The sequence below is a fragment of the Salinimonas profundi genome (assembly GCF_014750655.1).
Lineage (GTDB): Bacteria > Pseudomonadota > Gammaproteobacteria > Enterobacterales > Alteromonadaceae > Alteromonas > Alteromonas profundi_A.
In genome coordinates, this window is sequence record NZ_JABBXD010000009.1 from 115,343 (window position 1) to 162,822 (window position 47,480).

The following is a 47,480-nucleotide window of genomic DNA, read 5'->3' on the forward strand; positions in this document are numbered from 1 at the left end:
CGGTGAACGACTGGAAACCCAGTGCCATCAAACCCGCGATCATAAATACAGAACCCAAGCCGCGCACACCATCAGGCATGTCAGCGTATTTAAGCTTCTCACGAACCGCCGCCAACAATACGATAGCAAGTGCCCAGCCTATTCCGGAGCCAACGCCATATACAATACTTTCACCGAAGTTGTATTCACGCTGAACGGCAAATGCAACACCACCGAAGATTGCACAGTTAACTGTTATCAGCGGCAGAAAGATACCAAGCGCGTTATACAGCGCAGGGAAAAACTTATCCAGACTCATTTCCAGAATCTGTACCAGCGCGGCGATAACACCGATAAATGTCAGGAAGTTAAGGAAGCTCAAATCAGCATCCGGAAAACCTGCCCATGCCAACGCGCCAGGCGCAAGTACATTAACGTAAATGACCTGGTTAACAGGTACAGATATACCTAACACTACGATAACCGCTGCACCCAGGCCCATCGCCGTTTTAATTTTTTTAGAAACAGCCAGGAAGGTACACATCCCCAGAAACAGGGAAAGCGCCATGTTTTCAATAAAAATTGAGCGAACAAATAGAGAAATATAATGTTCCACGTCTTACTCCTTAGGCTCTACTTGCTCTGGACGGATAGTACGAATTAACCACACCATACCGCCAATCAGGAAGAATGAACTAAACGGCAGAATCAACAGACCGTTACCCTGATACCAGCCACCGTTTTGTACGACTGGCAGAATTTCAAAACCTAAAATCGTACCAAAACCAAACAGTTCTTTGATTACACCGATACAGATCAGGATGAAGGAGTAGCCAAGACCATTACCAATACCGTCAAGGAAGCTCAATAAAGGCGGGCTCTTCATCGCATAGGCTTCTGCACGTCCCATCACGATACAGTTCGTGATAATCAGTCCTACGAAGACCGATAGCTGCTTCGAAACCTCATAGGTATACGCACGCAGAATCTGGTCAACAACGATAACCAGCGATGCAATAATCGTCATCTGGATAATGATTCGAACACTTGATGGAATCTGGTTACGAATCATCGAAATAAACAAGTTAGAGAAAGCCACAACGCTGGTAAGCGCCAGTGACATAACCAAAGCTGTTTCCAGCTTGGTCGTTATAGCCAGTGCTGAACAAATCCCCAATACCTGTAAGGCAATCGGGTTGTTGTCCAGAATCGGTCCAAAGAGGACCTTTTTCATTTCTTTTGCGTCTGCCACGATAATACCCCTTATGACCGCCAGGCTTGGTTTTTCAGAAACTCACCAAAGCCCTGCTTACCAGCCCAATAACGAATTGTATTTTCAACACCGTTACTGGTCAGAGTCGCACCAGATAACGCGTCAATTTCGTATGGGTCGCTTGGGTTAGCACCTTTAGTAACATCAATGGCTACGTCGCCATCTTTATACAGTTTTTTACCGTCCCACTTTTCCTGCCAGTTCGGGTTTTGCACTTCGCCACCCAGTCCTGGTGTTTCAGCTTGCTGGTAATAAATCAGTTCTCTGATTGTTTCGCCATCTGCATCAACCGCTAAAAAGCCATACATCAGGTCCCACAGTCCACTGCCATGAACAGGCATAATGATGCGGGTAACGGTATCGCTTTCGTCTTTAACCAGCCAAACGCTGGCGACGTTTGCACGGCGCTGAAAGCCAACATTGCTGTTTTCGACTTTCTTGCTCATTTCAGTTTGTTTGGCCGCTTTGTACATATCGTACTCTGCACCATCACCGCCTGGCTTATTGGTGAACTCGCCTGAATCCAAATCAACATAACGGCGCTCTACCTTTTCTTCATAGGTTGAACGTATAACATCGCTGCTCATGCCTGCTTCATACAGACCTGCCGCAGTAAGAATGTTGGTTTGCTTATCCAGTTCTTTATTTGCTTGCTGAATCTGACGCAGGCCTACTGCCGCGCCGGATACAACAACTGAACATACCAGACAGACGGCGACAACAACGCCAACCGTCTTTCCAAAAGAGTCTTTCTTAGCTGACACGAGCAACCCTCCGCTTGATATTGCTTTGTGCGACAAAGTAGTCGAACAGTGGCGCCCACAGGTTAGCAAACAGAATTGCCAACATTACACCTTCCGGGAAGGCTGGGTTCAGCACACGAATCAAAACTGTCATAAATCCAATGAAGATACCGAACGCCCACTTACCGGTATTAGTAAATGCGGCAGAAACAGGGTCGGTAGCCATGAAGAACATCGCAAACGCAAGTCCGCCGATAACAAAGTGATAATGCGCAGGCATTGCGAACATTGCGTTAGTGTCACTGCCGATCATGTTAAGTAACGTTGCAAAGAAGGCAACACCAATCGCCACACCTGAGACAATTCTCCAGCTAGCAATTCGCATGTACAGAATGAACAGACCACCAATCAGAATAGCCAGTGTCGACACCTCACCCGCTGATCCAGGAATCGCGCCGAAGAATGAATCCCACCATAGCTCCATGTTGGTGTAATCCATCTCACCAGATGCTGCTTTACTTAACCAGGTCGCGCCAGAATAACCATCAGCTGCAACCCAAACCTGATCACCCGAAATCTGTGCAGGATAGGCAAAGTACAAGAACGCGCGGCCTGACAGCGCCGGGTTCAGGAAGTTACGTCCGGTTCCGCCAAAGACTTCTTTAGCGATAACCACACCAAAGGTAATGCCTAATGCAACCTGCCAAAGCGGGATGGTTGCAGGCAGCGTCAGTGCGAAAAGTACAGACGTTACGAAGAAGCCTTCGTTTACTTCGTGCTTACGCACGGAGGCAAACAAGACTTCCCAGAAACCACCGACGATAAACGTCGTGGCATAAATAGGTAGCCAGAAGCAGGCACCGTAGAACATCATTGTGCCCCACCCTGCGTCTGCGCCGAACTCACCACCTAACGCAGTGAACAGAGCAGCCTGCCAGGAATCTGGCAGTGTACCGGCACCAGCAGCAATGGCTTCAGAAGCCTGAAAACCGATGTTGTACATGCCGTAAAACATGGCCGGGAATGTCGCCATCCACACCATAATCATAATACGCTTCAGGTCGATACTGTCGCGAACATGGGTGCTGGCTTTATTTACTTTACCTGGCGTATAAAAAATGGTCGCTGCAGCTTCATAAAGCGCATACCATTTTTCATGTTTTCCACCCGGCTCAAAGTTCGGTTCGATTTTTTCTAAATACGCTTTCAAACCCATGACTTAACCCTCTTTCTCAATAGTGGTCAATACATTGCGCAGAATCGGACCGTAATTGTATTTGCCGGGGCATACGTACGTACACAGCGCCAAATCTTCTTCATCCAACTCAAGGCAACCTAACGTCTGAGCACTGTCTGTATCACCTGAAATCAGGTCCCTTAGCAATAGCGTAGGAATGATATCCAGAGGCATAACGCGTTCATAGTTACCAATTGGAACCATAGACCGCTCGGAACCATTGGTTGTTGTTGTCATATCAAATTTTTTGCTACCGCTGAGGTGGCCAAGATAAGCCCGGGTAACGGAGTGCTTGTCTGAGCCTGGCGTAATCCAGCCAAACAGCTTTTTCTCACGCCCTTCTTTAAGCGCGCACACTTGTGTGTGGAAGCGGCCAAGAAACGCATGAACGCCCTGAGCAGTAGTACCATTAAGCACTGAGCCGGAAATAACACGAACCTCGCCGCCGTCAATTTCATTAGCGGTTAGCTCATCAATGTCAGCACCAATTAACGTGCGAACAAGACGTGGCTGTTTTGCTGCTGGTCCACCCAATGCGATTACACGGCGGTTATCCAGCTCACCGGTCGTTAGTAATGCACCAATGGCCATGACGTCCTGGTAATTGATGTGCCATACCGTTTTAGCATTACCCACAGCATCTAAATGATGGATATGGGTACCAGCAAGACCCGCCGGATGCGGTCCGCCAAACTCTTCAACGTCTACTTTGGCATTGCCAGTGGCAACACTTGCGCCAGGCGCTTTACACACAAACACTTTACCACCCGACAGGGCTGTCAGTGCGTTAAGACCATTGATGAAATCCTCTTCACGCTCTTTGATAATTACTGCAGGGTCAGCAGCCAATGGACTGGTATCCATCGCAGTAACAAAGATTGAATGAGGCGTTGAATCTAAGGCAGGCGCCTTACTGAACGGACGGGTTCTGAACGCTGTCCACATCCCTGAATCTACCAGCACCTGCTGCAGATCTTCACGTGATGTATCGGCCAGTTTGTCAGCTGCAATTTTGGTAAAAGTAACGGCTTCGTTACCCTCAACCTTGATCACAACAGACTGAAGAACACGTTTGGCACCGCGGTTTACTTCCACCACTTCACCGGCAGCAGGTGCAGTGAATTTCACGCCAGTATTCTTTTTGTCTTCAAAAAGAAGCTGACCTTTCTTCACTTTATCACCCACCTGGATGTGCATGGTAGGACGCATGCCTACATATTCTTCGCCCAGAATGGCAACGCGCGTCGCAGAATTTCCATCGGAAATTTTCTGCTCAGGCGCCCCCTTTATCGGGAGGTCGAGACCTTTCTTGATTTTTATCATATGTAATCGCACTACTCTAATAGAAGAACTCTTTTGCATGACCGCACAATGCTGCGCCTGTCAGCATGCAAAAAAACTCTGTACTTACCGTTAATTGAACGCGCTCACGTTCAGCTTGCACTTTAGCAAGCTATCTCAGCACTGTTAGCAATGCTGATAACCGTCTATTTAAAAGATATTTTTATTGTAGAGCCGGCGTCAGACAGCGGGTTTAGCGAAATCCGCACCACATTCCCACACTCTGGCCGTGAAGTAAGGGTAGAATAACCCCCACCTAATTTCGGGATTTTAACATTATCCACCCGTGTTTCGCTATGCAAATAATGGATAAACCACAAATTTTGTTCAAATTCGCTGTAAACCTTATGCTGAACGATTATACAACAATTGCTTAGCATCAAAAAAGCCGACAAACATGTCGGCTTTTTAATGATTACCAGCTTAGCTGAGGATCAACATCCTGCTCATAATCAACCTGTTTCATATCAAACCCGAACAGACGCAAGAACTCGTGATGATAGCCCTCGTAATCACTGATATCGTGAAAGTTTTCCTGCGTAACATCGTCCCACAGCGCTTTAATCTTCGCCTGGGTTTGCTCGTTCGTTTCCTTGGTGTCCATGCGGTATCGGTTTGCTTCATCCAGAGTCGGCTGATTGCCGTACAGACACTGCGTGAACAACCCGTTTATCTGTTCAATACAACCTTCATGGGTGCCTTCTTCCTTCATCACCTGATACATCAGTGAGATATATAATGGCATGACCGGGATTGCAGAACTGGCTTGCGTCACCAGTGCTTTAAGGGAGGATACGTGTGCATCCACCAGCAAATCAGAATGCTTGCCATTAATAGAAGACGCCGCGCGGTCAAGATCCTCTTTGGCTTTGCCGATAGTCGCCTGTCCATAGATGGGCCAGGTCAGCTCTTTACCGATATAAGTATAAGCTGTTGTCTTACAGCCTTCAGCAAGTACACCAGCCTCAGACAATGCGTCAATCCACATTTCCCAGTCTTCGCCGCCCATGACCTTAATCGTGTTGAAAATTTCCTCATCCGTAGCGGCTTCCAGGGTTACGTCATGCACTTTATCTTTGTCAGTATCATACGTTTTTGTGGTGTATGCCTCACCCACTGGTTTCAGCGTTGATTTATAAGTTACACCACTTTTCGGGTCAGTACGGCGGGGGGACGCCAGACTGTAAATAACCAAGTCGATTTTGCCCATCTCACTTTTGATGCGCGAAATGACATCATTTTTCATTTCATGGGAGAACGCATCGCCATTCAGGGTTTGAGCGTATAGCCCTTCCTCTTCGGCGTATTTATGGAATGCAGCAGTATTATACCAACCGGCGGTTGCCGTTTTACGCTCAGTCGGCGCTTTTTCAAAGCAAACACCCAGTGTTTTGGCACCGTAACCAAATGCGGCAGTAATTCTGGATGCCAGTCCGTACCCCGTTGAGCAACCAATGACCAACACATTTTTCGGGCCCTGACCGTAGTCGCCCTGCTGTTTCACATAATCAATTTGTTCTGCCACGGAAGCGTCGCAACCTACCGGATGGGCATTAGTACAAATAAAGCCTCTGACTTTTGGCTTGATGATCATAATTTACGTCCTTTACTCAATGTGAGGGTATTGTAAACACGTGCTGCTGTTTAACAACTCGGAGCACCTGACTGATTCAATAGTGAAAATTATAAATGTATGGGGAGGGAATATAACAGAGGAATGAAAGTGGCACACAAAAATGCGCTTAGCATTTCCATGTACCACCATCGAGCGTTAAGACAATACGTCAAGCAGCTCAACATCAAAAACCAGCGTGCTGTATGGGGCGATCGCACCACCGGCACCTTGTTCGCCGTATGCCAGTTCGTGCGGCACATAAAGACGCCATTTTGAACCTTCCTGCATCATCTGAAGTGCTTCAGTCCAGCCTTTGATTACACCATTAACCGGAAACTCTGCCGGCTGGCCGCGCTCGTAAGAGCTATCGAACATTTTGCCGTCCAGCAATGTACCGTGGTAGTGAACACGCACTGTGCTATCAGCGTTTGGCGAGCTGCCTTCGCCTTTCTCGATAACTTCGTACTGCAGGCCGGTTTCTGTCACTGTGATTTCTTCACGCTGGGCATTCTCTGCCAGGAATTTCTCGCCTTCTTCAATCAGCGCTTTGCTCTGTTCTGCTTTAGCAGCCTGCATGCGCTGATGAATTTCTCCGAACGCGTTGCGTAACGTGTTGTTATCAACTTGCGCTGTTTCACCAGAGAATGCATCACGCAAACCTTCAGCCACAGCATCAATGTTCAGTCCGTCGAAAGGATTCGACTTAAGCTGCTCACCCATCTGAAAACCAACACCGTAACTGGCCTGAGTTTCTATCGTTGTATATTTATCGGACACAATCTCTCCTGAAATTAAATTACATTTTATGACTAATTTTTGTTCGCCGGGAAAATTTTCCCATATGCAAAAATTGCTAACTGCGCAAGTGTACCATACCGTATATCTACTTGCCTCCGGGCAGGGTTTTCAAATTATGATCGCTTTACGTGATTCCCCTTTATAACCCTTAGACGTTAGACAAGAGTGTCGCTAAGAAGTAAGGTGACAGGCATGCAAGCAGGAGGATGCCATGCAATCACACTATGATTCAGAACTTAAAGATACAGTGAGATACCTGGGAACAGTCCTGGGGGATACCATTAAAAATGAGCTTGGACAGGAATGGCTTGACCGTATCGAGCAGATACGTAAAGACGGCCGCTCATCCTATCAGGGCGAAACATCGTGCAGCGAGAATCTGAAAGAAACTTTCAAAGAGCTTGCTGATAAAGATCTGCTCACCGTAGGCAGAGCGTTCGCACAATTCTTGAACCTGGGCAATATTGCTGAACAGGAATTCAACAGTGCTATGAATGTGGATGCCTCCATTGACGCACTCTTCGAGCACCTGGACAAAGCGCAATTAACCGCTGAGAATGTCCACAAGGCAGTGAGTAAACTGAATATTGATTTAGTGTTGACGGCCCACCCCACCGAAGTCACTCGCCGTACACTCATTCATAAACATAAAGAGCTGGCCAGCTGTCTGCAAAGTATTCATCAGGAAAACCTGAATGACCATGACCGCCAGCGCGTAGAAACACGTATTGCCGATCTCATCAGTCAGGCCTGGCATACGGAAGAAATTCGTTCAGAGCGCCCCACGCCGGTGGACGAGGCGCGCTGGGGCTTTTCTGTCATCGAAAATTCGTTGTGGGAAGCCGTACCTGAGTTTCTGCGCGAGTTAGATGAGCGTCTGCAAAAAGATTATGACGTCCAGTTGCCTCTGGATTCAGCGCCTGTCAAATTCGGCTCCTGGATGGGTGGCGACCGCGATGGTAACCCTTTTGTTACGGCTAAACTGACCGAGCAGGTACTTTATCTTGCACGCAAACGCGCCGCGAAACTATTCGCTCAGGACTTCGATCGCCTGCAGGTTGAACTGTCAATGTTCGACTGCAGCGATGAGATGCGCGAAGTGGTTGGCGACGCCAACGAACCCTATCGTGCGCTATTACGTCCTTTGGTAAGCCGCCTTACTGCGACCCGCGACGGGATCAGTGATTTTCTGGCCGGCAAAAATGTTGATCAGAGCAACTGGATTACAGATAACAGCGAACTGCTCGACCCGCTTCTGCTGAGTTATGACTCCTTATGCAAATGCGGCATGAAGGTGACTGCGGACGGTTTATTGCTTGATACGATCCGTCGCATTCGTTGCTTCGGTGTGCACCTGTTGCGCCTGGATGTACGTCAGGACTCCGAGCGCCATGCCGATGTCCTTAGTGAAATTACCCGCTATCTGGGTCTGGGCGATTATGCACAGTGGAGTGAAGATGATAAGCAGGCGTTTTTGCTGCGTGAATTATCTTCTAAGCGCCCCTTATTCCCGGCCCAGTGGAATGCATCTGATGACGTCAAGGAAGTACTCGACACATGTAAGGTCATTGCCAAGCACAGCAAAAATGGCTTTGGCATCTATATCATTTCAATGGCCAGTGAGCCGTCAGATGTTATGGCTGTGCAGCTGTTACTGCAGGAGTCTGGCGTTGACTGGCCAATGCCGGTAGCACCATTGTTCGAAACGCTGGACGATTTGAACAATTCGCCGGATGTCATGCGTAAATTGCTGTCTATCGACTGGTACCGTGGCTACGTTAAGGGTCGTCAGTACATCATGATTGGCTACTCGGATTCTGCGAAGGATGCAGGAGCACTGGCTGCGGGCTGGGCGCAGTACGAGTCGCAGGAAGCACTGGTTAAGCTGTCCGAAGAGTTTGATGTGCAACTGACATTATTCCATGGGCGTGGCGGCACAATCGGCCGTGGTGGGTTACCGGCGCATGCCGCTATCCACTCGCAACCTCCGGGTTCTTTGGAAGGTGGCTTCCGCGTAACTGAACAGGGTGAGACCATTCGCTATAAGTTTGGTATGCCCCGCCTTGCCAAACGCAGTCTTGGAATTTACGCCAGTGCCATTATCGAAGCGATGCTGTTTCCGCCACCGGAGCCTAAGCCAGAATGGCGTGAGCTAATCACAAAGATGGCGGCGAAAGGACGCGATAATTATCGTGGTACCGTCAGACAGGATGAGAACTTTGTCCCCTACTTCCGTGTGGCGACACCGGAACAGGAGCTGGGCAAATTGCCGTTAGGTAGCCGTCCCTCTAAGCGTAAGCCTCAGGGAGGCATCGAAAGTCTGCGTGCTATACCGTGGATCTTTGCATGGGCGCAAACGCGCCTTGTATTACCGTCGTGGCTTGGCGTCATGCGCGCTATCGACGAGGTGAAAGCCGAGTCTGATGAAAGTGTCGTGGCTGAGATGTTCAGCGAATGGCCATTTTATCGTTCACGCCTTTCCATGCTGGACATGGTATTTCATAAAGCTGATCCACGGATTAGCGAAGCGTATGATGAACGCCTTGTACCTAAAGAGCTGGCACATTTCGGTAAAGCGCTTCGCGATGAACTGACCCAGAGTATTGATTCATTACTGAGCCTGACCGGTCAGCCTGACATTATGTATCAGGACCCGGAAGGTAAAGAGTCGATGAACATCCGTGCGGCTTATCTGCAGCCGTTGCATTATCTGCAAATCGAGTTACTGGATCGTATTCGTAAGGCAGGTGATGATGCGCACAATACTGAACTGGAACAGGCGATGATGGTTACCATCGCAGGTATCGCTATTGGTATGCGCAATACGGGTTAACATCTTTTCCTGTGCGATTGTTGAAAGCCGGCTTCATTGCCGGCTTTTTTATGAGCAGAAACTTATATATTACATGCAATGGTGAACTGATAGGCCAACTGTGGGTGTAAACACTCATACCCTTACAAATGGAGAGAACCTATGATTAACGCCTACGCTGCAAAAGAACCTGGCGGTAAGCTTGAGTCATTTGAGTATGATCCCGGTGAACTTGGCCAGGACGAAGTTGAAATTGAGGTTGAGTCATGTGGCCTGTGCCACAGCGATTTGAGTATGCTCGATAACGAATGGGGCATGACCGAATATCCGTTTGTCCCTGGTCACGAAGTTGTTGGCCGTATATCGAAGCTGGGTAGTCAGGTTTCCACATTGAAAGAAGGTCAGCGTGTGGGACTGGGCTGGCACTCCAGCTATTGCGATAAGTGCAATACCTGCCTGGAGGGTGACCACAACCTGTGTGGTTCAGCGCAAATGACCATCGCCGGCCGCCATGGTGGTTTTGCCGACCGTGTCCGGGCGCAATCTACCGCCGTAATTCCGCTTCCTGAAAACATCAATCCGGATGTTGCCGGCCCACTATTTTGTGGTGGTATTACCGTCTTTAATCCTCTGACCCAGTTTGACATCCCACCGACGGCCAAAGTTGGCGTGATCGGTATTGGTGGTTTAGGCCATATTGCCCTGCAGTTTCTCAATGCCTGGGGCTGTGAGGTAACGGCATTCACCTCCAGTGAGGAAAAGCAAAAAGAAGCAAAAGAGTTAGGTGCCCATCATGTCCTGGATAGCAAAAGCGATCAGGCGCTGAAAGATGCACAGGGTCGGTTTGATCTGATTATCTCAACTGTGAATGTAAAGCTGGAATGGGACAAATACATCGCCACGCTTGCGCCCAAAGGTCGCCTGCACTTTGTCGGCGCAACACTTGAGCCGTTAGATATTGGGGTGTTCGGCCTGATAATGGGTCAACGGTCGGTGTCAGGCTCACCGGTTGGTAGCCCAGCCACGATTAAAAAGATGCTGGATTTTGCAGCGCTGCACAATATCGAGCCGGTGACAGAGACCTTTGCGTTTGATGATATCAACGATGCCATCGCACGATTAAGAGACGGCAAAGCCCATTACCGTATTGTGCTCAAGCACAATAAGTAAGAGGTTCAGGCATAAAAAAACCGGGGTGATGGCCCGGTTTTTTATTCGTTAAAACGACTTAGCCGTTCACGAAATCAACACCCGTTTTGATGTCGCCACGCAGACCTTCAAGCATATCGTCTTTCGCTTTTTGCTCGAAGTCGCTCAGCTCACCGTATGGCAGAATTTCCTGTACGCCATTCGCACCTAAACGAACAGGGTGGGCAAAGAATGCGGCATCGTCGCTGTCATCAGTTTGTACATACGTGTACTCGACAACGTTTTCACCTTGCATTGCTGCAACCAACGACAGACAGAAGCGTGCAGCCGCCTGACCCATCGACAATGTTGCAGAACCGCCACCGGCTTTAGCTTCAACAACCTCGGTACCTGCATTCTGAATACGCTTAGTCAGGCTGGCAACTTCATCATCAGTAAAGCTGACGCCTTCAACCTGAGACAGCAGTGGCAGAATTGTGGTGCCTGAGTGACCGCCAATGACCGGCACGTGAACATTCGCCGGATCCAGATCTTTAAGTTCGGCAACAAACGTTTCTGCGCGAATTACATCAAGCGTGGTAACACCAAACAGCTTGTTTTTATCGTAAACGCCCTTTTCTTTCAGCGTTTCAGCAGCAATGGCAACCGTCGTGTTAACAGGGTTTGTGATAACACCGACACACGCATCTGGACAATGCTCAGCAACACCTTCAACCAGCGTCTTCACGATGCCCGCATTCATGTTGAACAAATCAGAGCGGTCCATACCTGGCTTACGAGGTACACCAGCAGGAATCAACACAACGTCACAGCCTGTCAGCGCATCGCCCAACTCTTCTTTACCGTGACCGGTAACTTTTACATCAGTCGGAATGTGGCTTAAGTCTACAGCTACACCAGGAACAACCGGAGCAACATCGTACAGCGCAAGTTCAGAACCGGCCGGAAGTTGCGTTTTCAACAACAGCGACAGCGCCTGACCAATACCACCGGCAGCACCTAACACGGCTACTTTCATTTGATTTCTCCTATGGAAATGTATGTTAATCAACGACAGCGCAGCCTATAGCAACGCCGTTAGAAAGACAATTACCTGATGGTATTACTCCACCTGGCAGCAAATTGTCTATGTCGTATGCAATTGGTTGCATGATTATGCAATTAAATTGCCTAAAGTCCAGCTCTACGGCACAATAATAACTCTTTGTTACTCTTCTACCAAATGACAGCAGGCGCTATGGCAAATCAAAAACAAGAACAACTCATCAAAGCGTTTAAAGAAATTCTCAAAGCTGAAAGCTATGGCTCACAGGGTGAAATCGTCGAGGCCCTGAAAGCACAGGGTTTTGATAATATCAGCCAGTCAAAAATTTCAAGAATGCTTAGCAAATTCGGCGCAGTGCGAACCCGTAATGCACGGGGAGACATGGTCTACTGCCTTCCACCAGAGCTGGGCATGCCGACAGCCAAAAGCCCACTTAAACAACTGGTTCTGGACATTGTACACAACAACGTCATGGTGATCATAAGAACCAGCCCGGGCGCTGCACAACTTATCGCCCGACTACTTGACTCATTAAGCGCCAAAGATGGCGTTTTAGGCACTATTGCCGGCGATGATACCATCTTTATTGCTCCTGCTGATGTCAGCAAAATAGAAACGTTACGTCAGCGTGTAGAAGACTTATTCGATAATGTATAAAAGGCCACCCGGGGTGGCCTTTTAATTAGATATTACCCCAGCTTTTTAATCATCGCTTCAGCAGCTGGCCGTGAGGAAGGTGGATTCTGGCCGGTAATCAGATGTCCCGATTCAACGACATACGGTTCAAAGTCACCTTTTTTTGAAAACTCGCCCCCGTTCTTAACCAGCTCGTCTTCAACCAGATAAGGTACAACGTCAGTCAGGCCTACTGCCTCTTCTTCGGTGTTCGAAAAGCCGGTTACCGGGCGCCCCTTGATGTAATAGTCACCATTGGTGTCTTTCACATCTTTTAACACGATTGGCGCATGACACACCGCTGCAACAGGCTTACCGGTTTGCAATGCTGCCTCAATCAGCGCTTTAGAATCGGCGTTATCGGACAGGTCCCATAGCGGCCCGTGACCACCGGGATAAAATACACCGTCAAACTCATCGGCTTTCACGTCTTTCAGTGGAATGGTAGAAGCTAACGCTGAGGCAGCATTTTTATCCTCTGAAAATCGCTCTGTATCATCGGTCAGCGCGTCTTTTTCCAGACTCATCGGATCGATAGGTACCTCACCCCCCATCGGGGATGCCAGTGTGATGGTGTAGCCTGCATCCACAAACGCATAATACGGAGAAGCAAACTCTTCCAGCCAGATTCCCGTTTTCTTGCCAGAATCCCCCATAATATCGTGGGATGTCATTACCATTAAGATTCGCTTAGACATAAACACTTTCTCCTGATTTGAAGTTACAGTGTTCATACTCCTGCAACGGGCTGTGAGTTTATTTCTGCTTACTGAATCATGATTAAGGCTTATGAGAACAAAAGACGTGTAGGGACATTTTTCTCTTATATGCTTATCAATTGAGCATCAGCTTTATGTGCATATCGGTACAAATAAAAAAGGCCACCCTAAGGTGGCCTTTTGATTTCTATCGCTTTACAGCATTTAGAAGTCGTAGCTGATACCTACACGGATTTCCCACAGTGAAGGTCCGCGTTGCAGGTTCTGCTCTGGCGCTCCAAATGCACTGTATTCGTATTGGCCTTGCTCGTTGAAGTCTGCTTCAACAACAGTATCACCAACGAAAGAGCCCTGACGGAAATCACCCCAGTCGTCATTCAACAGGTTAGTCAGGTTTTCTACCATGATGAAAGCACTGGCTTTGTGATCATCCATAAAGCCTGGCAGTTCCTGAGAAATACGCAGGTCAGCTTTTACCCACCAGTCAGCGGTTTCGCTGTTGCGATCCAGTATCTGACCACGAGTAAAGCCGTTGCTTTCAACCCACTCATTAAAGCCGTTCTGGGCTTCTTCTGCGGTTTGAACAACATTGCCGTCACGGTCTACGCTATCCACGAAAACAACATTTGCGTCGTTTACTTCAGGTATGTAAAGCAATTGACGTGAGCGCGCTTCATCCCAAGGGAATGCTCTGTTATTGCCATAAACATACGAGAAAGGCTTACCTTCGTTCGCTGTCGCGAACAGATTAAAGCGCGTGTTGTAACCATCAAAGAACTCATGGGTATAGCTCAGAGACAGGTTAAAGCGGTTACCTACAGCATAATCTGATGTTGCGGCTGCCGGGTTATTTGGATCACTGGTTGCAAAGTTTGTGTAGTTAGAGAATGCAACTGCACTGGTCATCGGGTTAGCATCTTCTGCATCAACATATGCATAAGACAATGAGCCCTGCAGACCATTCTGCCAGTCTTTATTTACACCCAGTGAGAAGATGATTGAATCACCATCGCCCTGGTTAACATTACCCAGAATAAAGTCTTCACCCACATCGCGCTCAGGATCTACCTGCTCGTAAATCGGACGGCCATCAAAACGTGTTTCGCCGCTGTACTGGATATTTGCATCGCGAACAATTGCTGAATCCTGACGATCAGTGTAAATGACATCCGCGGTAACTACATAATCGTAAGGCGCAAGGTAGGTAGCACCAAATGCATATTTCCACTCTGACGGAATGTCAAAGTCAGGGTCTGTTGCGTTAGTCTGGCCATCGCCATCTGTTAAGCTGGTGTTGGCAACTTCGTCAAACAGCGCCTGTGGGATATCGTAAATAGGTTGGCCATTACCTGACAACGGTGTGTCAAACAACGAGCTTTCGCCGCTTACCCAACCTGGGATATCGCTTTCGCGTGTTCCAATATTGGTAACACCGTCATTTGAATAGGCGTTTGAAATCCAGACATTCGGGTTACCACCTGAGTACAGACCTACACCACCACGCAGCTCAAGATCATTATTAACCGTATAAGTCAGACCTAAACGTGGCTGCAGCAGGCTGATACCGTCAACGTTCGCTGTGTTAGCGAATCCATAACGCTCCTGGAAGTTTTCATTCAGGCGCGGTGTGTCATCAGAGCCATACGTGTCATAACGAAGACCCACTTTTACTTTTAAGTCGTCCGTTGCATAAAACTCGTCCTGAACATAAAACGTAGTGACGTCATATGAGAAAGATGCACCGGCATCATCAGGGTTGTTGGTACCTGCAGAGTTGTTGTAATAAATACGGTCTGGACGGCCGGCTTCAAAATCAGCCAAATCGTTAAAGCGATACTCACCTACCGTGTGCTGCATGAACAGATTGAATACATCAGTCTTCTCATACTCAACACCCGCTGTCAGCGTGTGCTCGCCCAGGTAGTAAGTACCAGCAAGTTTAGCGGTAGTCACATCGTAATTCAGATCGTTTGACTGGCGAGAGTCATCCGGGCCAAGGTAGATTGTACCGCCATCAACGGTATCAATTTGAACTTCTGCAAAACCAGACGCTTCATCAAGAGACTGCTGACGGTTATCCAGCTTAGTGTGGCCAACGCGCAGTTCAGTTACAAAATCAGGTGTCCAGTCAGAGAACACAGATGCCACATAAGACTCTAGCTCTGCGCCACGCTCATAAAAGTGGTTGCTGAACGGCAGTTCATCAGAGTCTGCATCAGATTGACTGATGCTGCCACCGTCATTCCAGTTGTATACCAAAGAGGCACGATGGTTTGCGTTGATGTTCCAGTCTAATTTGATTAGCAGTTTTTCATCTTCAATAGGCGCTGAACCTGGCAGACCACCCACATCGTAACCGTAAACGCGCTGTGCAATTTCAGCTGCTGCGTCTGCATCTTCCTGAGAAATGCGTGTGTTCAGACCGTTATAATTGAACAGTTGGACGCCTTCCAGCTTTTCATAAGTGGTGAACAGGAACAGTTTGTCTTCAAGAAGCGGCAGGCCAACATTGAAACCGTAACGACGCTCATTGTAGTTGCCGTTGTCCTGCTCAACACCACCAGCAGTGTCACCACGCATAGAATCGTTGGTATAGTCGAAGAATACACCGCCGTGAACTTCGTTCGTACCTGATTTAGTAACCGCGTTGATATTACAGGCTGTAAAACCACCGTACTCAACATCAAAAGGCGCGAGCTCTACAGCGACCTGTTGAATGGCATCATAAGGGAAAGGCATACGTTCAGTTGGGTAACCATTGCTGTTCAGACCGAACGCATCGTTCATACGAATACCGTCAAGCGTCAGACTGTTAAAGCGTGGGCTTGAACCACCACAGCTGATAGCGTCGTTGAAGCTTTCATCAACAAAAACACGAGGGTCGGCACGTACGATATCGGTAATGCTACGGTTGATAGCAGGCGCATTTTCCAGGTCCTCAAGACCAAAAACAGTTTGTGGGCCAGTACTTCCGAAATACTGCGCGCTCATTGCGCTACCGCTTACTGAGATGACTTCGATGTCAGATGACTCTTCCAGAGTCAAATCCAGGCCGTAGGGGTCGCCCAGATTGATATAGATATCATCAATTGTGGTGTCCTGGTAAGTATCAGAATCAACAACAATTTGATAAGGACCGCCAACACGCAAACCACGCAAATTAAATGTGCCGTTTTCACCAACAGTCACTTCTCGAGTGGTACCAGAAGGAACGTGAATTACTGTAACTGATGTACCCGCTGCAGGTGTACCAGTTGGCGTAGTAATTCTTCCCTTCATCGCTGAGGAGGTTTCCTGTGCCATTGCAGTAGAGGCCATGCCTACTGACAACGCCACCGCAACCGCGACGCGACTGAACTTAGATTTGGAGATCATGTGTGTTTCCCTTATTTCTTATATAAAAGGTATTTACAATCAGCTGACTGATTTAATAACCAATGTGTTGAATGTGTTCGCGGCAGATTGTTAAGTAGAAATGTTGCAAAAACATGACGCTTTTTTCTTTTTATCGCGTACATATATCTTATGGTATGTGGTAGTTCGAGCACTTGCGCGATTACACACACCTTATTCCCGCTTACAACCGATAGCCCGTTCAACCTCATTTAAGGCGGGGCATATTTTTAACGCATGTACATCTAATAAACAGCGTTTGTTATCATTCAAATTTATTAATAAAATAACACCATTTAACAACAACTTACTTTACTAAAGTAAGATTACCTGTTGCATCAAATAAGCTTAACTGGTCAAATCCCCTCTACAAATAAAACTAGAAATCACCTTCTGCATTTTTGCTTCGCCTATGTTCAGAATTGGAAAGACAGTACTAATCATTGTTGTCGCCGGACTTTGTCTGGCTGCTGGTTTTTTCAAAAAACTTTCTGCCTTTGATTCTATACCACCGCAAATCGGGCAATTTTTAACCTGCGAGACATCACTTTCTACGAATAAAGACTTACTGAATATTTATCTGACTGAGAATGCTGTTGCCAAATCCCTACGGGACAACTTGTGCGAGAATCCTGTTGTGGCACGCCAGTTCGGCACTGTCAGATTGGTAGTGGGTCACAATGATTACGATACCTTCCGCTATATTAATCATGGAGTCGCCGATCTCGCCCTGGTGAAGAGCAACGTGATTGAAGCCTTTGGTGCAAATCTTATTTATGATTACGAGGTAATTGCAGCGCACGAAGATTACAGTGCTTACTTTATTGCGCTTAGAGAGAAGCCTGAATTATCGAAGGAGTACCTCATTGGCAAACGGATAGGTATTCTGGATTACCCAAGTAGTCGCTCAGGCTATATTGTGCCCAAAACAACACTCCAGACACTGGGCCTCAATGATGAGAATCTTTCGCTACACCAATACAGCTCGCACAGCGCATTACGCAGCGCGCTTTTAGCCGGAGAAGTGGATGTTATTTCCTCTTACTGGAGCGAGGATGACGATCGCTCGCTATCAAAAAATTACGCCACGCCATTGGAAGATAATGTAAGCGGCATGCGCTGGTACTTAAAAATGCAGACACGTAACACCGATTTACGTTGCGCATTGCAACGAGCGATAGCGAAAACAGCGGCTGCCAGCGAAAAAAGTTATTATCAGAATGTTGATATTGCCAAAGGATGCCAGCGTGAAAAGACTTGAGACGTTTACCAACAACGCGCAATGGCTGAAAGTAGCCGGGATCGCTGTTGCGTTATTCATTATCTTTCAGGTCGCCACAGGGACCGGCCAGGCGATAGGTACGTATGTGTCTACACATAAGGCCATAGACCAGATAGAAAGGCGCATTGGCCTGGACTCCGCTTATCTGGATGTGGGCAATAAGATGCTGGGTACGCCCGTGGATGAGGTGGAAGTTAAAGGCTATATAAGCCGGATAAATACCACACTTGAAGACGCAGGCACGCCCGTGTCGGTTATTTCATTGCAAAATGTCATGGCCAGCGCCCCGTTTAAGCAGTACGGTCACATTACTGCGATAAATATGGATACTGCTGAACAAACATTGGCGGTGAAGCTCTCTGTCATTCCCTGGTGGCATGCATTTTCTTTCACCCCTCTGGCACTGCTTGCTACTGTCGCAGTGACACCTGTTATTGTCAGAATCCGGCAAAACAAGAAACGCCTTATCGCCAGTGAATCTGCTGAGTCAGTGCCCGAGGCAATACCCCACCTTGTTATTGACCTGAAAAGCAAAACCATACGCAATGGTGTAGATGACAGAGAAGCCACCATGCAAAACAAACCTTTTTGCTTCTATGTTGCATTGGTTAAGTACTGTGTGGAACACCCCGATGCGCAGCTTGTGCATCATACCGACATACCGCAGGAGCTGACCCTCATGGCAAACACTGTATTTGCCAGACTCATAGAACTGGGTCATACCAAACGTAAACGTCCGGACTTCAATGCCAATCTCGACAAAACGCTGAGCGAAATTCGCTCAGCGCTTGAAGATGTTTTCGCCCCATTTGCTGAAGCAAAAGATAAATTTTATCCGCCACGCGCTCAGGGTGAGGGCTCCCGCTCTAAGCAACATTCATTTGCCCTGACCAATATCAGTACGCAAGATATTGAAATTATTGGTAACTAACAATGGGATTGCCGGTTCAAGCAGATACTCGCATGCATTTGTCCGGATAACCTGACACGCAAAAAACGCTCCACTAATAGATAAATACGAACTTAAGATTGATTCATACGGTGCAATTGCGTATCTTTGCGTCAGGAAAATCAGCCCCCTATTGTTATGCAATCTCCATTAATTATTGCGATATCCGGTGCTTCAGGCTCTGGAAAGTCACTTTTTACCGAAAATTTGCTCAAAGCGTTTGCGGTGCAGGGTAAACCTGTCCAGATTTTGCGCGAAGACCATTATTACCGCGCCCAGGATCATCTTCCTATGGAAGCCCGGGAACAAAATAACTATGACCACCCCAATGCGTTTGAGCATGAGCTGTTAAAGGCACACCTGCAAACGCTTCGCGAGGGTGAAGCTATAGAATACCCGCACTATTGTTTTAAAACTCACACCCGCCTGCCGGAAACTGAGCGTCTTTTACCCGCGCCGGTTATTATTCTGGAAGGCATCATGCTTTTGGCTCGCCCGGAATTATTACCGCTTTTTGATGTGAAAATTTTCATTGATACGCCACTGGATATCTGTCTGATGCGTCGCATGATGCGTGATGTTAAAGAGCGTGGACGTACGTTGGAGTCTGTCGCCAAACAGTACGAGAAAACGGTCAAACCCATGTATCATCAGTTTATTGAGCCAAGCAGGTTTACTGCTGATGTGGTGGTCACTCAGGGTGGTAAAAACCAGATTGCGCTGGACGTAATCAAGTCTCATATACAGCAAGCGCTATTATAATAAGAAAGGGACCCTACTATGGTAAGTTTACTGGGCATGATATGTCTGCTTGGCGTCGCATTTTTAATGTCGTCTGCCAAAGGAAGCATCAGCTGGCGTACCGTAGGTGGTGCTTTTGCTGTTCAGGCAGCCATTGGCGCGTTCATTCTTTATTTTGAACCGGGCATACAGTTTCTGCACGGTATGACCATATTTGTCGGTAACATCATTGGTTACAGCCAGCAAGGAATCGACTTTATATTCGGGCCGGTCGGCGATAAAAGCCTTGGCTTTATCTTTGCCTTTAACGTGCTGCCCGTTATCGTATTTTTCTCTTCGCTGATTGCCGTCTTATACTACCTTGGCATTATGAGCTGGGTGATCAGATTAATTGGTGGGCTGTTACAAAAGCTGCTTAGCACCAGCCGTCCTGAGTCGATGTCGGCTGCCGCCAATATTTTTGTCGGGCAGACAGAGGCGCCCCTGGTTGTTCGCCCCTTTATCCCTCACATGACCCGTTCTGAGTTATTCGCCATCATGGTGGGAGGACTGGCATCAATCGCCGGCTCCGTTATGGCAGGCTATGCCAGTATGGGGGTTGAGCTAAAATACTTGCTGGCAGCCAGTTTCATGGCCGCACCCGGTGGCTTACTAATGGCAAAAATTATGTTGCCGGAAACCCAGAAAGCCAATGATGAATTGACCGACATCAAAGCGGAAGATACTGATTATGCTAATGTCTTTGATGCGGCGGCCAGTGGCGCAGCGTCAGGCTTACAGCTGGCATTGAATGTAGGTGCGATGCTCCTGGCTTTTGTTGCTCTGATTGCCATGCTAAACGGGATTATTGGCTGGGCTGGCGCATTGTTCGGCTACGAAGCACTGTCTTTCCAGGCAATACTGGGTTTTCTGTTACAGCCTTTAGCGTGGGTGCTGGGCGTACCATGGAGTGAAGCGCAACTGGTAGGTAGTTTTATCGGTCAGAAAATAGTCGTGAATGAATTTGTTGCATACCTGGATTATGTGGCAAATCAGGATGCGCTGTCACCAATCTCGCAGGCGATTGTTACGTTCTCACTGTGTGGGTTTGCGAACTTCTCCTCCATCGCCATTCTGATGGGCGGTATTGGTGCGATGGCACCGACCCGTCGCAAAGAAATTGCCGCATTAGGCCTTAAAGCCGTTATTGCTGCGACATTGTCTAACTTAATGAGTGCAGCCCTGGCGGGCTTCTACCTCTCCCTGGGGTAGCCATTCACAGGGGAAAAAACTGGACTAAACAGTCAGGTTTTAATACATTAGCCTTATTATAGACGGCGACACTGGTCGCCGTTTTTGTATATTGGGGTAAACTTAGTGCATTACCCCCGAGTTTTACAGGACACCGTTATGCAATTAGTTGCTGTTGACTATACATCAGAAAACGCGAAAAAAGAGTTTGTCGAATCGCTTCGCGAGACCGGCTTTGGCGTACTAAAAAACCATCCTATTCAGCAGTCGATGGTTACGGATATTTACGACGCCTGGCAAGCATTTTTCGACAGTGAAGTAAAGCACGAGTATGTTTACAATAAAGGTACTCAGGATGGCTTTTTTCCACAAAGTGTATCTGAAACGGCGAAAGGATTTACCAAAAAAGATATCAAGGAATATTTTCATTTTTATCCCTGGGGACAATGTCCTGAACATCTTCGTCAGCAGCTGGCAGACTATTACAAAGCGGCCAATGAGCTTGCCCGTGAGTTGCTTTCCTGGATAGAAGAGTACTCACCGGAAGATGTAAGCAAACACTACAGTCAGGCGCTGTCAAAAATGATCGAAGACAGTGACCAGACCTTATTACGGGTGTTGCATTACCCTCCCCTTAGCGGTGATGAAGAACCTGAGGCGATACGCGCAGCGGCGCATGAAGATATTAACCTGATCACTATCTTACCAGCTGCAAATGAGCCAGGATTACAGGTCCAGCTTAAAGATGGTAGTTGGTTAGACGTACCCTGTGACTTTGGTAATTTAATTGTGAATATCGGCGATATGCTTCAGGAAGCGTCAGGTCATTACTTCCCGTCAACGTCGCACCGGGTCATCAACCCTGAAAACGCCGATATGACCAAGTCGCGCATCTCGCTGCCGTTATTCTTACACCCGCGGCCTGATGTGCAATTGTCTGAACGACATACAGCAGGTTCTTATCTTCAGGAACGTCTGAAAGAGCTTGGTGTTATCTGATTCTCAACAGGCCCTTAAACGGGCCTTTTTTGTTGATAAGCGTGGTTTGACTGGTTCTCAGGATGACTGAAGCGCAAATAACTTGCTTTGATACCTGGCTTTTATATTTTCATCAGGGACTAATCTTGCAGCCTTGACAAGCTGAGTGCGCGCTTTCGCGGTGTTCCCCAATGCAGCGTATGCCTTGGCCAGCCCGAAATAAATCACATGCTGATGACGGTCGAGTCTGAGCGCCGTCCGAAAATGGCTTAATGCCTTATCGGGAGCCCCTGCAGCTAATGCATCTTCACCCAACATCGTATGGTAAAACGGATTCTCCTGACGCTCTCGTGCCAGCCGGTTCTGAATTGCTTGAGCCTCATCCTTTCGCCCGGTAGCAGCATAAAGAATCGAGAGGTTTTCCCATGCAGTCAGATGTTGCGGATTTTCTTTAAGCGCCCGTTGATAGCTGGCCAATGCTGAATCATTCGCATCGAGTCTACGATATAGCACACCAAGATTAACCCATGCCTGTGACAGGGACGAATCAGTCTGAACTGCCGCCTTAAAGTACCGGTATGCGTCGCTGTAACTATTTGCCAGAAGCGCATCCGCTCCCTTATTGTTATAAAACATGGCGATCACACGCGTGCGGGAAATGGGCTCACGAACGAAGTTGTTACGAACTTCCTGCGGATCAAAATCAACGTCAGCATACGCTTCGGAAAACACAATATCATTGGGTGCTTTATAAGGGCTGATCCTCAGGTTGATGTGCCCGTTCAACAGGTTTACGCCCTCTCTTCTGGTCCAGTATTCAGGAATATTAACCTGATAGAATTGCGGCGACAATCCAGCATACTTTGCCATGGCATAGGTCATGATAGAAAGTGAAAGACAATTCGCCTGACTGCGCTCAAACGTTGCACTGGCAATGGTGTTGGCAGCACTTTGATAGCTCAGGCCTAAGGCCGCATGGTCAAAGATTTGATTGACGAGATTACGAATATTTTCCCGCGGTGTACGTACTTCAGACTGAGTTTGGTTAACGAATGCCTGCGCATCGCTGTCGAGCGCAAAAATCGTCTGCGGCTCTTCTACTGACGATAGCATGTACGCGGGGAATAAGTCGTCTCTGAACACACTGGCTGATGGCGCTGCGTCGGCATTGCGATCACCCTGCGTGGCACAGCCTCCGCAGACCAGCACGCCGGTAATAAACCAAAGCTTTATCCATAGGCTCATAACGACCTCCTGAGCCAGCCCTGGCATTGAAAAAGTTCACAACCTTTTTAGTATAGACGCTATTGGTTAATAAATGTTCATAAACTTAACGTCTATCCATGCCGTAGATATGTGTGCATTACATCTAATGTATTCTATTTCAGGAGAATGAAATGAAAACTTCGTATATTGCGAGCGCAGCACTATCCGCGGTTGCGCTGACACTAAGTGCTTCTGCGTTTGCCAATCATCATAAAGACAAAGACATGATGGACATTGTGGCCACAGCACAATCCAACCCACAATTTTCAACACTGGTTACCGCTATTCAGGCAGCGGGCATTACCGACACGTTGAAAGATTCCGGTGACCTGACTGTATTTGCGCCAACCAATGAAGCCTTTGAGGCGCTACCGGCGGATAAGCTGGATATGCTGTTAAAGCCGGAAAATAAGGAAAAATTGATAGACGTACTGACTTATCACGTCGTTGAAGGAAAAGTCATGGCCAGTGATGTAATGGACATGGACGCCGCAACGTCTTTAGAGGGAAGTGACATTGAAATTACGGTGGATGGCGATACAGTGATGGTAAATGATGCCACCGTTATCAAAGCAGATGTTAAAGCCTCCAACGGTGTGATTCACGCCATCGATAAAGTTATCATGCCGAAGAAAAGTTACTAAGTTTTCCAGGCTGCCTTCTCTCACTGCGCCATTTTTCATGCATTGTCTCACGCTGGTGGAACAACAAAATGGAATATGATGCAGTGAGGGGCCTGTATCAATTATTGCATAACAAAATACAATTCATTTATTACTATAAATATTCCCAGTCCGGCCAGCACAAATCCTGCCAGCAAATCTTGCCAGAATTTTAACTGATTATTGGTTTTGAGCAGTGTCGAGAACCCTTTCGCCACCGTGACCACGAAGAGATCAGAGCCAAAAGCGAGCAACGTATAAAGTCCCCCGAGCACCAAAAACTGAAGCTGAATATCCGAAGCGCCGGCTTGTGTAAACTGCGGCAAAAACGCGATGAAAAAGAGCACCGTTTTTGGATTAGTCAACTCGACGACCAGACTTTGAAGCAGCAGGTTCTCTCTGGTGTTTTCATCATTGTAACCGGTCGTAATCGCATCGGTTTTACCCTTATTGGCCTGGCGAATGGTTACCCAGCCCAATCCTATCAGATAAAGCGCGCCACATACCTTGATCAGCAAAAAGGTCTTTGGGAAGCTCAGTACTAACGCTGACATTCCTGCAGCCGAAAGCATGACATAAATGCAGCTTCCGATTGCCATTCCAAGCGCTGCCGAAACGCCAGCCTGCCAGCCGCGGCTTAAGGTGCTGGCGACGATATACAAATTCGACGGCCCTGGCGAAAGCGTTAATGTGAGCGTTGCAATGATGAACACGGTCAGCAGATGCGCATCAGGCATGAAGTTTTCCCATGAAGTGTACTAATAACCGTTTCGCTGCGTAGGCACTATATTCGATACATTTCTTTTTTTGTCACTTCGACCGGCTCATCAGGAGCAATTATGATTACCCTTTATCAATATCAGCACTGCCCGTTTTGTCTGCGTGCAGATATGGTCGCGAATTATCTTGATATCAGACACCAGAAAGTTTACCTGCTTAACAATGATGAAGAAACGTCAATGCGGCTGATCAACAAAAAGTCAGTCCCAATTCTGGAGCTGGAAGACGGCACAGCAATCAGTGACAGCGAGCAAATTGTTAATCGGCTACAGGCCTTTAGCGATAAAAAGTTTATCTCAGACCAGGTTAATCATGATGAGCAGCTTGAAGCGCTGCATAAAATTAAAAATGACATCGATGCCATGTTATTTCCTCGAACAATTTTGATAAAGCAGCCGGAGTTTTCCACGCAGTCCGCGAGAAACTATTATCAAAGTGAGAAGGAAGCCTTATTAGGCATGAGCTTTGACACCGCAATGGATAATTCAAAAACGTATCAGGCAGAAATTGAAAAAACACTTTCGAAGATGACTGATATCGTCTTGCCTTCTCAACACGATGACAGTCTGAGCTGGGCCGATCTGTATCTTTACCCATGGTTACGAAATCTGACTATGATTAAAAACATCAAAATGAGGGAAAATCAGCGAAATTATCTTGAAGAGATTTCAGTGCTAACCAATACCATTGGTTACTCCCATAGAGCACAATAACCCCACTTATGAACGCGTTTGAATAGTGATGGACAAAAAGTAAAAAGAGGCAATGATGATAGAAAGTTATTGGTGGACCATGACCGGGCTATGGGTCATCTTATTGACGGTATTTGTACAAAACTTTATTGCGGCAGCTGCTCATGGGAAGTCAGACCACGCCGTGCCCGGCAAACTCGACGATGGATTAAGCCATGAGTCTTTTGTCTTTCGCTCTCACCGCACCTTTCATAACTCACTGGAAAACCTTTCAGTCTTTGTACTACCCGCCTTGCTCGCTATATTTGTGGGCGTTGAAGCCGCCCTGCTAGCAGCGCTGGTCTGGACCTATGCATCGGCTCGACTGATTCACATGGTACTTTACTACGTGATTGCCACGGAGAAGAACCCCAGTCCGCGCAGCTACTTTTTTCTGGCTGGCTGGCTAGCTACAGCAGCACTTTATGTGGTGGTCGCAATGCAGCTGTTCTGAGCAGTGCAACGCTACTGTTAAATATCAAACGAACTACAATAAATACCTGGTTTTTATTTAAAAAGTGGTTCGTTTTATTTAAAGTGGAATGACGATGTAACTAGCGCGCTCAGTTGTAACGATTTCCCGCTTACGCTGGCGTGGCAGAAAAGGAAGCTACGTTGATTTTAAAACAAGATACTGGGCGCACGCTAAATGCCTGCACCGTTCTCATCGTAGATGATCAACCCACCAGCCGCCTAATTATGACCTCCTTACTGGAAGACATAACCCAGTGTCATGCGGTTGCCGGTGCCACAGAGGCGCTGGACTATTGCGCGGCGCAATTACCTGACCTGATTATCAGTGATGTCAGCATGCCTGAAATGAGTGGCCGGGAATTATGTGAAGCCCTGCGCAGTAACCAGTCAACCGCTAACATTCCGGTGATGTTTGTCACCGGTTCAGACAGTGATGAAGAACAGGAAAAATGTTGGGAAGCCGGTGGCGTTGACTTTGTCACCAAACCCATTAACGCAACCACCTTTCGAAACCGCGTTAAAACGCAGCTCAATCATAAAATTAAGGCCGACCTGCTGGAACAGCTTATTTATACTGACCGACTGACCGGTGCCTTCAATCGGCATTATATGGAAGAGCGTCTGCCTTTTATTGTAAAAGAGTGCGAGCGGGAATCTCTGCCACTGTCGATAGCATTGCTTGATATCGATTTTTTCAAACAGTACAACGACGAATACGGTCACCTGACTGGCGACGAATGTCTCTGCCGGCTCACCAGGGCGGTAAATGACGCCCTGCTTCGTCCCATGGACAGAGTTGTCAGAGTAGGCGGTGAAGAATTTCTGCTGCTGCTACCAAACACGGATATCGACGGTGCCAAAATCGTTTGTAACCGTGTGCTGGAAACGGTGCGACGCTTACACATCCCTCATATTGGCTCACCCTTTCGTGAAATTACGGTAAGCATCGGTCTTGCGATGTATCAGTCGGGTATCAGTGAATCCGCGACAGTTGTTATCGCCGAAGCAGACAAGCTTTTGTACAAAGCCAAAAATGCCGGCCGCAATCAATTAGCTTATGAATAACGGAGTACAGGTCTGATGTCAGACGCTCTCATTACGTTTAACCGCGATGGCGCCCTGCGGCGTCTAATGAATAACGAGACACTGTTGAACCGCATTCTGGAAATCTTCTTTAGTCAGGCTGAAGAGCGCTTTTCGCAGATACGTCAGGATATACAACTGGGACGTTACACAGAGGCGCGGGCAACCGCCCACGGTCTTAAAGGGAGCGCAGGAGAGGTCGGCGCAGAACGACTTCATCGTTGCCTTGGCGACCTCGAGAAGGCCCTTACAGATAACAGTACTCAGGCAGAAGAATTGTATAAAGTCGCGGTAGTGGAATATCAGCAATTCAGCCAGCAGGCGAGACAGCCCGCCAGCAATTAGTGCTGGCCGACCATGTCAAAAGACTGCGTGCGCTGAGGCGCTGAAGGCTGGATATTAAAAACAATAAAAAAGATAAATGTTGAATACAGCGTCGCGGCCAGTAAAAACACAGCACTGATGTCTATCTGTAACATCATCCCTACCGGAATAACCTGTGCTATGGGTAGAAATGCCAAAAATGCTTTGTGGTTAAATAGCAATTTAAGCCAGATTTTTTCGCCCTGCTGGCGTGAAAGGCTGAGCCCGTGACAGAAATAAGCCAGTACCAGTGGCAGAACCTGACTGACACAAATAGCGCTTGCCGTCATAATGATGCCACCAATCGCTACGGCATCCATCGACGACACGTTACCGGAGGCATCAGTTAACTGAGAAAGCTGAGCCGCTTCCAACAGAAAACCGGCCGCCGCGTAACCTGCCCAGCTCAAAACAGTGATACCCAGTGTAGCCGGCAGAATGATTTTTTGCTGGAATGCCAGTTCGCTCAATAAGCCTTGCAGTGAGCCCGTTCTGTACTGTGTTGTGATGACAGCGACAGACAGCCAGATTAATAACGAGTAGGCGCCCATCTTCAACGGGAATGCGGCAAAGGGTACAACAGATACACCCACGCATAACAATGCGATGACGCCTGCAACGACTGGATGTTTGAAAAGAAAGGCTACTAACTCCCTGTAGGCATCGATGTAATCCTGCTTCTTAAGATTTGTGTTGATCTGCATACTGCTACCCCGTGTGTTTACGCCTGTAAATATATCGGGCACACAGAAAAATTGAAGCGAGTTAGATTAAACATGGGTATGGCATCAGACAAGGGTGTATGCGAGAAAATACGCGCATTTTTTAACCATAATAGTGTTTTCAGACCTAACCTTCTGAAGGGTCTGTGAAAATCAGACTCCGCGCGTCTCTCAATCGTTTGTCTATCAAGTGAGCGCGCTTTTTCGAAAATGATTCGGGCTGCTTCTCAACAGATAACAGCAGCGCAATATTCCCGCCAAGTCTTATTTTTTTACAACAACCCCTGTGAAATGGCGTCATCGCCAAAATAGCAGAGTCAATGGATTTGCTGTAGCAATTAGAAAAAGCAATCCTGAAAAGGTATTACACAGAGGCGGGTGAAGCAAGCGAGGTAGGCAAAGCATACGCTTTGCGCGCAGCTGAACGACAAAAATCTGTGATTTTTGGCTGGATTAGTCCGCCGGGCTCATACTTCTGACGTGATTTTATTTTTAAACTTAAGGGAAAATCTGAGAAAGGATGGTGCCCAGGGGCGGGTGAAGCAAGCGAAGTAGGCAAAGCACCGCTTTGCGCGCAGCTGAACGACAAAAATCTGTGATTTTTGGCTGGATTAGTCCGCCGAGCTTATACTTCTGGCGTGATTTTATTTTTAAACTTAAGGGAAAAATCTGAGAAAGGATGGTGCCCAGGGGCGGACTTGAACCGCCACGACCGTGAGGTCACTAGCACCTGAAGCTAGCGTGTCTACCAATTTCACCACCTGGGCCAACTACAACAGAATCTGAATGTCTGTCTCGCTGTGGGTGCGCAATTTACGCAAGCATCGTCTTCTTGTCAATCACTTATACGCGTTTTTTACCAATTTTTTTCACCGTCAGCGCGCCAGTGTGCGACAACGCAGTTACAGGCGCATCCACCGGAACCCCTAATTCACTTAACTGTGCCAGCCATAGCTCGTAGCAAGCCTGCGCATCACACAGCGCGTCATGTAATGGCGTATCGGGTAACTTATAGCGCTTTCGACACTTATCCAGAGTAAGCATCGTTTGAGGATGCGTGCTTCCCTGCTTTTTTAATAAATATCTGGCTAACTGCATGGTGTCGACAACCACCAGCGTGGTTTCACAAAGCTGAAACCGACGCGTAAGACGATTCAGTAAACCGACTTCCAGCGATGCGTGATGACATAGCAAAATATGCACTCCAAGCAACGGGAAAAGCCGCTTCGTAACATCGCTGACCTTGCTACCGCTTTCCAGCACAGCGTCTGTCAGGCCATGAATCACCGGACTCTGTTCCAATGATTGATCAGTTTTAACTGTTGTGTAAAAGCTGGTACGCGGTTCGATTCGCCCCCCGGTCCCGGCAACCCATCCCACAGAGGTAATGTGGGCGCGCTCGGTGTTCAGGCTGGTCAGCTCAAAATCAAGGGCAAGCATTTTAGCGGTTAAAAGCGGCGATATTATCCGCTCGTCATCACTGTGCTCATGATTGCCCAGGTGAAGCATTTCTCGTATCCAGTTTATCATCCCATGCCACCGCTAAAGTGCATAATAGCTGCCTGCTGCGCTCTGCTTATTGTTTTAAACGCTGCTTTTAACTGATGCTTTTCAATTGAGGATAATTGACTGACCCGAACAAAATTATCTGTCGCATTATTGGTAAGCTGATGGCGCCAGCGTAGCCGTCCCAGAAACAGCCAGATATCCTTTAAATTTCTGGCATCACGCTGTGACAGGTAGCTGTTAGCCGGGAGTGCATTGAATCGCGACGCGGTGCCACTAATAGAAAGCTGCGCAGCAAGCGCGTAAAGCCTGGCCAGATTATTAATGATTGCCACTGCCCCGGTTTTAATGTCGATAGCACCATCGACAGGTGCCTTTTTGGAAAAGACAAATTTCTGGAACATCGAAAGCGGCACTGCCATGTCTGCGGTACTGCGCGCCAGCGCAGCCAGAAAAATGCTGTCACTGAACATCGGCAGTCGCGCTTTTTGCAGGGCCTCAAATAGCTGACGATCGCCGGCCACCGCCCGCACATCTAAAAATATATTGAATTCGAGAATAGCGGCGGGCGTAGGCTGCGAGACCCATTGCTGCGCTTCTTGAACTGCCTGAGATAACGATAACCGCAATGTCGGGTTGCTGGCCATAATATTGCCATCACACAGCTTTATCCCGCATTTAGCCAATCCCCTACATACATACTCAGTCATACCTGCAAACCAGGCGCTTTGGGCATCATCCGGCGTCTTCGCCAGTAACAAACCATTATCCTGATCTGAGCCCATGGTCTGATCCTCCCTTGCCTGAGAGCCATACACCAGCCAGCACCAGTTTATCGGTGCCTCACCATGTTCACGGCAATAAAAGTTAATTAACTTTCGGGTCATTATGTCTGTTGCCTGCGATAACACTTTACCTGCAATATCGAAATCGCCGGGCCGCTTCGCGTGCGATGCAAAGTAGTGAGGTATCTGCCAGGCCAGACGAGATAATTCGTACAAGCTGGACGCTTTTACCAGTTCTCCGATGATGAACAGCACATTCGCCCTTTGCAAACGAATGACGTCAGAGGCGGTAATAATACCTACTGGCTCACGGCTATCCTTTCGTGTGACTGGCAGATGATGAATATTTCGCTCCGTCATCAGTGTCATCGCATCAAACAACGTTTGCTGCTCGTCAATCATAGCGGGCGCGGGTGTCATTACCTCGCTGACTGGCAGCGATACATCAAGTGCTGCCGCCACTACGCGATTTCTCAGGTCTCTATCGGTCACAATCCCTGCCAGCTTATTGTTGTTCACAATCAAAAGTGACGACACGCCGTGCCCGGACATAATTTGCGCTGCATCATGGATAGTCGTGTCCACCGTCGTGGTAACGGGCGATTGCGTTATCGCCTCGTGAAGTGGCTTGTAAAGCCACATTGAATTAGAGCTTTGTAATGCGTGACTTTGTAGCGTGTCACTTTCCAGTGTTCTGAAAAAAACTTCTACATCTGCATTTTGTCGTGCTTCATTAAAGCCTTCTGCGCTGATGATATAAACAAGCCCGGCTTCATCAACACTGATGCTAAGTGGATCGCGGTTGTCATCAATTTGCGCCGAGTAATTAAAAAAGTCGCCATCGGACAAATGCTGTGCACTGCCCTGCCCTTTTTTTACCGTGAACTGCCCGTTCTCAATCAGATACAAATCTGTGCTGTCACCAGGGATAAGCGATGACACATTTTGCGCGGAGAGATAAATAATACTGGTGTGACTCACTAATGCATTAAGCGCATCGGCTGAAAGGTTTTCAAATGGAGCAGCATGGGAAAGAAAATCAATCAGCTGCGGTGAAGCTGTTTCCATCATTTTCGTCCTGCCTTAAGGAAAAAAGCCCACCTGACGGCGGGCTTTGCGTGTTAATGTGCGGAAGCCTGTCCTGCCCCTTTCGGGTAGCGTATGCTTTCCACCAGCTCCTGAATATCTTCAGGTGCCTCTTTGGTTGATTTAAAGACCAGGAATGCCACTACAAAGTTTACCAGCATCCCTAATGTACCAATCCCTTCAGGTGAGATACCGAACCACCAGTTCTCTGGCGTACTCGCCTCAGGGTTAACAAATTTAAAGTAAATAATGTAAACCGCTGTAAAGGTAATCCCCGCTAACATTCCGGCCACAGCCCCTTTATCATTCATGCGCTTACTGAATATGCCCATGATGATAGCCGGGAAGAAGCTGGACGCTGCAAGGCCAAAGGCAAAGGCGACCACCTGCGCCACAAATCCGGGAGGGTTGATACCAAAGTAGCCGGCGATGAGTATCGCAATGGCGGCGGCCATCCTTGCATAAAGCAATTCTGCTTTATCAGAAATATTCGGCGCAAAGTTTCGCTTGAGTAAGTCGTGCGAAACCGATGTCGAGATAACCAGCAGCAGCCCGGCCGATGTTGATAGTGCGGCAGCCACACCACCAGCGGCAACCAGTGCAATTACCCATGCTGGCAAATTCGCAATTTCAGGGTTTGCCAACACCATAATATCGCGGTCGACAACCATCTCATTACGCTCATCACCGGAATAGAACATTTTGCCGTCGTTGTTTTGATCGTTCCACTCGATCAGGCCGGTTTTCTCCCAGTTCTTAATCCACATTGGCGCTTCGGCATACTCTGTACCCTGCATTTCAGGCCCGTTGATAGTCTCTATCATGTTGGTACGGGCGAATGCTGCCAGTGAAGGTGCTGTCGTATAGACGATGGCGATGAACGCCAGTGCCCAACCCGCACTTTTACGGGCGTCACTCACTTTGGGGACAGTGAAGAAACGAACGATAACGTGAGGCAGGCCTGCTGTACCGACCATCAGAGCAAAGGTAATAAAGAACACGTCGATGGTACTTTTGGTTCCGGAAGTATATTCCGTAAACCCGAGATCGACGGATAGCTGATCAAGCTTTTCCAGCAGGAACATTCCCGACCCGTCAGCGAGTGTGGCCCCAAACCCGGTTTGTGGCAGGATATGACCGGTTAACATAATTGAGATGAAAACCGCCGGTACTACATAGGCGAACACCATCACACAGAATTGCGCCACCTGGGTGTACGTTATCCCTTTCATGCCGCCCAGTACGGTATAAAAGAAAACAATCGCCATACCGATAAGTACACCGGTCATAATATCCACTTCCAGGAAGCGGCTGAATACTACGCCCACACCACGCATCTGTCCGGCTACGTAGGTAAAGCAGACAAAAATGGCACAGAATACCGCTACGGTTCGAGCTGTCTGGGAATAGTAACGGTCGCCAATGAAATCCGGCACAGTAAATTTGCCGAACTTGCGCAGGTATGGCGCCAGACATAACGCCAGCAATACATAGCCACCGGTCCAGCCCATCAGATATACTGCACCGTCGTAACCCATAAACGAGATAAGCCCGGCCATTGATATAAAGGATGCTGCAGACATCCAGTCAGCTGCAGTTGCCATACCGTTTAAAACCGGAGGTACGCCACCGCCCGCAACGTAAAAGTCGTTCGTCGAGCCCGCGCGTGCCCATATCGCAATGGCAATGTATAGTGCGAAAGTACCGCCAACTATCAAGAATGTTAATGTTTGAATATCCATGGTCTTATTCCTCGTTTACGCCATACTTCCTGTCCAGCGCATTCATTTTTGCCATGTAGACAAAAATCAGTGCCACGAACACATAAATCGCGCCTTGCTGCGCAAACCAAAAACCAAGCTTAAATCCGAAAAACTGAATCTGATTAAGCACGTCTACAAACAGGATCCCCGCACCAAACGATACGACGAACCATATAATAAGCAGCTTCACCAGAAGAGAGAGGTTCTCTTTCCAGTAAGCGACTTTGTCTTCGTCACTTCTAAATGCCATTATATTTCCCCTCTTACCAGGTTAATTAATTGTTTCTTTTTTACATCTCGCCAACCAATGGTTTTTTCTGTGGTCTGTCGTTTCTGCGACAACGCTCAGAAAACAGAAAAAACCTTTGCTATAGCGGCTTTTATTTACTCTAGACCTGGTCAGGGAATCTACAAATGCGACGATGGTCGTAGGCGCATCCGTAGCAATAAAGGATAGAATTTAAACCATGATGTTAAACAGGTGTAAACAACGATGACTTTTGGCTGGATTGCGCTGGCGCTAATTTATCTGGTGGGGCTGTTTTATATTGCACGCTGGGGCGATCGCAATTCCCCCACGGCAAGGTGGCTGACGTCTCATCCGGCCATTTATTCGCTGGCACTGGCAATATATTGCACAGCCTGGACCTTCTTTGGCGCTGTGGGACAGGCCAGCCAGTACTCCTGGGATTATCTGCCGATTCTGCTGGGGCCCATTCTGGTTTACCTGTTTGGCTACCGGTTCATCAAAAAGCTGATACTGGTAAGTAAAAAACAGCATATCACTACCGTGGCAGACTTTATCGCCTCCCGCTACGGCAAGCGTCAGACAGTCGCTTTACTGGTTACATTAATTGCTTTGTTGGCAACCATTCCTTACATCGCTTTGCAGTTAAAAGCGATTGGTTCAATGTTTCAGCTGCTTACCCAGCAGCCGGATACCCACATGATTATTATCGTGGCGACGCTGTTTATTGCAGTATTTGCGATTTATTTTGGTACCAAACAAACCGATGTCACTGAATACCGGCGTGGTCTGATGCTGGCAATCTCTTTTGAGTCGTCCATTAAACTGCTGGCGCTGGTACTGGTGGCTATTGTTGGCTACACCGCCTGGGACAAGGCAGGTTCGCAATCCATCTCTGATGCCTTTTTTGCCAGAGCGGCTGCTGAGCAGCTCGGCTCGTTCAGCTTTATCTCTCAGACGATTATGGCCGCAGCGGCTGTCATTTGTCTGCCTAGACAATTCCACGTTGCCATTATTGACAATTTGAACCTGAGTCACCTGAAGACGGCGCGCTGGTTATTTCCGCTTTATCTGGCCATTATCGCCACTGTTATTCCGGTAATAGCAGTGGCTGGCAATATTCTTTTTGACCAGAGTACTGTAGAGCCGGATACCTATGTATTGTCACTTGCGATGTATTCCGAATCGCTTTTTCTGCAGATAATTGTTTTTATCGGGGGGCTGTCCGCGGCCACTGCGATGATCATTGTTGCCACCCTCACCTTAAGCACAATGCTAACCAATGATGTCGTTTTACCCCGCATATTTGCGCTAAAGGACCACACGCAAAGTAACCGGGATTACACGCGCCATATCCGCCTGATAAGAAGACTGGTTATTGGCTTAATTCTTTTACTGGCATTTATATATCATCAGCAAATGACCTATAGCCGGTCATTACACTCTATCGGTCTTATCGCCTTTTCACTGGTCATACAGCTTTTACCGGCAGTTGCCGGAGGGCTTTACTGGAAGCGGGGACACGCTCATGGCGTATATGCGGGGTTGTTGGTGGGCCTGACAACCTGGATACTTTGGCTGGTACTGCCGATACTTAATACAGACGCCCCGGCTCAGGCGCAAAACGAACTACACAGCCAGGGCGCCATGATTAGTCTGGCAGCCAATATTATCACCTACATTGGCTTTAGCGTCTTCGCGCCCGCGCGACTGATTGATAAAATTCAGGCTGAAGCCTTTGTTTCGCCGGCAGACGCCAGCCTGACCACTCGTGGCAAGCACCCCATCACGACCACGGCGGATGATCTCATCACACTGTTATCTACTTTTATGGGCAGCGGGCGCTGCGAGCAGCTCATTGCCGATTTCGAGCAACTCAACAATGTCCAGATACCCCGTAATACTATCCCTGATGAAGAATTCATGTCGTTTTGCGAACGCGCATTGGGCGGGGTAATCGGGGCAGCCAGCGCGAAGGTGCTTATCGACAGTATCACCCGGGGTAAAAAGCTCGACTTTGCTGAGGTTATCAACTTTTTCGATGACACCACTCAGGCCATGCAGTTTAATATGACAGCGCTGCTCACCTCGCTGGAAAATATTGATCAGGGCATCAGTGTTGTTGATAAACATCTCAACATGGTGGCCTGGAATAAAAAGTACACCACCTTATACCCTTATCCTCAGGGAATGTTGACAGTAGGCACGCCGGTAGAAAAACTGGTGCAATATAATGCTGAGCAGGGGGAGTTTGGCGCCGGAGATATCGACGAACAGGTGGAAAAGCGCATGGAGCACCTGCGTGCCGGCACCCAACACCGCTTTACGCGTCAGCGCGGCGATGGCAGGGTCATCGAAATGGTAGGTAATCCGCTCCCTGGAGGTGGCTTTGTTACCAGTTTTACCGATATCACTGGCCACATTGAGATTCAGCAGGCGCTGGAAGAATCTAATATCGATCTTGAAGCCAGAATTAAAAAACGTACTGAGGAAGTGCACTCGATTAATGCCGAGCTTCGTCTGGAAATTGAGCGACGCTCCGAGGCTGAAAAAGAGCTGATCCGCGCCCGCAAAGCAGCTGAAGATGCCAACGCCAGTAAAACCCGCTTTCTCGCCCTGGCCAGCCATGATGTACTCCAACCATTGAATGCTGCCAAGCTATACGTCAGCGCACTGGAGGAAGCGAACCTGTCAGGCGCCATGCAGGATATCGTTAAAAAACTGTCCCATAGCGTCTCGTCCAGTGAAACACTGATTGCGACCTTGCTGGACATTGCCCGACTCGACCAGGGGGAATTAAAGCCCAGTCTGGAACCTGTTAAGCTGCGTGATTTACTGACACCGCTGGCGGATGAAATGAAGATGCGGGCCAGTGAAAAACAGTTATATCTGCGAGCGAGTATCAATGATTGCTGGGCAATGGCAGATAAGACATACCTTTATCGCGTGGTACAAAACTTACTGTCCAATGCGGTGAAATATACACAGTCCGGGCGGGTCTTACTGCATGTGTACGCTTATGATAAGCAGGTCATTATCAAGGTATATGATTCGGGCGTAGGCATATCAAAAGAACACCAGGGCCTGATATTCAGTGACTTTTATCGAACCAATGACACGCAGGGACAGGGCGTAGGGCTGGGTCTTGGCGTTGTCCGACGCCTGAGCACACAAATGAAGGGCACTATCGGTGTCAGCTCCATTCCCGGAAAAGGCAGTTGCTTCTCCCTGTCACTGCCGCAGGCCTCTCAACGACAGAAAAACCTGCCCAACCGCATCGGCCGGCCTGCGCAGTTTCAGGGCTTACGGGTACTCTGTGTCGATGACCAACAGGAAAATCTTGATGCGCTGCGCACGTTATTGGAAAAATGGGGCGTGAAGGTCGTCACCGCCGATAACTGGGATGACGCATTAACTCAGGCTGAAATATTCTCACCACAGATTTTATTAATGGACTATCAGTTAAGTGAACATCACAATGGTCTGGAGCTGATAGACGCCATTCGTCAGCACTTAAATATTGTCCTTCCGGCAACGCTGATTACTGCTAATCAGGAACAGTCACTGCTCGATACTGCAAGGCAGCAAGGGGTAAATTATTTGAGCAAGCCGATTAAACCAGCAAAGTTACGCGCTTTACTACAGAGTATGACCCGCTATATTAAAGAGGCATCGGTAAAAAATTAAGAATATGTTTGTTATCACAAAAGTTTACATTCGTTACCATGAATTTATTTTAGTTACTGGTAGCGACGCTACGTGATACCTTCAAACTTTTGTGTTGCGCAATCAGTACAAAAGTAAGACAACAACACTGATATTAAGGAACCTTGCGATGCGTATCGCAATACTCTCTAGAAACCCGAAACTTTATTCTACTAAACGACTTCAGGAAGCAGGTCAACAACGCGGCCATGAAATAGATATCATTGACACCATGCATTGCTACATGGACATTACCAGTGCGCGACCTTCCGTGCGTTATAAAGGTAAAAGACTGCCTAAATACGATGCTGTTATTCCGCGTATAGGCGCATCGGTAAGTTTTTATGGTACGTCTGTGGTCAGACAGTTTGAAATGATGGGAACGTACAGTATCAACGAGTCAGTCGCTATCAGCCGCTCAAGAGATAAGCTACGTTCATTGCAACTATTGTCTCGTAAAGGTATCGGCATGCCCCGAACCGGGTTTGCTCACCATCCGGATAAAATTGATGATCTGATTAAAAATGTTGGTGGTGCGCCGGTTGTTATCAAGTTGCTGGAAGGAACCCAGGGTATCGGTGTGGTACTGGCCGATACCGCAAAAGCGGCCGAATCAATTATCGAGGCCTTCATGGGACTCAACGCCAGCATTCTGGTTCAGGAATACATCAAAGAAGCCGGTGGCTCGGATATTCGCTGCTTTGTAGTAGGTGGTAAAGTTGTTGCTGCTATGAAGCGACAGGCTGCACCTGGCGAATTTCGCTCTAACCTGCATCGCGGAGGTTCCGCCAGCCTGACACGCCTGTCACCGGATGAGCGTAAATGCGCGATAGATGCCGCCAGAACAATGGGGCTGAATTGCTGCGGTGTCGATATTCTGCGGTCCAACAATGGCCCGGTGGTGATGGAAGTTAACTCGTCACCCGGTTTGGAAGGCATTGAAAATGCCACCGGCAAAGATGTAGCCGGTATCATTATTGAGTTCCTTGAAAAGAATGCGACACCTAACAAAACCAAAACGCGAGGGAAAGGCTAGTGGCAGATGCTGATTTAGTCATCGGGGATGTTGCTGTCTCTCCCGGGCAAACGACCAAAATTCAGCTAGAAATGCCGCCGTTATACACGGCGACAAATATGAGTATTCCGGTTTATGTTAAGCGCGGTAAGCGCCCCGGCCCAACGATGTTTGTCAGTGCGGCCATTCATGGTGACGAGCTCAATGGTATTGAGATTGTAGCTCGCCTGATTCGTTCTAAATCGATAGAACGTATGCGCGGAACGTTGATCGCTGTGCCAATGGTGAACGTGTATGGGGTGCTCAACCAATCACGTTATTTGCCGGATCGTCGTGACTTAAACCGATGCTTTCCCGGCAGTAAAAAAGGCTCGCTGGCCGCCAGGCTGGCGCATCTGTTTTTTACAGAAGTCGTTTGCAAATGTGATGTGGGCATCGACCTGCATACCGGCGCCATTCATCGCAGCAACATTCCACAGATTCGGGCGAATCTGGATGACGAAGAAGTCATGGAAATGGGCAAAGCATTCGGTGTACCCGTTGTTTTAAATGCGGATATACGCGATGGTTCGCTACGCCAGGCTGCCAGTGAAGCCGGCGTAAAAATGCTGCTTTATGAAGCCGGCCAGGCCCTGCGCTATGACGAATTTTCAGTCAGAGCCGGCGTGAAAGGTGTCATCAACACCATGCGTCATTTGGGCATGCTGAATAAACGCAAAACGAAGGGGCATGATATACAACGCTTTATTGCTCATCAGAGCGGTTGGGTGCGTGCGCCTGAAAGTGGATTTGTCACGCATCTGGCGCAGTTAGGTGATCATGTTGAAAAAGGTGACAGACTGGCCGTCATTGCAGACCCGTTCGGTGAGCCCCAGGCCACCATCATCTGTCCGGCTGAAGGTGTGGTGATAGGAAAACAAAACATCCCCCTGGCACAGGAGGGTGAGGCCATTTATCATGTTGCCTACTTCAGCCGCGCCGAAGCGGTTGCAGAGCATGTGGAGTTACTCCAGGATAGCCTGGTACCCACAGAGCAGGCCGTTTCTGAATAAAGGAACTGAGTAGTGAGTACATCAGATACACAACAAAAAACCATTGTCGGCGCACTTGAGTTATGCAACTTGCCGGATTTAGCAATTACATCACTTCATGTGCGTGTTGATAGCGGCGCCGCTACCTCATCGCTGCACGTCGACAATATTGAAGAGTTCGAAAAGGACGGTGATTTGTGGGTAAGTTTTGATATTCACCCTGATATTCATAATGTTGAAACCGTAACCCGCCGACAGGCAAAGGTGCAGGCCCAGAAACGGGTAAAGAGTTCAACTGCAACCCGCGAGCGCCGTTATGCGATACAGACTCCCATCGAAATGGCCGGGCAACGCTGGCAAATCCAGCTAACCCTTACCGACCGCTCAGAAATGACGTACCTGATGCTATTGGGCCGTGAGGCTATGGCTGGTCGGCTCATTGTCGATCCGGAGTTTGATTACCTGCTGGCTAAAGAATCAGACTAGTAACCTAAATACTATCGACTCTGGCGTTTCAACCGGAACATCAAACGCGCTGCTCTGGCGGCTCCAGTTCCAGTTGAGACGCAATCAGAACGGCCTGTGTGCGATTGTTAATTCCTAACTTCTTAAATATAGCGGTGACATGGGCCTTTACCGTCGCCTCCGCGATATCAAGGTTGTAACCAATCTGCTTGTTAAGCAATCCGTCACGCATGTAACAGAGGACCTTATATTGCGAGGGTGTCAGGCTTGACACCTTATCGGCTAACTCACTGAAACTCTCATCAACCTCTTCAAGATGATCTGTGACCGACTCCGGCACCCAGATATCTCCGTCCAGAATGACCTGCACAGCTTCCGCAATATCGGCAGAGCTCGCGGTTTTAGGAATAAAACCCAGGGCGCCTACACCAACAATTTTAGAAATGATAGTCGCATCTTCCGTTCCGGACACGACGGCTACCGGCAGACCGGGAAAAAGTTTTCTGATATGAAGCAATCCGAATAAATCATTGCTGCCGGGCATATGCAGATCCAGCAGCAATAAATCGATATCTTCGTGTTGCAACAGCGAAACGGTGTGGTTGAGATCGCCGGCCTCGAGCATCCTCAAGTCCGGCAGGTTCAGCGATAACGCGCCTTTCAGCGCATCCCGATACAACGGATGATCATCTGCAATAAGCAGCGTTATCATGATGTTCCCTTATTTATTCAGCCTCTGCTCAATGAGTGTATCAACAACTGAAGGATCCGCCAATGTGGATGTATCGCCAAGCTGGTCATGCTCATTAGCCGCAATTTTACGCAGGATTCGACGCATAATCTTTCCTGAACGCGTTTTGGGCAGCCCCACCGACCATTGGATCATATCAGGTGTCGCAATCGGGCTAAGTTCCTGTCTTACCCAGTCACGAAGCTCTTTAGTCAGCGCCTCATCAGGTTCTACGCCTTCATTGGGGGTAACATACACATAGATACCCTGCCCTTTGATGTCATGGGGGTATCCTACAACAGCGGCTTCGGCGACCTTGCTATGCGCCACCAGGGCACTTTCAATTTCAGCGGTGCCCAGACGGTGGCCGGATACGTTAAGGACATCATCGACCCTGCCGGTGATCCAGTAATAGCCGTCTTCATCACGACGTGCACCATCACCGGTGAAATAGACTCCCTGGTAGGCACTGAAATACGTATTGATAAAGCGCTCATGATCACCATACACCGTTCGGGCCTGGCTAGGCCAGCTATCCTTAATGACCAAATTACCCTCGGCCTCACCGTCCAGTTCATTACCATCAGCATCAAACAGCGCGGGTTGAATACCGAAGAAAGGTCGCGTGGCGGAGCCCGGTTTGAGTGCGGTGGCACCTGGTAGTGGCGTAATCATATGACCGCCCGTTTCAGTTTGCCACCAGGTATCCATGATAGGACAGCGACTTTGTCCAAGTACGCGGTAGTACCACTCCCAGGCTTCCGGGTTAATCGGCTCACCCACTGTGCCCAGAATTCTCAGGGAAGATAAATCACAGCCTTCAGCCGGCTTATCGCCGTGTGCCATCAGCGCTCTGATTGCAGTAGGCGCAGTATAGAAACTATTAACCTTATACTTCTCAATGACCTGCGCGATACGGGTAACATCCGGATAAGTAGGCACACCCTCAAAGAAAACCTGCGAGGCGCCATTGATCATCGGCCCGTATACCATGTAGCTGTGTCCCGTGATCCAGCCAACATCGGCTGAACACCAGTAAACATCATCCTGCTGGTAATCGAAGGCATATTTAAATGTAAGGGCGGTGTACAACAGGTAACCCCCGGTCGTGTGAACGACACCTTTAGGGGTTCCGGTGGAGCCGGATGTGTACAGAATAAAAAGCGGGTCTTCCGCATTCATCACTTCCGGCTCACATTGTGCTGAGCAGTCATCCACAAGCGCTTCCCAGACGACATCCACATCATCATTCCAGGCCACGTCGCCACCGGTCAGCTTGTGACAAATAACATTGGTGATAGACGGACATGCGCCATTGGACAGCGCCTTATCAACATTCTGTTTTAACGGTACGCTGCGGCCGCCGCGACGCCCTTCGTCACAGGTTATAACCACTTTGGCAGCGCTGTCATTGATGCGGTCGGCGATAGCATTAGGTGAGAAGCCGCCGAAAATCACCGAGTGAACCGCGCCGATTCTGGCGCAAGCCAGCATTGCATAAGCTGCATGAGGAACCATCGGCATATAGATAGCAACACGGTCGCCTTTACCTACCCCGAGCTTTTTTAAGCCATTGGCCAGCTTGCACACTTCGTAGTGAAGCTGCTGGTAGGTGATCTCTTCGCTGTCTTCGGGGGAATCTCCCTCCCAATACAGTGCGACCTTTTTGGCATTTTTTGCCAGATGCCGGTCAATACAGTTATAACTGGCATTAATCTCACCGTCTTCAAACCACTTGATAGACACATCATCTTTACCGAAATGTGTATTTTTAACTTTGGAAGGCTTGGTATACCAATCAAGAAATTCGGCATGTTTTCCCCAAAATCCTGACGGATCCTCTACCGATTCTTTGTACATTTGCGTATATTGCGCTTCGTCCAAATGGGTGGTTTGCTTAATTTGTTCGGGAACAGGATACGTCTTACTGGCAGTCATAATGTGCGCCTCCGGTTTTAAAATTCGATTTCACCATATAGATACATCAATGTAGCCGGTATTGATTAAAGCAAAATGAGACTTTGGTCTTACCGCAAACAGCCTGTATATCAACTGACTAAGTTTTATACTTGCGACTTTGGTCTTATGCGACCATCCGCTTATTTCCAATACATCGTTAATGGTCCACCCTAACAGACATTCACGATATTTTAACATAATTGTAACCAATCACATGTAGACGGGACAGACTGATGAAACACACAATGAAAAAAACCGCCGTCGTTTGCGCATTGTCTTCGCTGGGATTTTGTGCAAGTGCAGCCACATTGGGCAATACCGATGTGGCCTTCTCTGGCTATATCAAAGCCGATGCGATGGTATCAGACTACTCAGACGGCTCCCTGCCTTCTGGGAGCATTGGACGCGACTTTTACATTCCCTCGTTAACGCCCGTAGGCGGGCCGGATGAAGATGTGCAGTTTGATGCGCACATCAGACAGTCTCGCTTTCGGTTTGCGACAGAAACCCCTACTGAAAGCGGTGATAGCATAAAAGGCGTACTGGAACTTGATTTCATTGTAACCAGTGGCGGTGACGAGCGTATCAGCAACTCTTATTTGCCGCGGGTTCGCCACGCCTACCTGCAATACAAAAACTGGCTCGTAGGTCAAACCTGGACCACCTTTATGGATGTATCCATATTGCCTGACTCTTTGGATTTTATCGGCGTCACCGACGGGGTGACATTTGGTCGTCAGACCATGGTCCGGTATACCAACGGCGGACTGGAAGTCGCGCTTGAAAACCCTGAAACCACTGTCACACCATTTGGTGGTGGTGGCCGCATTGTAGCTGATGATAACTCGGTTCCCGATCTCATCGCAGCCTATACAGTTCGCGATGACTGGGGACATGTCAAAGTCGCTGGGTTAATGCGCCAGCTGTCTTACAATGATGGTGCGTTGGTGGATGCAGATGAGACCGGATACGGCATCGCTATTTCAAGTAAAATCAATCTGGGCGCTGATGATTTACGCATGATGTTTAATACAGGCGCAGGTATGGGCCGTTATTCTTCGCTGAACTCAGCAAATGGCGCGGTTATCACCCAGAACAATGATTTGGAGACAATTGATTCATATGGCTACTCCATTGCCTATCGACATGTATGGAGCGAACGCTCAGCCTCATCAATTATGTTTTCAGCGTTAAATGTCGACAACGATACCAGTCTTACCGGCATGGGTGTTACCGAAAGTTCATACAGCACTCGGGTTAATTACCTGTACTCTCCGGTAAGTGCACTGACGCTGGGGGCGGAATACGCATTCGCTAAACGCGAGATAGAATCAGGGCTTGAGGGTGATATGAATCGCATTCAGGTGTCAGCAAAATACGCGTTCTAACACATCGTTGCTTAAGGGCGTCGGGTACGCCCTTATTCTTCTTTGCACCGCGCCTCCTGCTTGAGTGCTAACGCCATCTGGATATCGCATCGGGCATAAGGTGACGCCGCGCCCTTTACCTCGGTAAACCCCAGCTTCTTATACAGATTAATGGCTGCAGTCAACTGACGGTTACTCTCAAGATAGAGCTGTGAAGCACCTTTATCAAGCGCAGCATCAATGACTGCCTGCCCCAACATATATCCTATTCCCATCCCCTGACATACCGGCGATACCGCCATTTTCGCCAGCTCGAACTGACTGTCGTTCATTTTAATCATCGCACAGGTTCCTATAACGTCTTTATTGACCATGGCAAGCAGGATGCTTCCACCTTGCTCAATAATCTTGTCGGGATCCTCAAGGGACGCATAGTCAGACGGTTCCATCACAAAAAACTGTTCTATCCACTGTTTATTGAGGTCATAAAACGCTTTAGCGTGCTGCCTGTGATAGGGGACGATCTGAACAGATTGCTGATTAAAACGTTGCGCGCTTATCTGTGTCCGTTGTGATAGCGATTTTCTGCGCAGTGCTGTTTCGAACGCATCGACCAATGCCATAAATTCAGGATGAACACTGTTTGTCAGTAACTGCATGGCATTGCCCACATCCCGCGTTTGTGCACTTAAGGCTGGCAGCATTTGCTTTGCCGTAGGCGTCAAGCTAATAAGCGTTGAGCGCTTGTCCTGTTCGCTGGGTGTCACAGTCACGAGCGCCCGGACTCGCATTTGCTTAACAATTTTGCTGACAAATACATGCGAATGACCGGTCTGTTCGGCAAGCGCCTTTATACTTGATTGTGGCGTCTGCGACAGCACCATAATAATCGGGAACCAGCTTGGTTCTATGTCGACGTTATATGATTGATATATTGAACCCGCGTCGGAAGAGAGCATTTCAGCCAAACGACGTAAGCGACTACCCAGGGCCGCTTCAGCTAATTGTTTCAGAAGATCAGGCATCACAACTCCACATTTATGTAACTAGTTACATAGTTATTCAGATTGGTTATTCTGTCAATGTTGGTTCGCAACATTTGTGTTGATCAGAGGCTGGGTTTTGAGGCAGGTTTGAAGCTGCAAGGTCACATGCAAGATGCGACTGAGAATATCAGTGCAAAGCCACAAAGGCGGCCGTAACCGCCTTTATAATTAGCTAGCCTTTAGAAAGCGATGGGATAACGCCGCATGGTTTCGTCAACAGATTGCAGCGTTTCTGCTGACAGTGTGATGCTGAACGCTTCAATATTTTCTTTTAACTGAGCCGTTGATGTAGCTCCGATAATCGTTGACGTAACACCCGGTACTTGCTGACACCACGCAAGAGCCAGCTGAGAGGGCGTGATACCGGCATTCTTCGCGATGTTGATATATTCGTCGGTAGCCTCTCGTGCCAGAGGTGTATCCCTGAACAACCCTTGTCGCTGAACAAAGGTCCAGCGAGAGCCTTCTGGCCGCGCGCCACCCTGGTATTTTCCACTGAGTAATCCAGTGGCCAGCGGTGACCACGGAAGGTATGCAATATCTTCAAGGTGGCACATTTCGATAAGATAAGGCCAGTCTTTAGCATGCAGCAGATTAAATTCATTTTGAATGGATACCGGACGCGGCACACCCGTTTCACCGCAAAGCTTCAGAAAGGTATGGATCCCCCACGGCGTGTCATCAGATAACCCCCAATGGCGGATTTTGCCACTTTTTATAGCCTCACCGAGTGCCAGAACGATGCTTCGCATTTCCTCAACATTCTGTTTTTTGTTTAGCTGCGTTGGGTCTGTCATGCCAATCCACTGCTTGCCAAAGTGCGGGGAAGTCCGGTTAGGCCAATGCAGTTGATACACATCGATAACATCGGTTTGCAGACGTGTCAGCGATGCTTCTATCGCAGGCATGATGGCATCGCCGGTGATATTTTTTGCTTCACGGATCCACTCAATACCGCCCCCGGCGATTTTTGTCATGACGATGAGGTCCTGACGTTTGTGCTGGTTTCGGGAAAGCCAGTCGCCGATACACCGCTCTGTATCCGCGTAGGTGGGCGCATTAGGCGGTACAGGATACATCTCTGCGGTGTCCAGTACATTAATACCTGCGTCCAGCGCCATACCTATTTGCTCATCAGCATCCTTCTGCGTATTCTGGATGCCCCAGGTCATGGTGCCTAAACAAATTTCTGAAACAGAAAGCTCACTGCTTCCTAACTGGTGATATTTCATTGTTCTCCCGAAGATGACTGCTGTCATTCTGCTGATTGTCGCGATGTTGCTGTCTCAGCGCTGCCTGTGTTTCCGCCAGTTCCAGTTCCATATTACGTCGTGACTCGACCATTTCGTTGGCCAGCTCAGCTAATGACTTAAATTCTGCGAAACCGAGTTGTTTTGGATCAATTCTTTGATACTGGCGCTTACAGCGGTAAAAAAACATAACAAAATTAGCAAACGCGCTGTGAAAAGTCGCGAAGCTTTTGACCAACAACAGAATCAGTACGACTGAAGTGGTCAAAGCGATACTCAGGCTATAAACACGAACCTGCTCAGTTTGATTGTTGATCAGAGGCTGAAAGGCAGTATCAATATGTTCCAGCTGCGCTTCAACATCATGAGCCTGCTGCCGGAACTGCCCTCTCAGCCCTTCGTTATGCGTTATGCCCATGGCTTTGTTTGCGGTAGCAAGCCGTGTGAAAAGCTGTATGTAAGCGTCCAGGAGTATCTTTTCATCACCAGAGTCAGACCGGCGCACCAGTTTGTCTGTTAAAACATAAAAGCGCTTGGACGATTGCTGATCATTAAACAACATATACTCACGAGCTGCCACCCGTGCTTCAGCAAGCACTTCATCACTGCCAACGACAGGAGTCAGCTGTTGTTCCACGCTCGCCAGCTCACCCTTAAGTCCCAGTGTTTTTGTCAGCCCTATTTCTGTCTGAAGCTGCACCACCTGATTAAACAGCCGCTGATAATCAAATATACTTTGTGCTAACTGACCGGCCTGCTCGTCCGGATAATCGTGTTCTTTCATCATTGGCACAAAACGGGCTAAACGCTGATTAAATATTTCTGCGCGACGAGTAAACCGGTGGTAATAGTCGATTTCGTGTCGTAACAAAAAATCTTTTTCATGCCTACGCATCTGCAATAAGTCTTGCCCCAGCCGAAGCAGTAACTCACGTTGTTGATGCAGAGAAACAAGTTTTTGCGTAAAGAAATGCTGGCTGATAACCAGTAAAGCCATTCCCAACACGCAAATTAAAAGCATTAGCAGCAGTCGGGACTTTATCGAGTCAAACTTCATAATCGCTCATCGCCTGGTAAAAGTGTGACAACTGTACTCACGAAATATGAACAAAGCATTGCAGCGACAATCAAACCAGCTGATATCGAACTTCTCCTGTTAGCCCAATACGCTACTTTTTACTATCAGTTTGAACGGTTGTGTTACGAAAGAAATAGGATGATGGGTGTTACAGAATCATTTTGCAGATACAAAAAAAGGCCGCTTGCGCGACCTTTTTCAAGTGACTGTGTGTCAGCTTAGATTATTCAAAAATCTTCGCTACGACCGACATGAATGTCGGAAGTGCAGAAAATGCAGGAGCAATGTTTTGTCAGCACCAGCACCTACTGTACGACCACGTGACTGCGGGCTTCCTGCCCTTCGCCCTTCGGGCCATCCTTTTCGGGATGTTCAACATCGCTCCAGGCGATGTTGTCACGCCAATC

General features: G+C 48.2%; 40 protein-coding genes and 1 tRNA gene (1 of these 41 cut by a window edge). 18 read left to right on the forward strand and 23 right to left on the reverse strand.

Going from position 1 to position 47,480, the window contains the following annotated elements:
* The 7 genes from nqrE to HHX48_RS14645 all read right to left on the reverse strand — a co-directional run.
* Nucleotides 1-595 carry the 5' portion of an NADH:ubiquinone reductase (Na(+)-transporting) subunit E gene (nqrE, locus tag HHX48_RS14615; protein ID WP_191026168.1) on the reverse strand. It extends 14 nt beyond the left edge of the window, so the window shows 595 of its 609 coding nt (coding positions 1-595); the start codon lies at nucleotides 593-595; its stop codon lies off the left edge, out of view.
* 3 nt (nucleotides 596-598) lie between these two features.
* Nucleotides 599-1,231, reverse strand: coding sequence for an NADH:ubiquinone reductase (Na(+)-transporting) subunit D (locus HHX48_RS14620; protein WP_191026169.1), 633 nt, complete (start codon nucleotides 1,229-1,231; stop codon nucleotides 599-601).
* Nucleotides 1,232-1,242: 11 nt separating this feature from the next.
* A complete protein-coding gene (locus HHX48_RS14625) occupies nucleotides 1,243-2,016 on the reverse strand; it encodes a Na(+)-translocating NADH-quinone reductase subunit C (RefSeq protein WP_191026170.1) in 774 nt (257 codons plus the stop codon).
* Complete coding sequence (locus HHX48_RS14630) at nucleotides 2,006-3,211, reverse strand: NADH:ubiquinone reductase (Na(+)-transporting) subunit B (protein WP_191026171.1); 1,206 nt, start codon at nucleotides 3,209-3,211, stop codon at nucleotides 2,006-2,008. The genes HHX48_RS14625 and HHX48_RS14630 overlap by 11 nt, the downstream gene beginning before the upstream one ends.
* A gap of 3 nt (nucleotides 3,212-3,214) precedes the next feature.
* Nucleotides 3,215-4,555 (reverse strand): Na(+)-translocating NADH-quinone reductase subunit A, encoded by a 1,341-nt coding sequence (locus HHX48_RS14635; protein WP_191026172.1) that lies wholly within the window; start codon nucleotides 4,553-4,555, stop codon nucleotides 3,215-3,217.
* A gap of 433 nt (nucleotides 4,556-4,988) precedes the next feature.
* Nucleotides 4,989-6,167, reverse strand: a complete 1,179-nt coding sequence (gene fabV / locus HHX48_RS14640; RefSeq protein ID WP_191026173.1) for an enoyl-ACP reductase FabV — start codon at nucleotides 6,165-6,167, stop codon at nucleotides 4,989-4,991.
* A gap of 177 nt (nucleotides 6,168-6,344) precedes the next feature.
* On the reverse strand, nucleotides 6,345-6,965 hold the full coding sequence (locus tag HHX48_RS14645) for an FKBP-type peptidyl-prolyl cis-trans isomerase (RefSeq protein ID WP_317983511.1): 621 nt from the start codon (nucleotides 6,963-6,965) through the stop codon (nucleotides 6,345-6,347).
* Between the two features lie 232 nt (nucleotides 6,966-7,197).
* Between HHX48_RS14645 and ppc the strand changes: the two genes are divergently transcribed.
* Entirely contained in the window at nucleotides 7,198-9,819 is a 2,622-nt protein-coding gene (gene ppc / locus HHX48_RS14650; protein WP_191026174.1) for a phosphoenolpyruvate carboxylase, read from the forward strand.
* Between the two features lie 141 nt (nucleotides 9,820-9,960).
* Nucleotides 9,961-10,968, forward strand: a complete 1,008-nt coding sequence (ahr, locus tag HHX48_RS14655; protein ID WP_191026175.1) for an NADPH-dependent aldehyde reductase Ahr — start codon at nucleotides 9,961-9,963, stop codon at nucleotides 10,966-10,968.
* 58 nt (nucleotides 10,969-11,026) lie between these two features.
* Here the strand turns inward: ahr and mdh are convergent, their stop codons facing one another.
* Nucleotides 11,027-11,965 (reverse strand): malate dehydrogenase, encoded by a 939-nt coding sequence (mdh, locus tag HHX48_RS14660; protein ID WP_191026176.1) that lies wholly within the window; start codon nucleotides 11,963-11,965, stop codon nucleotides 11,027-11,029.
* Between the two features lie 219 nt (nucleotides 11,966-12,184).
* On the opposite strand from mdh, the gene argR reads away from it, so the two are divergent.
* The gene (argR, locus tag HHX48_RS14665) at nucleotides 12,185-12,649 is read left to right on the forward strand and encodes a transcriptional regulator ArgR (protein WP_191026177.1); all 465 of its coding nucleotides are present in this window, start codon (nucleotides 12,185-12,187) and stop codon (nucleotides 12,647-12,649) included.
* A 32-nt stretch (nucleotides 12,650-12,681) separates the two neighbouring features.
* Here the strand turns inward: argR and HHX48_RS14670 are convergent, their stop codons facing one another.
* Both HHX48_RS14670 and HHX48_RS14675 read right to left on the reverse strand, forming a co-directional pair.
* Entirely contained in the window at nucleotides 12,682-13,365 is a 684-nt protein-coding gene (locus tag HHX48_RS14670; RefSeq protein ID WP_191026178.1) for a type 1 glutamine amidotransferase domain-containing protein, read from the reverse strand.
* Between the two features lie 225 nt (nucleotides 13,366-13,590).
* Nucleotides 13,591-16,761 (reverse strand): TonB-dependent receptor, encoded by a 3,171-nt coding sequence (locus tag HHX48_RS14675; protein ID WP_191026179.1) that lies wholly within the window; start codon nucleotides 16,759-16,761, stop codon nucleotides 13,591-13,593.
* 430 nt (nucleotides 16,762-17,191) lie between these two features.
* Here HHX48_RS14675 and HHX48_RS14680 point away from each other — a divergent pair, with 430 nt between their 5' ends.
* From HHX48_RS14680 to HHX48_RS14700, 5 genes are all read left to right on the forward strand, one after another.
* Complete coding sequence (locus HHX48_RS14680) at nucleotides 17,192-18,040, forward strand: PhnD/SsuA/transferrin family substrate-binding protein (protein ID WP_191026180.1); 849 nt, start codon at nucleotides 17,192-17,194, stop codon at nucleotides 18,038-18,040.
* Nucleotides 18,027-18,992, forward strand: a complete 966-nt coding sequence (locus HHX48_RS14685) for a hypothetical protein (protein ID WP_191026181.1) — start codon at nucleotides 18,027-18,029, stop codon at nucleotides 18,990-18,992. Before HHX48_RS14680 ends, HHX48_RS14685 begins: the two co-directional genes overlap by 14 nt.
* A gap of 156 nt (nucleotides 18,993-19,148) precedes the next feature.
* Complete coding sequence (gene udk, locus HHX48_RS14690) at nucleotides 19,149-19,772, forward strand: uridine kinase (RefSeq protein WP_191026182.1); 624 nt, start codon at nucleotides 19,149-19,151, stop codon at nucleotides 19,770-19,772.
* An 18-nt stretch (nucleotides 19,773-19,790) separates the two neighbouring features.
* Nucleotides 19,791-21,002, forward strand: coding sequence for a NupC/NupG family nucleoside CNT transporter (locus HHX48_RS14695; RefSeq protein WP_191026183.1), 1,212 nt, complete (start codon nucleotides 19,791-19,793; stop codon nucleotides 21,000-21,002).
* A 138-nt stretch (nucleotides 21,003-21,140) separates the two neighbouring features.
* Nucleotides 21,141-21,980 (forward strand): isopenicillin N synthase family dioxygenase, encoded by an 840-nt coding sequence (locus HHX48_RS14700; RefSeq protein WP_191026184.1) that lies wholly within the window; start codon nucleotides 21,141-21,143, stop codon nucleotides 21,978-21,980.
* 57 nt (nucleotides 21,981-22,037) lie between these two features.
* Here the strand turns inward: HHX48_RS14700 and HHX48_RS14705 are convergent, their stop codons facing one another.
* On the reverse strand, nucleotides 22,038-23,204 hold the full coding sequence (locus tag HHX48_RS14705; protein ID WP_191026185.1) for a tetratricopeptide repeat protein: 1,167 nt from the start codon (nucleotides 23,202-23,204) through the stop codon (nucleotides 22,038-22,040).
* A 152-nt stretch (nucleotides 23,205-23,356) separates the two neighbouring features.
* On the opposite strand from HHX48_RS14705, the gene HHX48_RS14710 reads away from it, so the two are divergent.
* A complete protein-coding gene (locus HHX48_RS14710) occupies nucleotides 23,357-23,869 on the forward strand; it encodes a fasciclin domain-containing protein (protein WP_191026186.1) in 513 nt (170 codons plus the stop codon).
* Nucleotides 23,870-23,970: 101 nt separating this feature from the next.
* On the opposite strand, the gene HHX48_RS14715 is transcribed toward HHX48_RS14710, so the two are convergent.
* Nucleotides 23,971-24,624 (reverse strand): LysE family translocator, encoded by a 654-nt coding sequence (locus HHX48_RS14715; RefSeq protein ID WP_191026187.1) that lies wholly within the window; start codon nucleotides 24,622-24,624, stop codon nucleotides 23,971-23,973.
* Nucleotides 24,625-24,726: 102 nt separating this feature from the next.
* Between HHX48_RS14715 and grxB the strand changes: the two genes are divergently transcribed.
* The 4 genes from grxB (at nucleotide 24,727) to HHX48_RS14735 (ending at nucleotide 27,300) form a co-directional block, all read left to right on the forward strand.
* Complete coding sequence (gene grxB, locus HHX48_RS14720; protein WP_191026188.1) at nucleotides 24,727-25,380, forward strand: glutaredoxin 2; 654 nt, start codon at nucleotides 24,727-24,729, stop codon at nucleotides 25,378-25,380.
* A 52-nt stretch (nucleotides 25,381-25,432) separates the two neighbouring features.
* Nucleotides 25,433-25,852, forward strand: coding sequence for an MAPEG family protein (locus HHX48_RS14725; protein WP_397541094.1), 420 nt, complete (start codon nucleotides 25,433-25,435; stop codon nucleotides 25,850-25,852).
* 161 nt (nucleotides 25,853-26,013) lie between these two features.
* Nucleotides 26,014-26,937 carry a diguanylate cyclase gene (locus HHX48_RS14730; RefSeq protein WP_191026189.1) on the forward strand — a complete coding sequence of 308 codons (924 nt, stop codon included), beginning with the start codon at nucleotides 26,014-26,016 and terminating at the stop codon, nucleotides 26,935-26,937.
* A gap of 15 nt (nucleotides 26,938-26,952) precedes the next feature.
* A complete protein-coding gene (locus tag HHX48_RS14735) occupies nucleotides 26,953-27,300 on the forward strand; it encodes an Hpt domain-containing protein (protein ID WP_191026190.1) in 348 nt (115 codons plus the stop codon).
* On the opposite strand, the gene HHX48_RS14740 is transcribed toward HHX48_RS14735, so the two are convergent.
* The 6 genes from HHX48_RS14740 to HHX48_RS14765 form a co-directional block, all read right to left on the reverse strand.
* Nucleotides 27,297-28,022, reverse strand: a complete 726-nt coding sequence (locus tag HHX48_RS14740; protein WP_191026191.1) for a hypothetical protein — start codon at nucleotides 28,020-28,022, stop codon at nucleotides 27,297-27,299. The genes HHX48_RS14735 and HHX48_RS14740 overlap by 4 nt on opposite strands.
* Before the next feature lie 698 nt (nucleotides 28,023-28,720).
* A tRNA-Leu gene (locus HHX48_RS14745) sits at nucleotides 28,721-28,807 on the reverse strand.
* 76 nt (nucleotides 28,808-28,883) lie between these two features.
* Nucleotides 28,884-29,570, reverse strand: coding sequence for a 3'-5' exonuclease (locus HHX48_RS14750; RefSeq protein WP_191026192.1), 687 nt, complete (start codon nucleotides 29,568-29,570; stop codon nucleotides 28,884-28,886).
* Complete coding sequence (locus HHX48_RS14755) at nucleotides 29,567-31,399, reverse strand: DUF294 nucleotidyltransferase-like domain-containing protein (protein WP_191026220.1); 1,833 nt, start codon at nucleotides 31,397-31,399, stop codon at nucleotides 29,567-29,569. The genes HHX48_RS14750 and HHX48_RS14755 overlap by 4 nt, the downstream gene beginning before the upstream one ends.
* 53 nt (nucleotides 31,400-31,452) lie before the next feature.
* The gene (locus HHX48_RS14760) at nucleotides 31,453-33,159 is read right to left on the reverse strand and encodes a sodium:solute symporter family protein (protein WP_191026193.1); all 1,707 of its coding nucleotides are present in this window, start codon (nucleotides 33,157-33,159) and stop codon (nucleotides 31,453-31,455) included.
* A gap of 4 nt (nucleotides 33,160-33,163) precedes the next feature.
* Entirely contained in the window at nucleotides 33,164-33,430 is a 267-nt protein-coding gene (locus HHX48_RS14765; protein WP_191026194.1) for a DUF4212 domain-containing protein, read from the reverse strand.
* Nucleotides 33,431-33,673: 243 nt separating this feature from the next.
* On the opposite strand from HHX48_RS14765, the gene HHX48_RS14770 reads away from it, so the two are divergent.
* The 4 genes from HHX48_RS14770 to HHX48_RS14785 all read left to right on the forward strand — a co-directional run bounded on the left by HHX48_RS14770 (nucleotide 33,674) and on the right by HHX48_RS14785 (nucleotide 39,664).
* Nucleotides 33,674-37,114 carry a PAS domain-containing hybrid sensor histidine kinase/response regulator gene (locus tag HHX48_RS14770; RefSeq protein WP_191026195.1) on the forward strand — a complete coding sequence of 1,147 codons (3,441 nt, stop codon included), beginning with the start codon at nucleotides 33,674-33,676 and terminating at the stop codon, nucleotides 37,112-37,114.
* Nucleotides 37,115-37,262: 148 nt separating this feature from the next.
* Nucleotides 37,263-38,168, forward strand: coding sequence for a 30S ribosomal protein S6--L-glutamate ligase (gene rimK, locus HHX48_RS14775; RefSeq protein ID WP_191026196.1), 906 nt, complete (start codon nucleotides 37,263-37,265; stop codon nucleotides 38,166-38,168).
* Entirely contained in the window at nucleotides 38,168-39,199 is a 1,032-nt protein-coding gene (locus tag HHX48_RS14780; RefSeq protein WP_191026197.1) for a succinylglutamate desuccinylase/aspartoacylase family protein, read from the forward strand. Before rimK ends, HHX48_RS14780 begins: the two co-directional genes overlap by 1 nt.
* 12 nt (nucleotides 39,200-39,211) lie before the next feature.
* Nucleotides 39,212-39,664: an ATP-dependent zinc protease family protein gene (locus tag HHX48_RS14785; RefSeq protein ID WP_191026198.1), complete on the forward strand. Its 453-nt coding sequence runs from the start codon at nucleotides 39,212-39,214 to the stop codon at nucleotides 39,662-39,664.
* 40 nt (nucleotides 39,665-39,704) lie between these two features.
* On the opposite strand, the gene HHX48_RS14790 is transcribed toward HHX48_RS14785, so the two are convergent.
* Complete coding sequence (locus tag HHX48_RS14790; RefSeq protein ID WP_191026199.1) at nucleotides 39,705-40,355, reverse strand: LuxR C-terminal-related transcriptional regulator; 651 nt, start codon at nucleotides 40,353-40,355, stop codon at nucleotides 39,705-39,707.
* A 9-nt stretch (nucleotides 40,356-40,364) separates the two neighbouring features.
* A complete protein-coding gene (gene acs / locus HHX48_RS14795) occupies nucleotides 40,365-42,311 on the reverse strand; it encodes an acetate--CoA ligase (RefSeq protein WP_191026200.1) in 1,947 nt (648 codons plus the stop codon).
* A 254-nt stretch (nucleotides 42,312-42,565) separates the two neighbouring features.
* Between acs and HHX48_RS14800 the strand changes: the two genes are divergently transcribed.
* Nucleotides 42,566-43,720, forward strand: coding sequence for a DcaP family trimeric outer membrane transporter (locus HHX48_RS14800; RefSeq protein ID WP_191026201.1), 1,155 nt, complete (start codon nucleotides 42,566-42,568; stop codon nucleotides 43,718-43,720).
* A 32-nt stretch (nucleotides 43,721-43,752) separates the two neighbouring features.
* Here the strand turns inward: HHX48_RS14800 and HHX48_RS14805 are convergent, their stop codons facing one another.
* The 3 genes from HHX48_RS14805 to HHX48_RS14815 all read right to left on the reverse strand — a co-directional run bounded on the left by HHX48_RS14805 (nucleotide 43,753) and on the right by HHX48_RS14815 (nucleotide 47,052).
* A complete protein-coding gene (locus HHX48_RS14805) occupies nucleotides 43,753-44,724 on the reverse strand; it encodes a bifunctional helix-turn-helix transcriptional regulator/GNAT family N-acetyltransferase (protein ID WP_191026202.1) in 972 nt (323 codons plus the stop codon).
* Between the two features lie 200 nt (nucleotides 44,725-44,924).
* The gene (locus HHX48_RS14810; RefSeq protein WP_191026203.1) at nucleotides 44,925-45,977 is read right to left on the reverse strand and encodes an aldo/keto reductase; all 1,053 of its coding nucleotides are present in this window, start codon (nucleotides 45,975-45,977) and stop codon (nucleotides 44,925-44,927) included.
* Nucleotides 45,949-47,052 carry a chemotaxis protein gene (locus HHX48_RS14815; RefSeq protein WP_191026204.1) on the reverse strand — a complete coding sequence of 368 codons (1,104 nt, stop codon included), beginning with the start codon at nucleotides 47,050-47,052 and terminating at the stop codon, nucleotides 45,949-45,951. The genes HHX48_RS14810 and HHX48_RS14815 overlap by 29 nt, the downstream gene beginning before the upstream one ends.
* Nucleotides 47,053-47,480 lie beyond the last annotated feature (428 nt).

Bases quoted from the DNA above. Each gene is read 5' to 3' on its own strand.
- fabV (WP_191026173.1), bottom strand. From the start codon at position 6,167: ATGATCATCAAGCCAAAAGTCAGAGGCTTTATTTGTACTAATGCCCAT.
- HHX48_RS14740 (WP_191026191.1), bottom strand. From the start codon at position 28,022: ATGCAGATCAACACAAATCTTAAGAAGCAGGATTACATCGATGCCTAC.
- HHX48_RS14635 (WP_191026172.1), bottom strand. From the start codon at position 4,555: ATGATAAAAATCAAGAAAGGTCTCGACCTCCCGATAAAGGGGGCGCCT.
- HHX48_RS14705 (WP_191026185.1), bottom strand. From the start codon at position 23,204: ATGAGCCTATGGATAAAGCTTTGGTTTATTACCGGCGTGCTGGTCTGC.
- mdh (WP_191026176.1), bottom strand. From the start codon at position 11,965: ATGAAAGTAGCCGTGTTAGGTGCTGCCGGTGGTATTGGTCAGGCGCTG.
- HHX48_RS14805 (WP_191026202.1), bottom strand. From the start codon at position 44,724: ATGCCTGATCTTCTGAAACAATTAGCTGAAGCGGCCCTGGGTAGTCGC.
- HHX48_RS14815 (WP_191026204.1), bottom strand. From the start codon at position 47,052: ATGAAGTTTGACTCGATAAAGTCCCGACTGCTGCTAATGCTTTTAATT.
- ppc (WP_191026174.1), top strand. From the start codon at position 7,198: ATGCAATCACACTATGATTCAGAACTTAAAGATACAGTGAGATACCTG.
- HHX48_RS14735 (WP_191026190.1), top strand. From the start codon at position 26,953: ATGTCAGACGCTCTCATTACGTTTAACCGCGATGGCGCCCTGCGGCGT.
- HHX48_RS14760 (WP_191026193.1), bottom strand. From the start codon at position 33,159: ATGGATATTCAAACATTAACATTCTTGATAGTTGGCGGTACTTTCGCA.
- HHX48_RS14715 (WP_191026187.1), bottom strand. From the start codon at position 24,624: ATGCCTGATGCGCATCTGCTGACCGTGTTCATCATTGCAACGCTCACA.
- ahr (WP_191026175.1), top strand. From the start codon at position 9,961: ATGATTAACGCCTACGCTGCAAAAGAACCTGGCGGTAAGCTTGAGTCA.
- HHX48_RS14750 (WP_191026192.1), bottom strand. From the start codon at position 29,570: ATGATAAACTGGATACGAGAAATGCTTCACCTGGGCAATCATGAGCAC.
- HHX48_RS14725 (WP_397541094.1), top strand. From the start codon at position 25,433: ATGATGATAGAAAGTTATTGGTGGACCATGACCGGGCTATGGGTCATC.
- acs (WP_191026200.1), bottom strand. From the start codon at position 42,311: ATGACTGCCAGTAAGACGTATCCTGTTCCCGAACAAATTAAGCAAACC.
- HHX48_RS14810 (WP_191026203.1), bottom strand. From the start codon at position 45,977: ATGAAATATCACCAGTTAGGAAGCAGTGAGCTTTCTGTTTCAGAAATT.
- rimK (WP_191026196.1), top strand. From the start codon at position 37,263: ATGCGTATCGCAATACTCTCTAGAAACCCGAAACTTTATTCTACTAAA.
- HHX48_RS14675 (WP_191026179.1), bottom strand. From the start codon at position 16,761: ATGATCTCCAAATCTAAGTTCAGTCGCGTCGCGGTTGCGGTGGCGTTG.
- HHX48_RS14800 (WP_191026201.1), top strand. From the start codon at position 42,566: ATGAAACACACAATGAAAAAAACCGCCGTCGTTTGCGCATTGTCTTCG.
- grxB (WP_191026188.1), top strand. From the start codon at position 24,727: ATGATTACCCTTTATCAATATCAGCACTGCCCGTTTTGTCTGCGTGCA.
- HHX48_RS14710 (WP_191026186.1), top strand. From the start codon at position 23,357: ATGAAAACTTCGTATATTGCGAGCGCAGCACTATCCGCGGTTGCGCTG.
- HHX48_RS14680 (WP_191026180.1), top strand. From the start codon at position 17,192: ATGTTCAGAATTGGAAAGACAGTACTAATCATTGTTGTCGCCGGACTT.
- HHX48_RS14765 (WP_191026194.1), bottom strand. From the start codon at position 33,430: ATGGCATTTAGAAGTGACGAAGACAAAGTCGCTTACTGGAAAGAGAAC.
- HHX48_RS14695 (WP_191026183.1), top strand. From the start codon at position 19,791: ATGGTAAGTTTACTGGGCATGATATGTCTGCTTGGCGTCGCATTTTTA.
- argR (WP_191026177.1), top strand. From the start codon at position 12,185: ATGGCAAATCAAAAACAAGAACAACTCATCAAAGCGTTTAAAGAAATT.
- HHX48_RS14790 (WP_191026199.1), bottom strand. From the start codon at position 40,355: ATGATAACGCTGCTTATTGCAGATGATCATCCGTTGTATCGGGATGCG.
- HHX48_RS14700 (WP_191026184.1), top strand. From the start codon at position 21,141: ATGCAATTAGTTGCTGTTGACTATACATCAGAAAACGCGAAAAAAGAG.
- udk (WP_191026182.1), top strand. From the start codon at position 19,149: ATGCAATCTCCATTAATTATTGCGATATCCGGTGCTTCAGGCTCTGGA.
- HHX48_RS14770 (WP_191026195.1), top strand. From the start codon at position 33,674: ATGACTTTTGGCTGGATTGCGCTGGCGCTAATTTATCTGGTGGGGCTG.
- HHX48_RS14755 (WP_191026220.1), bottom strand. From the start codon at position 31,399: ATGGAAACAGCTTCACCGCAGCTGATTGATTTTCTTTCCCATGCTGCT.
- HHX48_RS14670 (WP_191026178.1), bottom strand. From the start codon at position 13,365: ATGTCTAAGCGAATCTTAATGGTAATGACATCCCACGATATTATGGGG.
- HHX48_RS14630 (WP_191026171.1), bottom strand. From the start codon at position 3,211: ATGGGTTTGAAAGCGTATTTAGAAAAAATCGAACCGAACTTTGAGCCG.